We start from the raw sequence: 57,671 nt of genomic DNA, 5'->3' as shown, positions 1-57,671 counted from the left end.
GCCGCCATGTAGCTATAGGGGTGCTCAGGTGGCTTTTGACGATTCCCGGACTGGCAGCCCGACTCGCGATCAGCGCCGAGTCACTGAACTTTATTCAGACGCAGCGCTTCGACATGAGCGATAGCAAGCAACTGGAAAGCAAGTATCAGTTAACACATCCCAACCTGGCGCGAACGTTGGAAAAGACAGTGCGCTACGTCGAGAGTTACCTGCCCAATTGAACCAACCACGTCAGGCCATCTTCGGTGAAGTAGCAAATTCCCTATGCTGTACTGCACGCTCCGGCAAGGCGCTGTGGTGCCAGTACCTTCGCGGTGTTTGTATCGCAGGCAAGCCTGCTTGTATGAATCCCCCACCGGACTGCAGTCCATCTTGTGGGAGCGGGCTTGCCCGCGATGGTATCGGCGTGGTCTCAGTAAATTCGCGGTGCTTGTATCGCATCATACAGCGGCCGATTTCAGCAGCCCAACCCTCGTTCAGCAGGTGTTTTAATTCGTGCCTGTTGCTTCGTGTCATGGCGGTTGTGCGCGGGGCGCCTTCGGGTGCGCTGGGGTCCTTGAGTCCCGGTCTACCAATCCGCGTACAACTGCCACCCTTATCGGCTACCAAGGACATTCGCGTCAGCTCACGCACATCTGCGCTTGAATCCACACATCAACCCCGTTAACCTCCCCTGCGTTGCTGCCAATCCAGCGACCGGGTTTAGCAGCCCGCCCAATGATCAAGGTGCATACAGTGCCCATTACTCGTTCAGCAGACGATTTGATTCGTGACTGTTGTCTTGTGTTATGGCGGTTGTGCGCGGGGCGCCTTCGTGCGCGCCGGGTTCCTTGATCCCTGGTCTGCTAACCCGCGTACAGCTGCCACCCTTATCGTTTAGCAGCGATGGGTAGTAGCTCCACTGATCAAGGAGCGTCACCATGACCAAGATAGTCCCCGATCCCCCGCACACCAACATCCTGAAAACCACCGCCTGCGCCACGTTCGGTTCCTGCGAAGACAGCCACGATCCGCTGTTCAGTGTTCGCGCCGGGCTCAACGTCGAAGACGTGCTGATTCACCTCACCATCCTGCTACGTTCCGCCTACGCCACCAATGAACAAGCCTGTCAGGTGGTCGACAGCGAAACCCGGCATCTGCTCTGGTCCACCCGCACGGCCGTTGATATGGCTCAAGGGCTGGCGCAGGCGTTGCTCGGTGGCATGGAGGCCGAGCGCTCAAGGCCGGAAACGCGCTAACGGTATAACGGGCAGCGGCGCTCGCCCCGCCCGCTTTTCAGGCCACGGCAGGTTCTGCGTCCAGGCCTTTCTGCACATACCAGGACAACGGCAGCGTCAGCAACAGGGTGGTGGTCACGATGAACACAGCGAAGGGCACCCCCGTGATATCGCCCAGGCACATACGGCAATTGTCGAGTAGCGAGGCAGCCGATAGCAGCTTGAGACCGTAAACGTCGGCTCGACTGAATGCGGTAGAGATAGCCGTAGATGTCGATCTTTAGCAAGATCGCGGGTCAGGTACATTACGCCCCCAAAGCTCCAGTGGGTATATCTGAGCATATCGGAAGGTATCTCAAAATTTATGACTATGGGCTTTTGGGGAGGGGCTAAAGGCGTGCCTCTAAAAGACACGCCTGCCACCTCAGTCTTCGGACATCGACAGTAAACCCTCGTCCAGCCGGCCACCCTGGATGTTGATTGCCGACAGTTGCTCATCGATCTCCTGCAGGTCCGTTTCGGTCAACTCAAACTCGATCGATTTGATGTTGTCGTCCAGGTATTCAATTTTGTCCATGCCAGGGATGGGCACAATCCACGGCTTTTGGGCCAGTAGCCAGGCCAGTGCAATTTGCACCGGTGTCGCGTTCTTTTTCGCTGCCATGGCGCGGAGCATGTCTACCACTGGCATGTTCGCCCGAATCGCTGCCTGAGTGAAACGCGGAAAATTCGCTCGCAGGTCGGTGGCGCTGTCAAATTTCGTATTGGCATCGATGGTGCCGGTCAGAAATCCTGTCCCCAGCGGGCCCCAAGGCACAAAACCAATGCCAAGTTCTTCGCACACCGGGATCACCTCTGCTTCCGGCTCCCGTGTCCAGATCGAGTACTGGTTCTGCACCGCCGCAACCGGGTGCACAGCATGCGCCCTGCGAATGGTCGAGGCGCCGGCTTCGGACAAGCCGTAGTGCAAAACCTTGCCCTCGGTGATCAGGTCTTTCAACGTCCCCACCACGTCCTCAATCGGCACATCAGGGTCAACACGGTGCTGATAGAAAAGGTCGATGTAATCCGTCTTCAAGCTTTTCAGCGAAGCTTCGGCCACCGCTCGAATGGTTTCTGGCCGGCTGTCGGTGCCGACAATGCCACCGTTCTCCAGCTTGAAACCAAACTTGGTCGCGATAATGACCTGGTCACGAAACGGAACGAGGGCTTCACCCAGCAGCATTTCGTTGGTGTAGGGGCCGTAGGCCTGTGCCGTGTCGAAGAAGTTGATACCCCGCTCCACGGCAGCGCGAATAACCTCCACGCCTTGGCTTTGCTCGACGGCTTTGCCGGTGCCAAAGCTCAGGTTCATCACGCCCATGCCCAAGGCAGACACTTCAAGGCCGCTGCCGCCTAACTTGCGAGTCATCATTTTTTCACCTTTTGCGTTAGCAGTAAGTTTTGATGCCGCCAGTGTGTGCCCACGAGAAACGCTGCTCCACTGTGCTTTTGCCCGACCTGTTGTGATTTTGCTTATATATTCTGGATTGGTGGTACGCATGCCCTGCTCCCACTTCAAAGCCCAGGCAGGGCAAATCTGTCGTCGTATCGGAGAGCCCCATGATCAACACTTCAGTCCCGCAGATGACTTCAGCCGAACACCTTGATGCCTACCCCGCCGGCCAGAGAGTCAGCACCACCAATGGCCCCGCCTGGCAAGACGTGCGGTTGTCCGTGTTCTCGCTAGCGTCAACCTCGGAGGTCTTTAGCATGCCGGCGGTCGCTGAGCCTTTGATCGTCTGGGTGACCTCGGGTGAGGCTGAAACCCAGGAGCGCGAGGAAGACGGCCCGTGGATGATCAGCCGGATTAAACAAGGCTCGCTGTTTGTAACCGCCGCTGGTGCGCCTTATGACTTTCTCTGGAAACGCTTGAGCACCGAGCCGTTCGAAGTGGTCATGGTGCTTCTGAGCCTGGCGCTGTTCGAGGAGGCCTTGCACGACCTCTACGGCGCGAACGCTGCGCATGCCACACTTCGTGATATCTCGGGGTTCGAGGATCCACAACTGGTCACCTTGCTGCAATGCTTGCGCGAAGAGGCCAGCCGTACCGAGGCCAGCAAACTGTTTACTCACGGAATCGCCCAGGCCTTGAGCATCCATCTGGCACGCCACTATGTAGAACTCGACACACACTCGAGCAAGGAGGCACCATCCCTGCCGGCCTTCAAGCTGCGCCGGATCACCGCCTGGATGGCGGAGCATTTGGCCGAGGAGTTCAGCCTGGCGCTGTTGGCCGAACAGGCGGGCATGAGCGAGTCCCACTTCAATCGCCTATTCAAACGTGCCGTGGGCATTGCACCGTCGCAATATCAAATCAAATTGCGTATAGACACGGCACGACGTCTGTTGCGCGAAACAGAGATGACGGTCATCACGATCGCGAACGCAGTCGGATACTCCAACCCGAGTCACTTCTCTCGCATATTCCGCAAAGACACCGGTTTTTCACCGAGCGACTACCGGCGCCAGCGCTAACCCGCCTTCCCCGGCGGACAACAGATACTTACAACTTCACAACTTGAATCTGATGAGCGCTCTTGGTGCCTGTGAGGATTAGTTCTTGTAACGCAACGCGTCCACCAGCAACGCAAATGCGGGCGATGCCTGGCGCCGACTCGGGTAGTAGAGATGGAACCCGGCGAACAGCGGCGACCAGTCTTCCAGCACATGAATCAGACGGCCAGTCTTGAGGTGGGGCGCAACCAGGTCGTGGGGAATGTAGCTCAGTCCGAAACCGTCCAGCGCCGCTTGCAGCAGCTGATACACGCCGTTGTATGTCACTTGGCCCGTCACGCGGACCTTGAGGCTTTCTCCATCTTTGGAGAACTCCCAGGCATACAGGCCGCCGTTTGTGGGCAGTCGGAGGTTATTGCATAGATGATCAGTGAGCGCTCGGGGAGTCTTGGGCAATTCACGGTTTGCAAAGTAGGCAGGTGAGCCGACCACCGACATACGCATATCCGGCCCGATACGAGTAGCAATCATGCCTTCTGCCACGTCCTCGCCCAGCCTGATCCCGGCGTCAAAGCCTTGGGCTGCAATGTCGACAAAGCTGTAATCGCAGCACACTTCCACCGAGATGTCCGGGTATTTGGGCAAGAACTCTTTCAGCACGGGCCGGATGATGAGGTCCAGTACATGGTCCATGGCGTTGATGCGGATACTGCCAGCGGGGGTATCGCGCAGATCACTCAGACCTGCCAGCTCGATTTCAATTTCCTCAAAATGGGGCCCGACCTTACTTATCAAACGCTCGCCCGCCTCAGTGGGCGAAACGCTGCGCGTGGTACGGGTCAGCAGCCGCAGGCCGAGTCGCGCTTCCAAACCACGAATGGTATGGCTTAGCGCCGATTGAGAAACCCCCAGCTTGGCAGCGGCCTTGGTAAAGCTCCTTTCCCGGGCGACAGCGAGAAAGGCGAGCAGATCGTTGGCGTTTTCCCGCAGCATTAATGAGTCACTCGCATAAGTATATTCTGATTCTAGCGGCTAATCATTGTAATACGCAGCTGATAAATTTGTGATCTTGCTCTGGGTCAGCTGACGGCACGCCTGCCAAGTTCAAGAGGCGCTTTTGAATACTAGAGGTTCCGCTCCGTTATTCGTCAATCCGGGCCGTCACTGACGGCTATTGTCTAAGGGGGATCACCATGAAAAGCCTCGCAGCCACGGCGTTATCGCTGTCATTGCTCACTCTTGATGTACCCGCAGGGGAGAAATCCATGCTCGTCATCAACACCAACGGCTCGCAGCCATCGGCCAAGGGACCAGCCGATTATTTCACCGGCACTGTTCGCATCGACGCGCCGTTCAAGGGCACAGAAGACGCTCGGGTCAGCGGCGCCACCGTGACCTTCGAGCCCGGTGCGCGCACTGCCTGGCACACGCATCCTTTAGGCCAGACCCTGATCGTCACTGCTGGCTCCGGCTTGGTGCAGGAGCTGGGCCAGCCGGTTCGCTCCATCAAACCAGGCGACACTGTGTGGATTCCGCCAAACGTCAAACACTGGCATGGCGCGACAGCAACCACTGCTATGACTCACATCGCCATTGCCGAAGTTCTGGACGGCAAGGTGGTCGACTGGATGGAACAGGTCAGCGACAAACAATATGCCCAAGGGCTTTGATACCGCCCAATCGTGCATTCAGCGCGCTTGAGCGGCTCCGAGCAACTGCGCCGCAGGCTGGCACACAACGCTGGCATCGGACTTCAACTTCAAGCCGTACACCCAGAGTAAAAAGTCAGTCGCTAAGCCCGTTCCACCGCACTCGCCAGTCGTACATTCGAAACGGCTGGCGCTTGCCCTCTCGAGACCCCATACAGCATGTCGCAGCACAACCACTCAACTATCGATGCTCCGCCATCCGACCGCCAGAGCCTGTCGACGTTGGCAATCCTCAGTACGTTGATGGCGTTCGCCTCGATTTCCACCGATCTGTATCTGCCCGCCTTGCCCGCTATGGCCGATGCCCTGCACGCCAGCGCAGGCCAAGTGGAGCTGACCATTTCCGGATATCTGATCGGCTTCAGCCTCGGACAGTTGTTGTGGGGTCCAATTGGAGACCGTCATGGTCGCCGCTTGCCGATTGCTCTGGGTCTGGTGCTATTCATCATCGGCTCTGCGGGGTGTGCGCTTTCGGACAGCTCCAGCGTGATGATCGCCTGGCGTGCGGTGCAAGCGGTGGGAGCCTGCGCCAGCGTAGTGCTGGCACGCGCGATGGTTCGCGACCTGTACAGCGGGCATCGGGCCGCGCAGATGCTTTCGACCCTGATGACGGTCATGGCCATCGCGCCGCTGCTGGGGCCCAGCCTCGGTGGACTGATCCTGCACGTTGCGTCGTGGCGGGCGATCTTTTGGGCACTGGTACTGGTCGGGCTGGGGACACTCGCAATGCTCTATGTCCTGCCGGAAACCCTGCCTGCCCAGCGGCGCAATCGGGAACCTCTCAGTAATGCGCTGAATCGCTATGTGCGGTTGCTGGGCGACCGCAGCATCCTCGGTTACATCGGTGCCGGTGGGTTCTTCTACGGTGCGATGTACGCCTATATTGCAGGAACGCCCTTCGCTTATATCAGCTACCACCACGCCTCACCCCAGCAATACGGCGTGCTGTTCGCCGTAGGCATCGTCGGCATCATGCTGACCAATCAACTCAACTCGCGCTGGGTGGCAAGCCATGGAAGCGACCGTTTGATGCGAATGGGCACCCTGGCCGCCGCGCTGTCGGCGCTGCTGCTGGCCATCGACGCCTGGACTGACTGGGGTGGCCTTGCCGGTCTGGTGATCCCGCTTTTTCTGTTCGTATCTGCGACCGGCTTCATCGTTGCCAACTCCATTGCAGGAGCCATGAGCGCGTTTCCAGAGTTTGCAGGTTCGACTTCCGCACTGGTTGGCTCTCTGCAATACGGCACCGGCATCCTCGGCTCCGGTCTGGTTGGCACGCTCGCCGATGGCACGCCCCGGCCGATGGCTGCGGTGATCCTGTTGTTTGGCGTCGGCAGCCTGCTCTGCGCCAGGTGGCTGGTCCCCAGAGTGAAAACACCGACTGCCACGGCGACATCTCTTTAGAAAAACACTCAGCCAATAGAGTTGAATTTCACACGAGGTTTTCCATGAAAAACACTAGCAAAGTCACAGTCGTCATCGGGGCCGGATCGATCGGTCAAGCGATTGCCCGCCGCGTCAGCGCAGGTAAACACGTCGTGCTGGCCGACCTTCGCCAGGAGAACGCCAACGCAGCGGCCAAGGTGCTGCTCGATGCAGGGTTCGAGGTCACGACAGCCGTCGTCGATGTGTCCTCGCGTCAGTCGGTGGAAGCGCTGGTTCAGACGGCAGCCGCCATCGGTGATATCACTGGTGTGATCCACGCTGCGGGTGTTTCACCTTCGCAAGCGCCGGTGGCGACCATCCTGCGCGTGGACCTGTACGGCACCGCGCTGGTGCTGGAGGCATTTGGCAACGTGATCGCCGAAGGTGGCTCGGGGATTGTCATCGCCTCGCAATCCGGGCATCGCTTGCCTGCCCTGACACCTGAGCAGAACAAAGCGTTGGCAACCACGCCAGTCGAAGAGCTGTTGGCGCTGCCGATGCTGCAAGCCGACAAGGTGACCGACCCGCTGAATGCTTACCAGATATCCAAGCGCGGCAATTCACTGCGTGTGATGGCCGAGGCCGTGCGCTGGGGCAAGCGCGGAGCACGTGTCAACACCATCAGCCCCGGCATCATCTTCACCCCGCTGGCCAGAGACGAATTGAGCGGCCCGCGAGGCGAAGGCTATCGGCGCATGATCGACCTCAGCGCCGTCGGCCGTGGCGGCACACCTGATGAAGTGGGTGCCGTCGCGGCACTACTGATGGGGCCTGAAGGGACTTTCATCACCGGCAGCGACTTCCTCATGGACGGCGGTGTCACCGCAGCCTACTGGTACGGCGATCTGGCGCCTCAGTAGGACGCCTGCCGTTCACTAAGAGCAGGTCCACCCCTGCCCACTTCTACAATTTTCGAGGACTCCCAATGAAGACCGTAGGCTACGCAGCCCTTACCGCCGAATCACCCATGACACCGTTCGTGTTCAATCGTCGCGCCCTGCGCCCCAACGACGTCGCCATGGAAATTCTCTACTGTGGCGTCTGTCATTCGGACCTGCACACTGCACGCAATGATTGGGGCTGGACCGTTTACCCGGCGTTGCCAGGCCACGAAATCGTCGGTCGGGTCACCTCCGTGGGCGCCGACGTGAGCCGCTACAAAGTGGGCGACACCGTTGCCGTCGGCTGCATGGTGGACAGCTGTATGGAGTGTGATCAGTGCCGCAAGGGCGAAGAGCAATTGTGCCGCGAAGGCAACACCAACACCTATAACGGTCAAGACCGGGTGACCAGGGAAAATACCTACGGCGGTTACTCAAAGCACCTCGTGGTTCGAGAGGAGTTCGTCTTGCGCGTGCCCCAAAACCTGGATCTGGCAAAAGTCGCTCCCCTGCTGTGCGCGGGCATTACCACCTACTCGCCGCTGCGCAGCTGGAACGTCGTGCCCGGCAGTCGCGTTGCCGTGATCGGTCTGGGTGGGCTGGGTCACATGGCGGTCAAACTGGCCCACGGCATGGGTGCCAAGGTCACCGTACTGAGCCGCTCCGCCGACAAGAAAGACGACGCTCTGACGCTTGGCGCCGATCACTTCCTGCTGTCGACCGACAGCGATGCGATGACCAAGGCGCAGTCGAGCTTTGACCTGATCATCGACACCATTCCGGTGAAGCACAGCGTCGACCCTTATGTATCGCTGCTGGATATCGACAGCACGCTGGTCCTAGTCGGCCAGGTCGGTCCTATGGCCGAACACAATTCAGTGCCGATGCTGCTCGGTCGTCGTCGCATCGCCGGGTCGCCTATCGGTGGCATCAAGGAAACGCAGGAAATGCTCGACTTCTGCGCCGAGAAAAACATCCTGCCCGACTGCGAAATGATCCGCATGGACGAGATCAACCATGCCTTTGACCGCATGGAAAAAGCCGATGTGCGTTATCGCTTCGTCATCGATATGGCGTCCCTGAATCAGGGATAGAATCCATGAAGCTGATCACCACGCTCGCCAGCGTGTTGTTTTCCGCCCTGGTGGGCGCTGAAGAAGGCAAGCCCCCGGCGTGACCCCAAGCCTACCCGGATGTATTGGAAGTCACGCCTCAGTTGTACGCGTACACCACGGATCTGTTATTCGGCGAAGTCTGAAAACGCCCGAATTTGGTCACGCGAGAAAAGCCACATGCAGCACCCGCTGAATACCCGGATGGTTTGAATCGAACCATGGATAACGTTGTCCATGGCGACCTTAATGCGCCAGGATCGGAGCCGAGTGCTCATACAGCGCCCCACCCTCGTTCAACAGGTGCTTTAATTCTTGCCTGTTGCTTCGTGCTATGGCGGTTGTGCGCGGGGCGCCTTCGTGCGCGCTGGGTTCCTTGATTCCCGGTCTACCAACCTGCGTACAGCCGCCACCCATTCGTTTGGTAGCGATACATGGCGGCTCCAACAATCAAGGAGCGTCACCATGACCAAGATAGTCCCCGATCCCCCGCACACCAACATTCTGAAAACCACCGCCTGCGCCACGTTCGGCTCCTGCGAAGACAGCCACGATCCGCTGTTCAGTGTTCGCGCCGGGCTCAACGTCGAAGACGTGCTGATTCACCTCACCATCCTGCTACGTTCCGCCTACGCCACCAATGAACAAGCCTGTCAGGTGGTCGACAGCGAAACCCGGCATCTGCTCTGGTCCACCCGCACCGCCGTTGATATGGCTCAAGGGCTGGCGCAGGCGTTGCTCGGTGGTATGGAGGTCGACCGCTCAAGGCCGGAAACGCGCTAACGGTAAAACGGGCAGTGGCTCAGCTGCTGCCTGTTTGATGTGCGCAGCCAGCAGTTGATGGCGTACTTACAGGCGAGGTGTGCTGCCATGAACGCGGATAACCCATCAGGAAATCCACCGAGGCGCCATGATCACAGCGCGAGAGGAAAAAAGCGGCACCCAATGAGTGCCGCTTAAGCGGGCTTACTCGGCCTTGAAGCAGTAGACAGCAAGCTTGTTGCCATCGAGGTCACGGGCATATGCAGCATAGGCATTCGGTGCCCAGTCACGTGTCCCTGCTGCGCCTTCGTCTTTGCCGCCAGCACTCAGTGCAGCGTCGTGGAAGGCGTTGATTTGGGCACGATTCTGAGCTTCGAAGCTTACGGTCACGCCATTGCCCACACTGGCCGGCTGGCCGTTGGCTGGCTTGAGTACAAAGAACGCGGGCTTATCCACGCCCCAGATCGAGCCGTTGTCGCCCAGATCAGCAAGGCGCTTGAAACCCAGCTTACCCAACACTTCGTCGTAGAATTTGCGGGCTTTGACCAGATCGTTGGTGCCAACAGTTACATGAGTGAAAATCGACATGAAAGTCTCCATTGCAGGTGGGGGGTGTTGCAGGAAGAAACCGGTACCTCGTGTGAAGCACCGGAGAATCATTTAAAAGTGGACGACTGATCGAATGCTCTTGCCTTCGTGCATCAGGTCGAAGGCGTCGTTGATCTGCTCCAGCCCCATGGTGTGGGTGATGAACTTGTCGAGCGGGATCTCGCCCTTCTCGGCTTGCGCAACATAGCTCGGCAGTTCGGTACGGCCTTTAACGCCACCAAAGGCACTACCGCGCCAAACACGGCCTGTGACCAATTGGAAAGGACGCGTGCTGATTTCGGCGCCGGCCGGGGCGACGCCGATGATGGTCGACTCCCCCCAACCCTTATGGCAACTCTCGAGCGCTGCGCGCATGAGCTGGACATTGCCGATGCATTCAAAGGAGTAATCGACACCACCATCGGTGAGCTCGACGATAACCTCCTGAATCGGCCGATCATGCTGCTTGGGGTTGATGAAATCAGTGGCACCCAGCTCCTCGGCAATAGCGAACTTGGCCGGATTGATATCAACGGCAATAATCCGAGAAGCTTTTGCCATCTTGGCACCGATGATCGCCGCAAGACCGATACCGCCCAAGCCAAAGACGGCCACGGTAGCGCCCTCTTCCACCTTCGCGGTGTTGAGTACAGCACCGATACCGGTGGTCACACCGCAACCCAACAGGCACACCTTTTCCAGTGGCGCTTCCTTTGGAATTTTCGCAAGGGAAATTTCGGGCAGTACGGTGTATTCGGAGAAGGTCGAACACCCCATGTAGTGGTAAACAGGCTCGCCGTTGTAAGAGAAACGGGTGGTGCCATCAGGCATCAAACCCTTGCCTTGAGTGGCTCGTACGGCCTGGCAGAGGTTGGTCTTGCCGGACTTGCAGAACTTGCACTCTCCGCATTCAGCCGTGTAGAGCGGGATGACGTGATCGCCGACCGTCAGCGAGGTTACGCCCTCACCTACCGCTTCGACGATGCCACCGCCCTCATGGCCTAGAATGCAAGGGAACACGCCTTCCGAATCCTGGCCAGACAAGGTGTAGGCATCCGTATGGCAGACGCCAGTCGCAACGATCCGAACCAGCACCTCACCGGCTTTTGGGGGCTGAACATCAACTTCAACGATTTTAAGTGGCTCATTAGGTCCGAAAGCGACAGCTGCGCGCGACTTGATCATGGTAACGGGTACCTACCGTGTGTTATTTAGTTGTCTCTACAATAAAAAAAATCGATTCGTTACGCTGATGAAAATGGCGCTGAATTCGGCCAAGCTGGCATGAAATCAGGCCAAGCACTACACAAGAGATATAAGTATGCTCCGCTCTGATACGGCCACACGCCGAACGATCGATATCGTGATTTATCCTGAATTCAAGTCATTCGAGGCCATTGGCCCCATGACCGTCTTCACGTATGCAAATAAACACTTGGAAGCACAGGGAAAAGCGCCAGGCTACGAGGTTAGAATTGTCTCAACACAGTTGGGGCCCGTCCCGTCAGATACGCTAATGTCCTTAAGTGCAACTCATACACTGGACGAGGAATTGCTTCCGCACTCGATCTTGGTCGTTGGCGCACACGAAATTGAGCGAATTGTCGAAGAACAATCGGAAATTGTGGCGTGGACTAAACGGGTCGCAACAAGAGTTGAGCGCTTTGCTGCCCTGTGTTCAGGAGCGTTTTTCCTGGCTGCAGCCGGCCTGCTTGACGGCAAGCGAGCAACCACGCACTGGAGAATGGCTGAGGTCATGCAACAGAACTACCCCCGCATCCAGGTCGACATTGACTCCATTTTCATTCATGAAGGAAACCTCTGGACGTCAGCAGGCGTAAGCGCTTCAGTGGATTTGGCGCTTGCCTTTGTCGAAGCTGATTTCGGTCATGATCTTGCGCTGCAAGTGGCACAAGACCTGGTGATTTTCCTCAAGCGGCCCGGCGGTCAGTCACAGTTCAGCGCCAACCTGACGAGCCAGATGACCCAAGCCTCAGGAATGCGTGCAGTTCAAGAATGGGTATTGAACAATATTGACCAAAAGATCAACGTATCGCTTATGGCCAATCACGCTTCAATGAGCCTGAGGAACTTTACAAGAACCTTCCACAAGGAGGTGGGAGTCTGCCCCTCTGAGTTCCTGGAGAAAGCCCGAGTTGATAAAGCGAGGCGCTTATTGAGTGAAAGCGGACTGCCAATGAAAAGTGTGGCATTCAAGTGTGGGTTTGCAACCACTGACCAAATGCGCAACGTATTCAAGAAGTACTTATCGGTAACACCAAAGCAATATCAAGAACGATTTCTTGGCACCTGACCCTCACGTATTCAACCAACTAACTTAGTTATTTAAATACACATCTTCAGACATATGACCCATGCGCAAGTCCCGCCCCTGAGGGCGAAGCACTGCCTGCGCATGGGCCCTTACATCAGTGTTTCCCGGTAATCATCGGCAGGTTCAGGCCTTGTTCCTTGGCGCAATCGATAGCGATCTGATAACCGGCATCGGCATGGCGCATCACGCCAGTGGCCGGGTCGTTGGTCAGAACGCGAGCGATTCGCTCAGCGGCCTCGTCGGTACCGTCACAGACGATGACCATGCCGGAGTGCTGCGAGAAGCCCATGCCGACACCGCCGCCGTGGTGCAGCGAAACCCAGGTCGCGCCGCTGGCGGTGTTGAGCAGTGCGTTGAGCAATGGCCAGTCGGACACAGCGTCGGAGCCATCCATCATCGATTCGGTTTCGCGGTTCGGGCTCGACACCGAGCCGGAGTCCAGGTGGTCACGACCAATCACGATCGGTGCCGACAACTCGCCGCGACGAACCATCTCGTTGAAGGCCAGGCCCAGCTTGGCCCGCTGCCCCAGACCAACCCAGCAGATACGTGCTGGCAGGCCCTGGAAGCTGATGCGCTCACGGGCCATTTCCAGCCAGTTATGCAGATGCGCATCGTCCGGGATCAGTTCCTTGACCTTGGCGTCGGTCTTGTAGATGTCTTCGGCGTTACCCGACAGGGCCGCCCAGCGGAACGGGCCGATACCACGGCAGAACAACGGACGAATATAGGCCGGTACGAAGCCTGGGAAGTCGAATGCGTTTTCTACGCCTTCTTCCTTGGCCATCTGACGGATGTTGTTGCCGTAGTCGAAGGTCGGAATGCCCTGCTTCTGGAAATCGAGCATGGCCTGCACGTGTACGGCCATCGACTGTTTGGCCGCCTTGACCACGGCAGCCGGCTCGGTTTGTGCGCGGTCACGGTACTGTTCCCAGGTCCAGCCTGCTGGCAGGTAGCCGTTGAGCGGGTCATGGGCGCTGGTCTGGTCGGTGACCATGTCTGGACGCACGCCGCGCTTGACCAGTTCGGGCAGGATTTCAGCCGCGTTGCCGTGCAGGGCAATGGAAATGGCTTTGCCTTCAGCGGTGTACTTGGCAATGCGCGCCAAGGCGTCGTCCAGGTCATTGGCCTGTTCGTCGACATAGCGGGTGCTCAGGCGGAAGTCGATGCGGCTCTGCTGGCATTCGATGTTCAGCGAGCAGGCACCGGCCAGGGTTGCGGCCAGCGGCTGCGCGCCACCCATGCCACCCAGGCCGGCGGTCAGTACCCACTTGCCCTTGAGGCTGCCGTTGTAGTGCTGGCGGCCGGCCTCGACGAAGGTTTCATAGGTGCCTTGAACGATGCCCTGGCTACCGATGTAGATCCAGCTGCCAGCCGTCATCTGGCCGTACATGGCCAGGCCCTTGGCATCCAGTTCGTTGAAGTGCTCCCACGTGGCCCAGTGCGGCACCAGGTTGGAGTTGGCGATCAACACGCGCGGGGCGTTGGCGTGGGTCTTGAACACGCCGACCGGCTTGCCGGACTGCACCAGCAGGGTTTCGTCGTCGTTCAGGTTGGTCAGGCTCTCGACAATCTTGTCGTAGCACTCCCAGTTACGCGCCGCACGGCCAATGCCGCCGTACACCACCAGCTCTTTCGGGTTTTCCGCGACTTCAGGGTCGAGGTTGTTCATCAGCATGCGCAGCGGCGCTTCGGTCAGCCAGCTTTTGGCGGTCAGCGTAGTGCCGCGCGGGGCGCGAATTTCGGTGTCACGGTATTTGGTCATGCCAGGCTCCTTGGTAGGGGTATCAGTACGGAGTGACGTCTGTGCATTTCTCCACAGTAAACCGGGGGAAGGCATCGCACATCTACTCACACATATACTTGTATGTACAAGTACATTCAAGCAAGAAATTGCAGACGTTCACCGTCTGCAGAAACCACACGAAAACTAGATTGATTTGCGAAACAGGAGGCACGCCGGGAGTCCCCCCGCGGTGATCAGGTCCGATATCGACCGATCAACGTCTGGAGCTCACCCGATACGTTCGTGAGCTGTCGAGACTCTGAATGGGACTTCTGAGCAAAATCGACCACCTGCAACGCATCGTCGAGGACCCCCGCAATGTGGCGATTGATCTCTTCTGACACTTGATGTTGCTCCTCCGCTGCGGTGGCGATCTGTACGTTCCTGTCCCGAATGTCGTCCACCGCGCTCTGGATACTTTGAAAGCTGGCCTTGGCAGACTCGATACGTTCGACACTTCCCTGCGATAGCAAAAGGCTCTGCTGCATTTGGCCAGTAACGCGGCTTGTCCGCTCGACAAGTCCTCCCAGGACTTCGCCAATCTGCCCCGTCGAATCAGCTGTGCGCCTGGCCAAGGCACGCACCTCATCCGCAACGACGGAAAATCCACGCCCCTGCTCACCGGCGCGAGCGGCCTCAATAGCAGCATTGAGAGCCAACAGGTTAGTTTGATCGGCTATCGATCGAATCGTATCGAGGATTGCGTTAATGTTCTGGCTGTCCTGTTTCAGCAGCTCCAACGCGTCGGCAGCCTGCCCCAGGCTGATACTCAACTGCTCGACGCTCAACGCGGCATCGGCAATCTGGCGCTGACCATCCACAACGTGCCCCTGCCCGGCATCGGCAGAGTTGACCGCCGAGCCGCACGCTTTGGCAACATCGTTTGCCGTCGCCACCATCTCGTTAAACGCCGTCGATACCAACTCCAGCGACTCCCTCTGCCGCTGGGCGGCATCATTCATATCCGTCGCAAACATCATCATTTTTGAGGACGTTTTGTTTAGCACCTCAGACGCGCCGGTGATGCGCACCACAAGCTGGCGGATCGTTTCCAGGAACGTGTTGAACCAGCGAGCGAGTATGGCGGTTTCATCCTTTCCTGCGCACTGAAGCGAACGGGTCAGGTCGCCCTCACCGTTGGCAATGCCTTCTAGTCCCAAGACGACCCCTTGGATAGGCTCCACTATGCGGCGTGCGAGGGTCGCCCCCAGGAGTGCAAAGCCGATGACTAACAATGTCGCTACCAGGCTGAGGTGCCAGGCTAGCCGCTGAGCCCCGGCCAGCACTTCTTCTTTCTCAATCAGCCCGACGAAGCGCCACCCCAATCCAGGAGAACTGACTATGTTGGCCATGTAGCTCTTTCCACCGAGCTCAAGCTCAAGGTACCCGTCCGAGGCGACGTTCAGGGGCGCATACTCAGAGCCAAGCTCCGCCAACGACTTGAACGAATGTTCGGTAGTGCTCGCATCCGCCAGTACTGTTCCGTCGCGCTCAAGCAGCATGAGATACCCGGTGCTACCGATCTTGATCTTGTGCACCAGATCGGTCAGTTGTTTGAGTGACACATCGATGTCCAGTACACCGCTGACCTTTCCCTCAGGATTGACGACCGCCTGTACCGTACCCACTAACGCAATGTTTCCCTCTTTCCATTCGTACGCCTCAGTGCGCACAGGCTTTCCGGGATGGGCAAGTGCTACTTCATACCAAGGCCGCACTCTGGGGTCATAATCTTTGAGCGGGGAGTCGGGCCAAAAAGCAACACCACCATCGGAAGAGCCCAAGGTAATGAAGGCATAGGCAGGATGAGTGTTGGCAAACGCTGTGAACATGTTTAATAACGCCTGCCCGCGCTCACTGGGAGGCAAGCGTTCAGGCGCAGAACCTTGATATGATTTGAGCAGCCCATCTGCAGTCCGAACCAACTCCAGATTTGCCAAATAAGAGACATTCTGGGAAATGCCATCAAAAAACAGTTGCATGGCACCGTCAATCTGCCGAATTTCACGACTGCTGCTCTCAACAAACATGTCCTTTGCCTGCTGGCGTTGGTCGAATATCACCCAAGCAGCAATCAGCAGTACAGGCACGCAAGCCATGGCGATAAACACCGCCACTAAACGCTGTTTAATACTCAACCCGATTGAACTCCTGCAAGCAGAAAACGCCCGGCATGCACTAAACCGGCAACGGCCAAGCGTCATCTTGATAGTTTCGTTTAGCCTCAAGGGCAGCGAACAAAGAGAGCCTCGCATCGCGAGAAACGAGCACTCTCTTGATCGCAGTTACAACGATAGGCGTACATTCAAACCAAACAGGCCTGACAGCAGCCTGTACACAGATGTTGATTAGAAGATATTCAGCGGATACGAGGTGATGATACGAATTTCGTCCTCATCAGCGCCGGAGTTGTGGCTTATGTCTTCATTACCGCGGTAGGTCGCCTGTCGAATTTTGAACGACAAATCCTTGGCGACACCTTCCTGAACGACGTAATGAACTTCGACGTCCCGTTCCCACTCTTCACCGTTACGAATAGTGTTTTCAAAACTGTAGGCGCCATGTGCATCCGCACCCGTACCGTCTGCATCTTTACCGGTAACGTAGCGGACCATGAAGCTCAGCCCAGGAACGCCCAGCGCGCCTGCATCGAGGTCATATTGCACCTTGTAGGATTTTTCGCCTGGGGCATTGAAGTCGGCCCATTGCGAGGAGTTCGCCAACCAGATTGAACCGGCACCAACATAGCTGCCCGGGTGCTCTCCCCCTTGACCACTGATACCCAGGTAGTCAAATGGCGTGTTGCCATTGATACGCTGATGAGCAACGGTAAGGCTGTGGGCGCCAGCCGTCAGTTTCAGGGCGATACTGTACGCATCATTGTTTATCTTGCCGGCTCTGGCGTCGCCTGCGTCATCCGTCTTGTAATAGTTCAAGCTCGTAGCAAGCGACAGACCATCGCTGATATTAAAATGATGATAAAGGTCAGCGTAGTATTGATTCCACACGTCTTCGTAGTTCGCGGCGTGCAGACCACCTGACAAATTATCGCTGAAGGTATAATCGCCACCGACATACGTGGCGCTGTCCACCCGTGTCCAGCCATAGGCAGTGCCCAAATTACCATCATGATTGGTGCTATTGTCGGCGTTGCCGGAAGTAAAATGACCACCCTGCAGTGCAAGATTTTTTATTTCGTGACTGCTGAACAAACCGCCATTGGCATGTTGCGGCATCAGATAGCCGTCCCATGTACCAAACACAGGGCTTTGCGGCATCAGGGTGCCGACTTTAAGTTCAGTTTCAGATATGCGCATTTTGACAGCGCCACCGGCCATACCATAGCCGTCCTGCGCCTGGCAGGATCCGGTAATGTCATCACAATGACTTGCATTGGTCGGAAAAACCTGGCTGCCGCCGGTACCACCACCGCCATTGAGCCGTACAGCACCATTAGCAAAGGCATCTACGCCGAAACCGATAACACCCTGGGAATAACCCGACGTGAACGTCAGCAGCTCTGCCTGCCCCCACTCGTTGATGTAATTCTGCGTACCTGGATCAGTGTTTTTATAGTTCTTGTAAAATGCGACGTTACGGCTCTCCAGGTGCAACGTGCTATCTTCAACAAAGCCATTGCTCTTCGCTTGACTGGAGCCTTCCATGACCGGAGCAAGAGAGGTTACTTCTTCTGAAGCAAAGGCGTGTTGAACTGTTGCCGCAGCGATGGCCAAGGCCAACACGCGCCACTTATTAAGCTGCATGACAATTAATCCTTATTCTTGTTTTATGATCACTTACTTTTTTATCGACAACAGAATACCGCCACGCGATAGGCCACCCTTTTATTAACAGCGCAGACTAATGCACTGCAATATCAGCAATGACAAACCACCACGTTTGTAGTTGAAACTTAAAAATCAGTTACCCAGAACAGCGCCCAATGCGGAATGCTTTCGTACCAAACGCGCAGCACTTTCAATATCAGGTGCTAACCAGCGGTCCTCATCATAAGGCGGAACCTGCTCGCGCAGGAGGCGCCAGGCAGCCCCAGTGCCATCGCCGAATCGTTGTTCTTTGAGGAACTCGAAGGCCTGTGCTGCCAGAAGGTATTCGATGGCGAGTACCTGGGTCGTATTGTCGATAACCTTGAGCAGCTTGAGGGTCGCACCGGTACCGAGGCTAAGGTGGTCTTCCTGCAGGGCAGACGTCACAAAGTTATCGACCACTGCAGGCTGTGCGAGGTGTCTGTTTTCTCCGACCAAGGCAGCCGCGACATATTGCGCGATCATCATTCCCGAGTTCACCCCGGGCAAGCTGACCAGGAAAGGAGGCAGCCCACTAATGAGAGGATTGATCAAACGATCCAGACGGCGCTCTGCAACCCCGGCAAGCTCTGCAACTGCGATACACAGCAGGTCGGCAGCCATCGCCACGGATTCTCCGTGTGGGTTGGCCTGAGACAGAACGCGATAGTCGTCCGGTGTTCCGACAACAAGTGGATTGTCAGTCGCCGAAGCCAATTCGATATTGATCTGCTGTTCGGCGTGAGTCAGTTGGTCACGACAGGCCCCATGAATCTGGGGGATCGAGCGAATACTCAAAGCATCCTGGGTGCGAATGCCGCGGCTGCTGGCAATCACTTCACTGCCTGCCAGCAGCGCGCGCAGTCTGGTACCAACGTGCTGAGCACCAGGATGGGGTTTCAGTGCAAGGACGGCCTCATCAAACGCATCGATCTGCCCTTTGAGTGCCTCGAAACTCATCGCACCGATGACGTCCGCCCAGTCGGCCAGATTGAACGCATCGGCCAACCCCAAACATGCCAAACCCGTCATGCAGGGCGTGCCATTTACCAAACTGATCCCGTCTTTGGCGGTCAGTTCCAGTTTAGCCATGCCCGCCTGATACAGCGCTTGTTCCGCTGGCATCAACTGCCCTCGCCAGCTAACCTCGCCAAAGCCCAGCAACGCGACACCAACGTGCGCCATGTGAGTCAAATAGCCAACAGAGCCCTGAGAGGGCACGACTGGCGTAATGTGCTGGTTGAGTAATGCGATCAACGCCTCTATTACATTACGGCTGATACCTGAGTGGCCATGGGCATAGTTGTTGATTGCCGCGCAGATGATGGCCCGCGTTTGCTCAACCTTTAGCGGCGCCCCGACGCCACAGGCATGGCTCAACAGGGTATTGCGCGACAACTGCGCCAGTTGCGGGCCCTCCAGTCTCACGCTACTGAGTGCGCCAAGGCCGGTGCTGATTCCATAGGCCCGCTCACCCCGTGCCACGATGTGATCGACGATGGCGCGAGCGTTATCGATACGGGCCCAGGCTGAATCACTGAGGCTCAATTGTGCGCCATCGCGCGCAACCCTGACGATCTCTCGCCAGGTCAACGGGGTATCGCCAAGGATTACGCCCAGGCTGTCCTCAGCCGTGATGCCTGATGATGCCAGGCCATTGTTGACGCGATATGAGTGGGTGGCGGTGCTCATTCCGCACTCCTTAACTGGTGGCTGGCTACAAATTGGCGAAAGCGCTCGGTGGGCAACCCCTCGAACAATTCGGCTGGCGTGCCTTGGGCGTCGATATGACCGTTCTGCATGAAGACGACTCGATTGGACACATGACGGGCAAAGCCCATCTCGTGGGTAACGACCAGCATCGTGCGACCTTCTTCCGCCAGCCCGCGCATGACCTTGAGCACCTCGCCCACCAACTCCGGATCAAGTGCCGAAGTCGGTTCATCAAAAAGCATGACTTGAGGGTTCATGGCGAGGGCCCGAGCAATCGCCACGCGTTGTTGCTGACCACCGGACAGATGGGCCGGGTAGTAATCGCGTCGGTCATACAGCCCGACCTTCTGCAGTAACTGCTCGGCCTCTTCAACACATTCGGCACGTGAGCGCTTGAGCACTCGCATAGGCCCTTCTATGACGTTCTCAATGACGCTTCTGTGCGACCACAAGTTGAAGCTTTGAAACACCATGCCAAGACGGCTGCGGATCTGTTCAACCTGGCGCGTATTGCTGGGCACTTGACGACCATCACGCAGGCGCTTCATTTCAATGGTTTCACCATTGAGGCTAATACTGCCCTCATCGGGTGTTTCGAGCAGATTGATGCAACGCAAAAATGTACTTTTCCCCGAACCGCTTGCACCGAGAATCGACACAACGTCGCCCTTGTGCGCATTCAGGGATATGCCCTTGAGCACATGCGCTTGACCATAAGACTTCTGGATGTTGCTGACCGACAACGCGGCCATAGACTGAGTATTCATAGTGAGCTCCGCAGGGATTTCGGATTGCTGCCGGCGTCAAGTTTGGCTTTCGTTGGGATATGCACTGGCCGCTCACGCAGGTGCGGCGTCAGACGATGCTCAAGCCAGCGCATGGCGCGTACGATGAGGTAGTTGAGTACCAGATAGATAAACGCGGCACAGGCGAACACCTCCATGGTGCGGTAGGTCCGCTGAATGATCTGTTGAGCGATACCGGTGACATCCCAGACGGTAATCAAGCTGGCCAGTGCGGTGGCCTTGAGCATCAGGATCGCCTCCGTGGAGTAAGCTGGCAGAACCTGGCGCAACGTGACCGGAGCGATGATCCTGCGCAACAGCGCCAAGCGCGACATACCGATGGCTTGCCCCGCCTCAATCTGGCCATAGGGGATACTGAGCAGGCCGCCCCGGATGATTTCTGCGGTATACCCAGCGGTACACAGCGCCAGTGAGACGACTGCACAGCCATAAGGTGAGCGCAGGACAACCCAAGCGAAACTCTCGCGGACCACTGGAAACTGCCCAAGCCCGTAATAGATCAGATACATCTGAATGATCAGCGGCGTGCCGCGAAAGATCATGATGTAGCAACGTGCCGGATAGCTCAGCAATGGGCAGCGGCTGACACGCATGCCGACAATGCCGAATGACAGCAACAGGCCCAACGAAAGGGAGCTGAAAAACAACGTCAGCGTGGTGGGCAGTGCCGACAGCAACTTCAGTAGTGTGTCGAGCAAAAATGCAAAATCGATCATTTGAGGCTCACCTGTCTCAGTGCTGAAGAGGACTGCGGCGCTGCGTGCGCTGCACCCGAGCCTCGGCGATATTGAAAATGCGCCCTGACAACCCGGTCAGTAGCAGATAGCCGATGCCGCCAATGATGTAGAAGGCAAAGTACTGACGGGTAGAACCGGCTGCCATCAGGCTGGCACGCATCAACTCGACCAGGCCAATGACTGAAATCAGCGCTGAATCTTTCAGGGTCATCTGCCAGACATTTCCCAAACCTGGGAGCGCATAACGCATCACCTGGGGGATCAACACGCGCTTGAAACGCATGAATCGCCCCATGCCGATGGCCAGGGCCGCCTCCAGTTCACCTCGAGGGACTGCCATGAAGGCGCCACGATAGACTTCAGCCTGGTAAGAGCCGGAAAGCAGTCCGACCGCGAGTGCGCCCACCAGAAAGGGGGGCATGCCGATGTAACCCGTGGCGCCGAACCAGTGACCTACAGCAGAAACGACGGTGGCACCGCCAAAGTAGAACAGGTAAATCACCAGTAGCTCGGGAACGCCTCTGAACAGCACCAGGTACGCGTCACCCAGCCAGCGCAGCCCAGATCGGCGTGACAGTTTGGCTGCCGCGACCAGGCTACCGAACACTGCACCGACGAGCAGCGACACCACCGTCAGTAACAGCGTCATGCCGATGGCCTTCGACAAGGCCAGGCCCCAGCCGGTGTCACCGAAACTGAGCATCTGCAAGGTATCCATAACTGTATCCTTTATATCGAAACGCTTCTTTTTTGTTGAAAGCCCATAAACGGGCTCACAACGACGCGTTACGGAGTTACGGGGTCGGCATTGACTGGCTGTTTATCCGCAGGCGCGGGGACAGCTCTCTACTTCCGACCCGGTAGCAATCTTCTTATGGTGTGATATCAGCCTTAAACCACTTTTCGGTCAGTCTCTTCACCGTGCCATCCGCCAACGCAGCGCTTAATGCTTCGTCGAACTTTGCCTTTAACTCAGGGGTATCCTTACGGAAGCCAAGTGCCTCTCCCGGCCCCCAAATAGGGCCACCGATCTTGGAACCCACCATGGAAACCGACTTGTTCTCGGGCATGTCCAGCACCGAGCTGAAAAAGGTCACGTCATCGAAACTGAAATCAATACGCCCGGCCTGCAAATCCAGAACGTGCTCATCGGACTTCTTGTACTCACGGATGGAGGCAATGTCCTTGAAGTTGGTTTCGATGAACTGGGTATAGGCAGTGCCGGACGATATGCCGATGGTTTTACCCTTGAGCAATGTCCGCAGATTGTCGATAAAGGGTTTATCCAGCGTGGCATCGCCGGTGAGCTTGACGACCTCTGCGGCTACGCCTGCCTTGGCGATCAACTCCGGATCGCTGGCAGCAAGTACACCTTGGGTCGCGGCATAGGGCCGAGAGAAGGCGATCACTTTCTCGCGCTCGGGGGTGATGACGATGGCATCCATGATGAGGTCGAACTTGCCAGCCTGCAGGCTAGGGATCATCCCATCCCAATCCTGGGCTTGCAGGGTGCACTTGAGCTTCATGCGCGCACAGAGATCAGCCATCAACTCAGGCTCAAAACCACCGATGGCGCCTCCGGGAAGCGTCATGTTCCAAGGCGGATAAGCAGCTTCGGTAGCGATAGTGACAGAGGTCCACTCTTTAGCCTCGGACACTGATGCGCAGAGCCAGGCGACACCGATCAGAGCAAACTTGATCTGTTTTGTTAACGCCTTGATTTTTATTGTTGTCATATGCGTTCTCCGTTGCAATCAACGTTGAATGGTATAACTCATGGCTTCTCACATAAGCGCAAGAAGCCGACCTGGAGTCCATTCATCACTTTCCGGTAATACTGATCAGTACGCGCGACCGTAAAAACCGATGCTTTCTTCCTCGCTAAATTTCACATCCTGCCTCTCGTAATAAGAGAAAATGGCAATCAGTCGTTCCTGCGAACCTTCGATAGGCGTTACTCGGTGCAGGGCGTTGACACCGCGGAACACATTCAAGGTTCCGGCTTCCAGGGTCAGGGTTTTGACCTCTGGGTCGCGTCCGTCGAGAACGGCTGCAACGCCATCATAGTTGGGGTTCTCAGCCGAGCGCAGATTGCTCCGGTACTGGAATTTTCCGCCCTCGAATGGCTCCTGCAGCAGCAAGGTAGTGGTGAACTCACTGCGATCAAAATGCCAGTTCAACGCCTCACCTTCGCGGTAGCTCATGACATTGGCACGCGCCAAAGGGTCCTGCATCATGTGAAGTGATGGTTTTTTCATCACTGCCGCAATAAAACGCAGCAGTGGTGGGTATTCGTAAATAGCCAGCACGATACTTTTTTCAATCTGATCAGCACACAGCGTGTGATTGGTTGACTCGACTTCACGTAGCGCCGGGTGCTTTGGATCCAGCTCCTTGAAGTCGGGCAGAAAATAGATATTGTGCCGACGCGAGTGCGTGTGAGACTGACTATCCATTTTGGGCTTGATTTCCGCCACCGCCTTTTTGATAGCTTGCGGCTTCATCAGCTGCGTCAGATTGAACATCCCCGTTTCTTGCAACTCAACAGCGGCTCGATCGACCATCGCCTGCCATTCGGGGCTACCTTCCTGATCCAGCGGATAGCGCTCCAAATCTAGAATGTCTCGCATAGGTACCTCCTAGTAAGTGAGGCATGAACGTACCGCGAGAAAAACTTTCTCACAACGGCAGTAATTGTTAACTTACCATTAGAAAATCTTTTGCTAGGGGAGCAACATGGGCCGTCTACCACCGCTGAATGCCGTCAAAGCTTTTGAGGTTGCGGCACGAATGGGCAGCTTCGTATTGGCAGCTGAAGAACTGGGCGTATCCGCGGCTGCAGTTAGCCAGCAAGTCAAACACCTTGAAGACTTCCTGGAGCGCAAACTTTTTGTGCGAACCGGAAACCGCATCACGCTGACAGACGCCGGGCATGCCATCTATCCGCAGACCTCCCGTGCGTTGAACGACATCGCCGCCATGACAACACGTATCTTGGAGGGGGACTTGCACTCACGACGACTGGTTGTCAGTGTTCCCTTTTCATTGGCAGAGTCCTGGCTCGCACCAAAGCTTTCAACACTCCTGGAGCCTTATCCGCAATTAGCGGTTGATATACGGGTTGAAGACGATCCGATAGACCTGATTCGTCATGACATTGACATTCGGGTCAGTTATGGCGATTACCATTACCCTGGCGTGACGGCCATACACCTGGTACGCGATGAGGTGGTCCCGGTCTGTACACCTGAATTTTGGTCGACCCATGGTAATGACGAGTTTGACCTGTCGCAGATCCCCCAGAACCTGTTCATCCATACCCACTGGGGTGCCAGCTATGCGTCAGGCCCCACCTGGCACGATTGGTTTTCGCTGATATCCAGCAACCACTACCCCGACCCGAAGCAGGGCGTACGATGCGGCCTGTCCAGCTTGTCGGTTTCACTGGCGCGCCTGGGCCTTGGTATTGCTCTCGGGCATAGACTTATTGCTCGAGCTGACCTGGATGCGGGGCGTTTGATCAGCTTGTCGTCGGTGTCGCTCCCACTTGGCCACCCCTATTGTGCGTTTATACCGGCCTCAAAGGTGGGCCGCAAAGACATCACTCGAATGATGGAATTGCTGGCGGATCAATAACGAAACAACGATGGCTCAAGGGCTGGCGCAGGCATTGCTCGGTGGTATGGAGGCCGACCGCTCAAGGCCGGAAATGCGCTAACGGTAAAACGGGCAGTGGCGCTCGCCCTGCCCGCTTTTCAGGCCACGACAGGTTCTGCGTCCAGGCCTTTCTGCACGTACCAGGACAACGGCAGCGTCAGCAACAAGGTGGTGGCCACGATGATCACGGCGAAGGGCACCCCCGTGATATCGCCCAGATGACCAAACACCACTGGCGCCAGCGCACCGCCACCAATCGTGCCGGTGTAGAACACGGCGAAGGCCTGTTCGCGCTTGCCTGGGCCGGCCAGGTCCGGCACGGTGCCATAGAGCACCGACGACGTACCGTTCAGCACCAGCCCCAGCAGCGGCAGGGTCGCCATCAGGCCGTAAAACGGCAGGTACACCGCCAAGATGATCAGCGCAGCGGTAGAGAACTCGGTCAGCCATACGGTCTTCATCATGCCAATGCGTACGCCCAGGTAGCCGCACAGCAACTTGCCGAACGCCCCACCGACGAACAACATCATCAGCGCCAACCCTATGCCTGCCGTCCCGGCCCCTTTGGCTTGCAGCAGGAACGGCAAGAAGGTGAGGAACCCCATCCGCACCGCGCTGTCCAGCGTGCCGGTCAGGACCAGGGCACGCAACCCGCCGACAGAACCCCGCCCGGCGTTTGCCGCGAAGGCTTTACCCTGAGCCGACGCGGGCTGCGCCTGCGCCGGAATCAGCCACCACAGCAGGCCCGCAGCCATCAGGCCGAGCAGGCCCATCAGGGTGACGCTGGCGCGCCAACTGATCAGCATCAGCAGCAGGCCGACAACGCCCGGCAGCAGCGTTTTACCGATGTCCCCAGCGAAGTTGTACTGCGACAACGCTTGCTTGACGCCCCCGCCCGCCTCGTGAGTGTCCGTAATCAACGAAGACGCCAGTGGGTGTTGAGTGCTCGCACCCAATCCCCCCAGCAACAGCGCCATCAACAGCAGGCTCAACCCACCAGCCTGCCCTGCCAACACATAGGCCAGCCCCGCAAGTGCGGTACCGGCCACCAACAGGCGTGCTCTCCCCCAGCGCCTCGCGGCACGGCTTGCCAATAACTGGAAACCGGCCATCATCCCCGAGTAGGCACCACGCAACAGGCCGATCTGGGCATAGCTCAAGGAAAACTGCGCCTGCCAGATCGGCAACAGCACATAGATAACGTCGGTCAGGCCATCATGGACAGCGTGGGCGCCACAACCCGCAATCAACGAGCGGCGACGCACCGTAGCGTCGGTAGATTGCACCACAGGCAAAGACGGTCCTTCGTCGTTGAGCGCATTCATCGTGTAGAAATCCCCGCGGGTTGCACGCTGATCACCTCATACAGTCCTGGATGAAGGATACATCGCGACCAAGGGGTTTACAGCCCGTCGAGATCAACCTGCGTCACACACTCAATACGCCCCTCTCAGGGTCAGCGTAAAACTGCGCGGCTCACCATAGAAGTTGTAGATATTGGGGGTACCGACTGAGGCGTAGTAGGTGCGGTCCAACAGGTTATTGATATGCAGATCAAGGCTGTGTTGTTTGTCCAATTGGTAACCGATACGGCCGTTGACCACGGCATAACCACTGTTCACCAGTTCGTCGCGCCAGCCCCGTGAACTCTGTGTGGCACCATTTGCCAGTACCCCAAGGCCGACACTGAATCCCGCCAGGGCGCTCTGCTCGTCAAAGCGGTAGTTGCTCCACAGCTTGAGCTGGTCCTTGGGCGTCTGGATCGAGTAGGTTCGCCCCTGGTTCTCCCGAGCTTGCAGGTAGCGCGTCTCCAGGCGGGTATAGCCTGCCGACAGGTCGAGCCCAGCGGCGGGCTTGCCACTGACTTCCAGCTCCCAGCCCTCGCTCTCTACTTCGCCGGCGTTCAGGTAGTAGTTGTCGTTTGGATAAACCGGATCGGCGTAGGCACGGTTCTCGTCGCGCAAATTGAACCAGGCCAGCGTCAGCCCCAGGCGCCCTTCAAGCCATTCGGTTTTGCTGCCGACTTCATACTGGCGCCCTTCACGCGGCTTGAGCACGCTGCCATCCGCCTTCAGTTGGGTCTGCGGTACGAAAATGTCGGTATAGCTGGCGTACAAGGTGATGTTCGGGTTCAACTCATACAGCAGGCCGCCATAGGGACTGATCTGCTGATCGGCTTCAGCACCGTCTCGCCAGTCCGAGGCATTGGATGGCGCAACGTCGCGGGTACGGCTGCTGAAGGTCGTGGTGCGAGCCCCCAGCACCAGCGTCAACGGATCGGCAAGGCTAATGTTCAGCCGCGAATAGAGACCGTACTGTTCGGTTTCACTCTCTCTGCCCGAGGTGTATGCAATCGTCGGTTCGGGCAGGTCGTCGAGCCCGTCAAAGGTTGTGCTCCCGCCCACACCACGCCCGGAGCGGCCACGGCTGTTGTACACCTCAGCGTTGGCCCCCAGCAGCAGGTTGTGGGTACGCCCCAGCAACGCGAACGGCCCGCTCAAGAACACGTCCATGCCTTCGCGGGTGTAGTTGTAGGCGCCTTGCATGCTGCTGTAGCGGAGGGTATCGGTCAGCGGTGCCAGGCCCGATGAGGCATAGGCGTACTTGTAGTTCTGGTACTGTTCCCGCCGGTTGACCGCGCCCTTGAGTACCCATTCATTGTCGAAGCGATGTTCAAGGCTGGCCGACCACTCATGGGTGTCGTAACTCAGCCGTCCCCAGTCAGGGGCATGGAAGGTTGAGCGCGACACATCCAACAACCTGTAGTGCCCCTTGGCATCCACCAGGTCATACGCTGGTAACCCGGACCAGGGCGCCTGCACCTGCTGCTCTTGGGTGCTGTAGGAAACGTCCAGTGTGGTCTGCGGATTCAGGTCGTAAGCGAGGGCGGCCATCCCCAACCATTTGTCACTGCTGGTTCGATCGTAGAAGTACTGGCGATCCTCGCTCGACAGCACCAGGCGACCGCGCAGGCTGCCGCTGTCATTCAACGGCCCGCTGATATCGCCCTCACGGCGGTAGGTATCCCAGGAACCGGCAGAGAGGGCCCAGTTGGCGGCGAAATGATCCAGGGGCCGTTTCTTGACCAGATTGACCACGCCGCCGGGCTCACCCGCGCCCTGCAGCAGGCCGGACGGCCCCCGGAGCACTTCGATGCGCTCGTACAGCGGCAAGTCGAACTGGTTGGACGGGGTCATGCCGTTGTAGGAAGGCACACCGTCGTACATCACGCCCAACGCATAACCACGGGACAAATACTGGTAGCTCAAGGTGTCATTGGCGATGAGGGTGACGCCGGTCACTTGCTGCATGGCGTCGGCAACACTGACCATGCCCTGGTCGTCCATCTGCTGACGCGTCACCACACTGACCGACTGAGGAACCTCTCGTGGGCTGAGCGGGGTTTTATTGAATCCACTGACGGTTTCGGCTTTATAGCCGGGCTCACGTTGGCCGACGACGGTGGTTTCCGGCAAGGCCAGTGGTTGCTCGGCAGCGTTGCTGAACACGCTGACCAATACCAGGGACCAGCCCAGTGGCGCAGGGCCAGGACGTTGTTTTAAAACCATGAAGGTGCTCGCTCGATAATCTGGCGGCAGCCGTCCGGCATGCTCCACAAAGCCCTGATAAAGCGCTCTGGATGGCGCCAGCGACTACCCTGTCAACGGACGGCGCGACTCTAGTGCCTCAGGGCCTGCTGCTAAAACTGCGACAGCCCGCCGCACGGCTTGGCCGTGTTGGCCAGCACGCGCGGACGTCTTGCTGCCCTCACGTTTATTGACCGCTCACGGCAGCCGTGCGTAAACGAGCTGCGTCGTACTGTCGCGGGCCGGACGTCCTGCTGAGTGCCACCTGCGCAGGCAATGACGGCTCAGTGCTTGTGCTTCCAAGGGTCGGAAAAGCGCGGGTCTTTGAGCAGCGATTCGTCCGTCAGGGACTGCAGAAACGCCAGTAGATCCCCCTTTTCCTCATCGCTGAGGTCGAGCCTGGCTATCAGGCCGCTCTTGTACGGATTGAGCCGTCCATCTCCCTGGTTGGGGCCAAAACGAATCACCCGACCGCCCGCAGAATAAAAGTCGATCACCTCCTCCAGGCTAGCGATGCTGCCATCGTGCATGTAAGGCCCGGTGACGGCTACGTTGCGCAAGCCAGGCGCACGAAAGGCGCCCATGTCCTCGGGCTTGCCGGTGCTTTCGTACAGGCCGCGGTTGGGAAAAGGGAAACCACCGGCGGTGTCGATGTTGTAGAGCCCGGTGTTGTGAAACGGCGTTTCCACCACACGGCTCCTGGCATGTACCACCTGATCGTTGAAATTGAAGCTGCCATGACAGTGATGGCATTCCGCTCGCTCACCGAAAAACAGCGTCATACCACGTTGCTCTGCGGCGCTCAGGGCCTGCTTACCCTGCAGATAACGGTCATAGCGGCTGTCCGCCGAGACAATGCTGCGCTGGAACGCTGAAATCGCCTTGATGATCGAGGCCATGCTCAGCGGTGCTGCCTGCTCTGGAAAGGCCTGCCGGAACAGGGGCAGGTACAGCGGATCGTCACGCAGGCGCTGAAGGATCTGTGCACGATTGTTGTCATTGACACCCATCTCGATCGGATCATCGCCAAACAGCGGTATTTCCATCTGTCGCTCCAGCGACACGATCGCAGGCGCAGCCCAGTTGTAGGTGGCATTCCAGGCACTGTTGGCCAGGCTGGGCGCATTTCGGTGGGTCAACTGCCCGGCCATGCCCTCCGAGCGCGCACGGCCATCGGTAAAGGCCCGATCGGGATGGTGGCAAGAGGCGCATGAACGGCTGCCGTCGGCAGACAACCGGGTGTCGAAGAACAACCACCGCCCCAACTCGACTTTGGCCGTCGACATCGGATTATCTGCAGGTACCCGAGGCTCCGGCACATGGGAAGGCAGGTTCCATGACCACGTTTGCGCCATCACCGGCAGCGCTGCGCCGATGCCGACAAGCACGCCCAGACACATCGCCAACCGGCGCGCACTCATGGCTTGGGCTGTGCCCTGAAGGCAGATAGTGCTCCTGACTCCCGCGGCACGCCCAGGTGTTCGAGTACCGCCACGCATTCAGGATCGTCGGGGCCACTCATGCAACCCACGGCCCCACCCTCATCCCTGGACAGCTGGCTGCCTTGAAACAGGGTGGCCAGGTCCAGTGTGACCACCTGTTTACTCGGCTCAAAGCCCTTCATGCGTAATAAAACACGGTTGCCACGCGGGCAAGACACGGTCTCCCCGGTAACCGGGTTGCCCGTGCAACCGGTCGAGCCCAGGTGTAGATACAAGGTGGCGGCCTTCGAGCCATCGGCCCTGGTCACCCCTCCTTCGGGATCGACCTCGATCTTGGCGAACTTGCGCCCGACCTGCCAACTCCAGCCCATGGCGGCCAGATCCAGCGGCGGGCCTTGCAGTTCAGTGCTGGTGTGATTGAGGGCCTCTGGCACGCCCACTGTAAAGACCAGCCCGGTGTAGTGCCCGGCAGGTACCGTGCCCACAACCGTGGTGTTGGTGCCGGGCGTACCGCCACTGCAATGGCCGGTACCGTCCTCAAAGTCGAGCAAGGCAACCTGAGCGTTTTGCCACTCATTGAGGCTTAATCGCAGCGGTACTTGCCGCCCGGTTTCATCGATCAATGCAACGTCTTGGACATAGAAGCGTGCATCATGTAACCACACGCGTTTTTGATCGCGCCCCAAAGGCCCGAACATCGCCCCGCAGTGCACTGGCCGCCCAGCAGCCATCAGTGAAAAACCAATGGTCACGGGTTGTACATCTGCAGTTTCCGGCTTGTTGCCCGCGCAGCCTGCCAGCCACGCCAGCACGACGAAAACAACACTCAACGTTAATGAACGCATCAGGTGTGGCTCCTGGAACATAAAAAATGCCAGGGTCATTACAGCCCCCTGACATTCAGTGCCGCGGCGTACCCTGCCAAGAGCAATCAACGCGTCGTCCAGGACTCTAGCATGAGGCTGCCTTGGCGCTGACCTGCGACATCCCGCCACGGCCAAGCCATGCCAGGGCCTCCCCGGCGGGCCGCTTTATGGGCGGCTGCCAGGGATGCGGCAGCCTGTCGCACAAAGCCGACAGGCTGGCTTGCCACCGACGCGCCCGGCAAGCGCTACTCAGGGTACCGGCAACCACCTGCGAAACCCCGTACCGCCCTTACCCGTCAGTGGGCACCAGGCAAAGTCCCACGGCACTGGAGGGAGTTCTTCCTGCTCCACATCGGGCGCGAGCATTGGACGAGGCGCCACCTTCCAGTCGAACAGCATTTGCGGTGAGCCTTGCCAGGCCAAGACCAGCCCGCGTGCCAGGCTGTCATCGGTATTGATCCAACGCGCCGCCGCAGCACTCATGAACGACTCGATGTGTGCGTCGTTGATCCGTGCCCGGTAGCTGGAGCCAAGCAGCCAGCGACACACGCTCAGGTAATACGTCCAGTTCAGTGGCGGATGATTGCGGTACGCCCAGGTCATGAAACCACGAAAGATATTCAAACCATCCGGAGGGTCGAGCTTAAGCAGCGCCGGGCACACATCGAACAACGTGTGCCAGTAAGGCAGCAGACGGGCATCCAGGTGCACGAAGCTGCGTGCGTTGCTGGGGTAGTCGGGAAACGGCAGCAGAAAATCCCCTTTTTTCCCCAGTCGGGAAGCCTTGCTGACCAATCGCGAGGCGCCTGACGGAACCGCTAGCGCTCGCATGTCAGCCTCCCCATTGGGCGATTCAAACCTTCAATACCACGCGCCATGTTGCGCTCCTTACCCTGTCACCATTAACCATGGGCACACCCGATTCGGGTGTGCAGAAAATGCCGGTCATGCGTGACGAGCAGGAGATGCTCGAGGGTTGATCGACGGCCAGCGGGCACGGGGCGATAACCAGAACAATGACTGCGTGAACGGCCGCATTGATGCCGCGATGACACCGATCAGCGCCACCGACGCTGGCGGAATGAATACGGCTTCAAGCGTCTGAGAACAGCAACAATGGACGTGGTCAGCCTTGCCCGCAGAGGATGGCTGCTGTTTGTCGAGTGCAAGCGTGACCTGCTGCACGCTGCCCACCGAGCAAAAGCTGCCCGTCAGCAACTGCTCAATGCTCAACGCGCCAAAAGCACCGGCCATCGGCAGCGCCATGACCTTCAGCACAATCGCCAGAAACGCCGCGACCCAGACGTTCTGCTGACTGGCGTTACTCATTCCACCCTGCATGCAACACCCTAAGGATGATGACAATCAAACCGCCCCACGCTGTGGCGCATGGGCGACAGCAAGGCGAATAGCGGACGAAGCGGTCACCGGCCAATAAGGCCGTCCGCCTGTGAGCGTTAAATCAGAGGGGATGCGCGAGGATTGGCCGAGGGCCAGGAATAACGCGGGGGCGCCTTGCAGCGTTGCTCACGGCCGGGACGTTGTGTTCGCCCCAGCCGTAGCAACCAGCCGAGGCAGAACAGCATGGCGATGCCAAGGCTTAGTGCAGAGCAAATCGGACAAGAAAAACTGGCGCCCCAGCCGCTGGCCGAAGGGCTGCCGAGGTCGGTGCTCGGGCTGGGGGCCTTGCCGCCGAGGGAGGCGCAGAACTGTCCACCCAAGCCATTGAGTTCCAGCCCCATCACCTGCCCGTGCCCCAAACCGCAGGCAAACACATTGAACAGAACGCTGAAGTACAGCATCCAGGCAATGAGTGAGCGGTCTGAGCGGGCGAGTTTCATGGCGGCGACTTTACCATCGAACCGCAAGAAGGCTGAAGCGCGACTTGGGTCGAACAGACTGGCCAGAAAACCATTGCCGACTATTTTCTATCACGAGCGACATCCCTGTAGGTCTTCGGCAGCTCCCCTGTCCATTGCCGGAACGCCCGAGTGAATGCGGAAGGCTCAGAAAAACCCAGCGCCTGGGAAACAAGACTGATCGACATCGACGTCTGGCTCAAGTAATGGATCGCCATGTCCCGACGCACACCATCCTTGAGCCGTTGAAACTGGCTTCCCTCAGCCGCGAGCTTTCGCCTCAGTGTTCTGTCGGTGAGGTGTAACGCGAGTGCCGCATGCTGAATGGTGGCTTCAGCCAGATTTTCCGAGCGCTCCAGGTAATCCAGCACCCGCCGTGTATAGACGGGGTAATAGGCAGGCCGAGTGAACCAGTCGAATGGCGCTCGCTTCAAATGAACCCTGAGGGCCTCGGGTGTTTGCACCAGCGGTGCCTTGAGTGCCGCCGCATCGAACACCAGGCAGGTCACCGGCTGGTCGAACTTCGCCGGACAGGGAAACATCAAACGGTACTCTGTCAGGTGTTTGGGGGCCGGATGGTCAAACGCGACATGCTTCAGCGAAATCCGCTGGCCAATCAACCAGCTTGGAAAACGATGCCACAACAGCAGTAGAAAACCTCTGAGCAGGTAGTCCGGGTCTTGAGCCGGATCCTTGAGCCGCATCGAAAAAACCGCTTCATCACCGACGACATCAAGCGCCAGGTGCAAGGAGTCATTCACCACATTGTAGAAGTGGCTCAGCTTGTAATACACCGAGTGCAGGTTACGTGAATGAACGACCTGCTTGGCCATGATGGCGAACACGCCCTGCCGACAACGCTGCGCGCCCATGCCCAAAAACTCGTCATCGGCCAAACGCCAGACCGCTCGCATCAAGCGACTGAATTGATCAGGCGTAATCCGCAGATGGGCATTGTCCAGCATGCGTCGATTAAGGCCCGCCTCATTGAGCAGCACCGCCTCGTCAAGCTGAAGGCGGCGCCCGGCGTTCATGAGCATTCGGGCGAAATGAATGGAAATGGAATAGCGCTCTATACCCATCGAAGACATATCCCTGCATCACATCCGCGAAGTCTACCGCCATACCGCTGTCCGTTTATGTCTATTTTTCGACTGGTTTCGTTATTGTCGCCAGGGGCCCTTCCAATGGAAGGTAGCGACCGCCAGCAGAGGCCTGACTGATGCGGGTAAAACGCTGCCATTTCCGACAATTCCCAAGGAACCCGTCCGTGCACGTGCAAGCAGTAAACGCGGTTACAACGCCAGGGACAGCTACTCGTCCGCGCAAGAACCGCAGGCTAAACGTATTGATGTACCCGCGCCAGGCGACATCCTTTGCGCCCAGCGTGCACGCCAACGGCCTGAAGCGCGGCCGATATGCGCCCTCTGCCCTACAGAATTACCGGCTCACACTGCCCCCACTAGCGCACCTTCATGCAATGGGCGACGGCTGTGGCCAATGCCAGCGGGCCCATGACAGTCGAGGCGAGCGCCCCATCGCATCTGGCCAATTTGGTCGATTATCGGGCGCAGCTCAACGCAAGGCCTGACGCATCCAATACCCAATATCCATGACACGACCCTGGCGTTTGGCCCCAGCAGCGTGAACAGCACGGTCGGCCTGACGCATCGTTTTAAAGAGGATGTCTTAATGAGTGATTACACCCACCCCTATCGCGACAGCGAGTTCGTCCTGCAGCAGCTGGTCGAATTGGAAGCCTTGTGTGCATCGGCACATCGGGATGACATCAACGATGAACTGGTGTCCGCGATTCTGGCCGAAGCCGGTCGTCTGGGCTCTGGCGTATTGGCACCGCTCAACAGGGTTGGCGACACCCAGGGCGCACGTCTGGGCGAGCACGGCGTCCAGGAAACTCCCGGCTTTGCCGATGCCTATCAGCAGTTCCAGGCCGGCGGCTGGCCTTCGTTGACCGCAGCGGAAATCTGGGGCGGCCAAAACCTGCCGAATGTGATCGGCACTGCCGTCAATGAAATCTGGCACTCGGCCAACATGGCCTTCGCCCTCTGCCCGATGCTGACGCAAGGTGCAATCGAGGCCATCGCCCACCACGGCTCGCCCGCCTTGCGTGATGCCTACCTTGCCCCGTTGGTCAGTGGCGAATGGACCGGCACCATGAACCTCACAGAGCCGGATGCCGGTTCAGACCTGGCCGCGATCAAGAGCCGTGCTATCCCTCAGGGCGACCATTACCTGATCAGCGGGCAGAAAATCTTCATCACCTGGGGCGACCACCAGATGACGGAGAACATCGTCCATCTGGTACTGGCCCGGCTGCCGGACGCACCGGCCGGCGTAAAAGGCATTTCGCTGTTCGTCGTGCCTAAATTCCTGCTTGATGCCCAAGGCAAGCCAGGCGCACTCAACGATGCCCGCTGCATCGCGCTGGAGCACAAGCTGGGCATCCACGGCAGCCCGACCTGTGTCATGAGCTTTGGCGATAACGGTGGCGCCATCGGTTACCTGGTGGGAGAACCACACCAAGGGCTGGCGTGCATGTTCACCATGATGAACCACGCTCGACAAAGCGTTGGCCTGCAAGGCCTGGCCATCTCTGAACGCGCCTACCAACACGCCTTGCAGTACGCCAAGGACCGCCTGCAAGGCACGCGCAAGGATGGTAGCCGCTTCTCGATCATCCACTTCCCGGATGTGCGGCGCATGCTGCTTCAGATGAAGGCATCCATCGAGGCAATGCGAGCCCTGGCCCTGGTGGCCGCCGCCGAAGTGGACCGTACCGCCTACGCACCTGACGCAGACGCGGCAAAGCTGCATCAAGGTCGCGTCGACCTGCTCACCCCCATCGTCAAGGGGTGGCTGACCGAGATGGCGCAAGAAGTGACCTCCCTCGGCGTGCAGATTCATGGTGGCATGGGCTTCATCGAAGAAACCGGCGCCGCCCAGCATTATCGTGACGCCCGTATCCTGACCATCTATGAAGGCACCACCGGCATCCAGGCACTTGACCTGGTCGGGCGCAAGACACTGCTCAACGAAGGCCAGTTGATCAGCCGCTTGCTGGACGATATCGGCGAAACCGTCACTGTGCTGCAACGCTCGACGCACCTCGCCAATCAGGCTGCAGCACTGGAAGGCGCCTTGGGTGCTGGCCGGCAGGCCCTGCGCATTCTCCTCGACAATGCGAAAACCGACGCGCACCTGGCAGGCAGTATCAGCGTGAACTTCATGATGCTGTTCGGCTACCTCTGCGGCGGTTGGCTGATGGCTCGCTCGGCCTTGAGCGCCCAAGCCCTGCTCGACGCCGGCAGCGGCGATCCTCAGTTCCTGAAAGCCAAGCTGGTCACTGCCGACTTCTATGCCGAACAGCTACTGCCGCGCGTACATGCCCTGCTGACCGCCATTGGCAGCGGCAGCAGAAGCATCATGGCACTGGACGACGAACAATTTTGACTGCGCGTTCATTGACTAGCCCCCAGTAACGACTGGCACTGCGAACCACTGCGGTGGCCTTTAACGGTCACCGCACGTTTGCAACACATGTTTGCCCCACAACGTAGCGATACCCGCCTTGATCGTCTCGGCCTCCCCTTCTGCCCACCCCCAAGAACAATCAGGCGAGCAGCGCTTCGCAACGGCCCAGCTGAGTAAGGACGCGCGTACCCATTGGGCGTTTGATGCCCGGTAGCCCGTCCATTTCTCCCCCTATTTGAGGTTTCCCCCATGCACGCTTCGCGTATTCGACTGGCTTCCCTGCACGACAAGATCATGAGCGCGACGCAGGCAGCACGGCTCATCAAAGACGGCATGACCATCGGCATGAGTGGTTTTGGCGGTGCGGGAGACGCCAAAGCGGTTCCCTTGGCACTGATCGAGCAGGTTAAGAGCACGCCACTGAAAATCAACCTGATTACCGGCGCCAGCCTTGGCGGAGGGCTGGATGGGAAAATGGCCGAAGCCGGCCTGCTGGCACGGCGGATGCCCTTTCAGGGCGATGCGGTACTGCGCAAAGCCATCAACGAAGCGCGCGTCATGTTCATCGACCAACACCTCTCGGAAGTGGTCGAGCAGGTGCGCGATGGTTTCCTGCCCACCCCGGATATTGCGGTCGTCGAAGCGGTGGCCATAACCGAGCAAGGGCATATCGTACCTACGTCCTCGGTGGGCAACTCGGCAAGCCTGGCCCTGGCGGCCAAGCAGGTAATCGTCGAACTCAACCTGGCGAGCAATCCACATTTCGAGGGGTTGCATGACATCTACCTGCCTCAAGATCGCCCTCACCGTGGCCCGATCCCCATTCGTCACTCAAACGAGCGCATCGGTAGCCAGGCGATCGACATCGATCCGTCACGCATCGCCGCCATCGTCATCTGCAACTCGCCCGAGGCGACCGTGACCATGTTGCCGCCTGACAATGACACGCAGGCCATTGCCGACCACCTGGTGCGGTTCTTCGAGCAAGAGGTGGAAATGGGCCGCCTGCCTAGAAACCTGGCGCCGCTGCAAGTGGGCGTGGGTTCCATTGCCAATGCGGTGATGTGTGGCCTGATCAACGCGCCCTTCAACGACTTGGTGCAATACTCCGAAGTCCTGCAGGACTCCACGTTCGACCTGCTTGACGCCGGCAAGCTGAAATTTGCCTCGGGATGCTCCATCACCCTGTCCGGCCCCTGTGGCGAGCGAGTCTTCGGCAACCTGGAAAAGTACGCTGACCGCCTGGTACTGCGCCCCCAGGAAATCTCCAACCACCCGGAAGTCATTCGACGCCTGGGGCTCATCGCAATCAACACCGCGCTGGAGTTTGATCTCTACGGCAACGTGAACTCCACTCACGTCTGCGGCACCCAAATGATGAACGGCATCGGCGGCTCCGGGGACTTTGCCCGCAACGCTCGCCTGTCGATATTCGTGACCAAGTCGATTGCCAAGGACGGGAACATTTCACGCGTAGTGCCCATGGTCAGCCACGTCGACCACACAGAGCACGACGTGGATATTCTGGTCACTGAGCACGGCTTGGCTGACTTGAGGGGCCTCGCACCTCGAGAGCGGGCCCGGGTGATTATTGATCAATGCGTACACCCAGACTACCGCGCAGCCCTTGATGACTACTTCAGCGCCGCCTGCCTGCTGGGCGGACATACCCCCCACGACCTCAGTCAGGCGTTGAGCTGGCATGTACGTTTGAACAAGACAGGCAGCATGCAGCAACCCAACTGACGCCCTGGCACACCGCGGCACTGCAACTGAACGGCCACCCCCAGGCCGTTCGGTTCTGCGCTAAACCCCATCACCAGCGCATCACCGCCTACGTGCTGTTCGGTCCCGAACAGCCATTCAGCACTTTGTTCGGTGCAGTGCTTCCAACCTTACCGCTCAATACATCCAAGCCATTGTTTTAAAAGCACTTTTAAACATGGCATGGTTCTCGCCTTGTTCCTCTCACCCTAGAAATGTGTCGCCCGCTACTGACCGTTAAGTAGCCGGTCGAGCCGTACATGCCTTGAAGAGGAATACGATGAAACTTCTGCACATGCTGTTCTGCACCGCGTTGTTGTTTGGCGCCAACACCTACGCCAGTGACGACGTGCCGTCATTGGCAGGCAAGCGCATCGCCATCAGCATGACCGGCACCAGCCATTACTTCGACGTGAAGGCGTTCCAGGCTCAGGTCGACGAGGTAAAACGCCTGGGCGGTACTCCCATTACGCTGGATGCCGGCCGAAACGACAAAAACCTGGTCACGCAACTGCAAACCGTGGTCACCCAAAAACCTGATGCCGTTATCCAGACGTTGGGTACGCTCAGCGTGATCGACCCCTGGCTCAAACGCATCAAGGCGGCCGGCATTCCACTGTTCACCATCGATGCGCCCTCGCAGTACAGCATCAACAACACCACCTCGGACAACTACGCAGCGGGCCGTTTGTTGGCGGAGCAACTGGTCAAGGATACCGGTGGCAAGGGCAACATCCTGGTGTTCAACGGTTTCTATGGCGTGCCCGTGTGCCGCATTCGTTATGACGAACTGATCAAGGCGCTGGCCGACCATCCTGATCTGAAGGTCATTCAGCCCGAGCTGCGTGACGTCATCCCCAACACCGTGCAAGACGCCCGCTCGCAGGTCGCAGCGTTGCTCAACAAGTACCCCAAAGGTGAAATCGCGGCGATCTGGTCGGCCTGGGACATCCCGCAACTGGGCGCCAGCCAGGCGCTGATTGACGCCGGGCGCACCGAGATCAAGACCTACGGTGTCGATGGCACACCGGAAGTGCTCGACCTGATACAGCGAGACGATTCGCCCATTGGCGCCGTTGTGGCCCAGCAACCCGTCTTGATCGGAAAAACCGCAGTACAGAATGTCGCGCGTTACCTGGCCGGGCAAAAAGACCTGCCCAAGGAAACCCACGTTTCCACCCTGCTGACCACTGCAAACAACCTGGATGAAATGCAACAACTGCGAGGTGACCAATGAGCCAGAAAAGTGATTTCGATATCGGCCGACGCGCCCTGCTGGGTGCTGGCGTTACCCTGGCTGCCGGCCTTGGTCTTTCTTCCCTGGCCCGAGCAGCCAGCCCGAGTGGCGACGCCAGCGGCGATACACCGGTACCTTCACTGGCGGGCAAACGCATCGCCATCAGCACCGTGGGCACCAGCATCTACTTCGATAGCCGTGCGTTCGCCGCGCAGGTCGAAGAAGTAAAAAGGCTGGGCGGAACGCCCATCACCCTGGACGCGGGGCGCAACGACAAGGCCATGGTCACCCAGCTTCAGAACCTGGTCACCCAGAAGCCTGATGCGGTGATCCACACGCTGGGCACCTTGAGCATCATCGACCCCTGGTTCAAGCGTATTGCGGCGGCCGGCATTCCGCTGTTCACCATCGAGGTGCCGTCGCAGTACGCCATCAATACCATCTCGGCGGACAACTGGAGCACCGGCCTGATCCTGGCCAAGAAGCTGGTGGCGGACCTGCGCGGCAAGGGACGCGTGCTGGTATTCAATGGTTTCTATGGGGTGCCAAGCTGCGGTATTCGTTACGACCAGTTGAAGCTCGTGACCAAGTTCTACCCACAAATCGAGTTCCTCGAGCCGGAGCTGCGTGATGTCATCCCCAACACCGTGCAGGACGCCCGCAGTCAAGTCGCCGCGCTGCTGAACAAATACCCCAAGGGCGAGATCGATGCGATCTGGACGGCCTGGGATTTGCCGCAGTTGGGTGCCAGCCAGGCGCTGATCGACGCAGGGCGCACCGAGATCAAGACCTACGGCGTCGACGGCACACCGGAAGTACTGGACCTGCTTAAACAACCCAATACGCCAGTCGCCGCCGTGGTTTCGCAACAACCGGCACTGATCGGACGCCTGGCGGTACACAACGTCGCCCGTTACCTGGCAGGTGAGCACGACCTGCCCAAGGAAACCTTCGTCGAGACACTATTGACCACAGCGGACAACGTCGATGACGTTCGCCGCCTCAGGGGTGATGCTTGAACAACATCCCTGCCCTGGAGCTTCGCAACCTGACCAAGCAGTTCGGCGTCACGCGGGCGCTGGACGATGCCAGCCTGCGCGTCCAGCGTGGCAGCGTGCATGGCCTGGTCGGTGAGAACGGTGCTGGAAAGTCGACACTGATCAAGGTGCTTGCCGGCATTCATCGCCCGGATGCCGGCAGCCTGTGGGTGGACGGTCAGCAATACACTCACTTCACGCCGCGTCAGGTGGCACGTCTCGGCATTCAGTTCATTCACCAGGAGCGACTGCTGCCCGCCAGTTTCACGGTGAGCGAGGCGCTGTTCTTCGGCCAGGAAATACACCGCGGCCCTTTCGTCGATCGCCGTGCGCAACAACGGGAAGCCGAACGCCTGCTTGACGCGTATTTCGACCTGAAATTGCCGCCGGATGCATTGATCGGTGAGCTGAGCAGTGCCGAGCAACAGGTGGTGCAGATTACCCGCGCGCTGATCGCCAAACCCAAGGTGCTGGTATTCGATGAGCCCAGCGTCGCGCTGGTGCAACGCGAGGTTGAGCAATTGCTGCGCATCGTCAAGCGATTGCGTGATCAGGGCTTGGCGATCATCTACATCTCTCACTACCTGCAAGAGATCGAACACCTGTGTGACCGGGTGACCGTGTTGCGCAATGGGCGTGATGTCGCCGAGGTCGATCCGCGCAACACGTCGCTGGCAGAAATTACGCGCCTGATGGTCAACCGCGAAGTGGCCGAAATGTACCCCAAGCAGCCGGTCGCATTGGGCGAGCCGCTACTGCAGGTGAGCGGCCTGCAGAAGCGGCATGCCTATCGCGATATCGACCTGCTGGTGCGCCGTGGCGAGATCGTCGGCCTCACCGGGCTGGTGGGCTCCGGCGCCAAGGAGCTGCTGAAAAGCCTGTTCGGCCTGGACCCGGCGCAACAGGGCGAGATTCGCCTGAACGGGCAACTTGTCGAGTTGAACAGTACACATCAGGCCGTGCGCGAAGGCATTGCCCTGCTGCCGGAAGAGCGCCGCCGGCAAGGGGTGGCGCTGGACCTGTCCGTTCAGGAGAACAGCACCCTGGCCAGCCTCTCACGCTTCACCCGGTTTGGGCTGCTCTCGGAACGCCGCGAGCAGCAGGAAACCCAAGCCCTGATCGAGCATCTGCTGATCAAGACGTCCGGGCCGCAGGCCAGGGTGCGCCAGCTCAGCGGTGGTAATCAGCAGAAGGTGGCGCTGGCCAAATGGCTGAGCCGGCAGTCGACCCTCTACCTGCTGGACGAACCCAGCGTCGGTATCGACATCGGCGCCAAAGTGGAGATCTACCGTTTGATCGGAAAGCTGGTGGAGCAAGGCGCCGGTGTCTTGCTGCTTTCGTCCGATCTGCCCGAGCTGCTGGGCCTGTGCGACCGCGTCTATGTCATGCACCGAGGGGCCATCATTGCGCAACGCAAGGCCGCCGAGCTCGACAGCGACACGCTACTGGCGCTTGCGTCCGGCACACATCATCAACAGGAACCCGACTATGTCCACTGATCTCTCCCTGGCCAGCGTGTCGGTCCCACGACGCTCGAACCGCTGGCAATTGAAACTGCTGCGCCATGGCGCCTCGCTGGCGTTCCTGGCGATCTTGCTGGTATTTGCCAGTACAGCGCAAAACTTCCTTTCACCCACCAACCTCTCGAATGTCTTCGCGCAGTCTGCAATCCTCGGCCTCCTCGCTTTCGGGCTGACCATCGTGATCATCGGTGGCGGCTCCAACGTGGTATCTGGCGGCCTTGACCTGTCGCTGGCGGCCAATCTCGGGCTGTCGGCCGCCGTCTATGCCACGCTGAACAACGCGGGCGCCAGTGCGGCCAGCAGCATCGCCCTGACCTTGGCATGCGGCCTGGCCATCGGTGCGCTTAACGGCCTGGTGGTGGTCGGCCTGCGCCTGCCGCCACTGCTGGCGACGCTGGCCAGCATGAACCTGATTGCCGGCCTGGAGCTGGTGTTGACTGAAAATACCGTGCTGCCAACCGAGTCAGCGCTACTGGAGCTGCTCAGTTTTGGTCATTGGCTGGGGCAGCCGGCATTGGCCTGGGTGTTCCTTATGGCCGCGCTGCTGTTGACGCTGCTGATCCAGTTCAGTCGTTACGGCCTGCGCCTGTATGCCGTTGGCGAGTACCCGGAAGCAGCGACCGCAGCAGGCCTGCCTGTGGCGGCCTATCAGTTCTCCAGCTACCTGCTCAGTGGTCTGTGCGGGAGCCTGGCGTCGTTTTGTTCGGCCGCCTGGTTCAGTGGAAGCACTACCGGCTCTGGGGAGATGCTGCTGTCGGTTGTAGCCATCGCCTTTCTAGGCAGCGTGTTCTCCCGCCGCCTGCGCCCGAGCATCAGCGGTACATTGCTGGCCACGTTGCTGGTGGGTTTTCTGGTCAATGGTTTCCAACTGCTGAACATCTCCAGCTTCTGGGTCAACGGTGTACAGGGTGTATTGATTCTACTGGTCGTCGCCAGTTCAAGCCTGCTGCGTGGGAGATCGTGACATGAACCAATCAACCACAGTGCTACCCAGCACCGCCTCGGTATCAATCAGTCGTCAATGGCTGCGCCTGGTCTTGCCCGTCTTGTTCCTGGTGCTGCTGGTATTTTTCGCGGTCAATGCACCCGGTTTTCTCAGTGTGGGCAACCTCAGCAGTGTATTGCTCAACAATTTCGCCCTCCTGGCCATCGTCGCCATCGGCATGACGCTGGCAATCAGCGCTGGCGGTATCGACCTTTCGGTGAGCGTAGCGTTGGATCTGGCTGCACTGACGTTCGTCGTATCGCTCAATGCTGGCTTTGGGCTGTTTCCGGCAATCGTGTCCGCGATACTGGTGGGCGGCCTGACCGGCATGTTCAACGCAGTGTTGATCAGCGGGCTGCGTATTTCGCCATTTCTGGCGACACTCGGTACGCTCTTTATCGGCACCAGCGTGCAGCAGTTGCTCTCCGACGGCGGCCAGCCGATCTACCTGGCTGCACAGGCACGCCCTGCCCTGGCCAGCATCGTCGTGCTCGGCATTCCGCTGCCGCTACTGATCGTTGCGATTTTGGCGGCGGGTTACGGTGTAGCGCTCGCCAAAGGCCGCTTCGGCCGTCAGGTGCTGGCCATCGGCGAACAACCGGAGGTCGCGCGCTACAGCGGTGTGCCGGTGCAGCGCATCACCGCCCGGGTGTTCATCGCGTGCGCCCTGGCCTGCTCAGTCGCGGGTATTTTGCTGAGCAGCACAGTGAATGCCTACGTACCGATGTCGGGTAACGCCTTTCTGATCAATGCCATCGGCGCCGTATTTATCGGCACCACCCTCAACCGCCATGGGCGGGCCAACGTACCGGGTACGCTGCTGGGCGTCCTCTTCCTGAACATCACCGCCAATGGCCTGCTGCTGATCGGCTGGAACTTCTACTGGCAACAGGTGGCCACGGGCGCACTGATTCTGCTGGTGCTGTCGTTCAGCTACCTTGGTCGCCGCGTATTCAAGGACCCGTCCTGACCACCCTTGTAGGAGTTGGCTTGCCAACGATGCAGACGCCACGGTCTCGCTGGCACTTCGCCGACGCCATCGCAGGCAAGCCAGCTCCTACAGGAAATGCAGTGTTCTGTGTGGATCGTTGTGGGCGTTGGCTTGTCAACGATGCAGACGCCTCGGACTTGCTGACACTGCGCTGAAGCAATCGCACAGTCCATCCCTGTAGGAGCCGGGCTTGCCCGCGATGCAGGCGCCGCGAAGGCACTGACACCCCGCGGATACCATCGCAGGCAAGCCTGCTCAGGTGAAACCAGCCGGTGGTGCCGCTGCAGGGAATGGATATGTTCACAAGGCGAATGACACACCTGCCATGCCGATCCCTCGGGATGGCAGGTGTGTTTTGCTCAGGTCAGTGCCACACCGTTAAGGTAGTGGTCGCCCAAGCGACGGCGCAGTTGCGACAACGGTACGGCATCGCCCCCAATCGACGGGCGCGGCGTTTGCCTTCCGGTCAGTTCGACCTGCAGTTCACTCGCCCGTTGTGCCGCTTCTGCGGCAGCCAAGCGTGCGGTGGCGGCCTCGACCGACGAGCGCCCGGCCTGCGCCAGCAACGCATCAGCGGCAGCAATACGCACCTCCAGGTCACCAATACTTGCGATGGTCAGGGTATCGTCCTTCAACGGGCTGCCTTGCAAGTGTTCGACCAGCGCACGTTGAACATTTTGCGCGAACCCCAGGTCGGCCAGTGTATGAGCGTGAGACATAAGCAGGTCCTCAGTTCCAGGAATGACGTTGTGGATTGACGCCGTTCAGGCGCTGGTTGCCGATCAGGTGGTATTTCCAGCGCACCGGATCGTGCAGCGTATGCGTGCGCGCGTTACGCCAGAAACGGTCCAGCCCCTGGCTGGCAGACACACTGCGCGTGCCACCCAGCTCCAGCAGCCGGGTCGACGCCAACAAAGCGATCTCGGTAGACAGGACTTTGGCCTGGCCGACAACCACCGAGGCGTGGGCGACGCTTGCTTCGGTAGGCTCCGCAAGCGCAAGGTCCACGGCCTGGGCGGACGCCTGGAGGATCGCTTCGGCAGCGTGCAGGCGCCAGGCCAGATCGCCAATCGCAGCCTGGCTCAGCGGGTCTTGCCATCCGTGCTGCAAACCACTGTCGACCCACGGGCGCGCCTCTCGCGCCACACGCAGGGTTTCGGCAAACGCGCCTCGGGCAATGCCGGTGTCCACTGCGGCCTGAATGATCTGCGATACCGGCCCATCGGCGGTGGGTCGGTCATAGGCTTTCCAGGCCGGAATCACGGCGCTGAGCGGCACGCGTACGCGGTCGATCAATGCCTTGCCACTGGCGGTGGTGCGCTGCCCAAAGCCATCCCAGTTATCGACAATGCTCAGCCCTTGCGCGTCCCGTGGCACAAACGCAATGAACGGCCGGTTCTGCTCATCCACCGCCGCCGTCGGGACAATGTGAGCGAACAGCGCGCCGGTGCAGTAGAACTTCTCGCCCTCCAGCACCGCGGTGTCGCCCTCAAAATGAATGCGTGTTTCGAACGCAGTGACGGTTTTGCTCTTGGCTTCGGAGAACGCATTGCCGAACCGATAGCCGGCAAGCACCTTGGCAAAATAGTGATGTTGCTGTGCCTCGCTCCCGGTCAACAGCAGGTTGTTGATCACACCGTAGTGATTCTGCGGCAACTGCCCCAGCGAGGAGTCCGCCGCTGAAACGGTTGCCACGACCTCGGTCAGCGTGGCGTAGGACACGCCAGCACCACCCTGGGCCTTGGGAACAGTAATGGCCCACAGGCCACTCTCGGAAAAGCGGTCCAGTTCCGCCCACGGCAGACGTCGCTCGCGATCACGCGCTACGGCTTCTTGGGCAAAATCCTGGGCCAGACGCTGGGCCACCTCAATGGCTTCGGCATCACTACGAATAATATGGGCCGGACGCCGAGGCGCTGAAACGGCCTGCTCGGGCAGGCGGGTATGCAGTCTATCGGTCATGCGTGACTACTCCATGCGGTACAGGTAAGAAAGGGCTACAGCACAGGCTTACAAGCGGAAATCCAGCGGGTACTCGACGATGAAACGCACTTCGTCAATGTTGGACTCGGCCACGTGATCGCCGCCGACACGGTGCGTGGCCTGCATCAGGTTGAATGAGAGGTCCTTGGCCGGCCCGCTCTGCACCACATACTTGATCCAGACGTTGCGCTCCCAGTGGCTGCCATCCTTGATGCCGCTGTAGTAGCTGTAGGCACCCCCGGCGCGGCTGCCATCGATGTCGGTACCGCGCACGTAACGCGTGGTCAGGGTGAGGCCCGGCACACCGAGGCCAACGAAGTTGTAGTCATAACGCGCCTCCCAGGCACGCTCGTTGGGGTTGTTGAAGTCCGATATCTGGGATGCGGCATCCAGCTCAAGGTCGTAGGTGTTCCAGACATAGTCGAACGGCGTGTCACCGTCGATTCGCGTGTAGCTCAACTTGAAAGCATGGGCGCCATAACCCAGCCCGGCATGGGCGCTCCAGGAGTCGTTGTCGATCTTGCCGGCCAACGCCTTGCCGCTGTCGCGGGTGCGGTAGTAGTTCAGGCCGGTGTTGATGCTCAAGGCCTCGTTGATCGGCTGCACAAAATCGAAGCGGGCGAAGGACTGATTCCAGATGTCGTCAAGCCGGCTGGTGTGCAACTTGAAGCTCAGTTGGTCGTTGAACACATAGTCACCGCCCAGGTAGATCACATCGTTGGCGCCCTTGAAGCGCCCCGCGTACACCGTGCCGAGGTCACCACGGTGGTTGCTGGCGTTGCGATCGCTGCTCGACTCAAGCTTGCCGCCCTGCAGGGTCAGGCCCTCCACGGAGGTGTTTCGAAACACCAGGCCGCGCAAGGTCTGGGGCAACAGGCGGATATCGCTGGCATAGAGTACCGGGCTGGTTGGGCGCACATCGCCGTAGCGCACTTCGGTGTCGAAGGCCCGCACCTTCAGCGCCGCGCCGACCTTGCTGTACTCATCCTTGGGTTCGCCATCGAAGTTGGCACCAGAGCGCGAAACGATGCCCGGCACCCCCACACCGTTGCCGACCACACCATTACCGCCATCGAGCTTGAGGCCCAATACGCCCTGCACATCCAGGCCAAAGCCGACCGTGCCCTGAGTGAAACCGGATTGCACATCGGCGATCACACCATGCCCCCATTCGCGATGCTGGCTCTGCCGTTCACCGGTATTGGGGTTGCGGGCGAAATCGCCGTTGCGGTAGTCCTGGCTGAAGAAGTAGTTGCGATTGAGCACATGTACCTGCGTGCCCTCAAGGAAGCCTTCGCTTTCTTCGCTGGCGGCAAAGGCCGGGCTGGCCAGGGCAAGGGTCAATGAAAGGGCTGTTCGATGGTTGTTTCCAAAACGCATGGCAAGGTCCTAGTAGTTGCGTATGTAACGCCCGTGCAGGCGCTGTTTACTCAACTATTTCAACAACCATGCCAATTAATTAATCGTTATATATCAACAACTTAAAATACAAACCTGAGAAACGTGAATTTTACCAACGGGCAAACTGACCGATCAGTGTTGCGTGCCACACAGCACATTCGAAGGTCGACACCCGAATACCGTCAGGCACAGCCGAACGCCATCCACCGCAGGCGGATTCGCACGCGGAAAGTCATGTTGTATGTGGGCTGGAAAAGGAGAGATCAGTTGCGGGGTACGGTAGAAAACCGCACCGATGGGCGCACAGGCACCCATCGGGAGAGGAGGAAAACGAGTGCCTGAGGTGCCTCAGTCGGCCTTGCCACCGAGGTAGAAATGCTGGATGTCTTCGCGGGCGGCCAACTCACTGGCGGCGCCCTCACCCACCACCCGGCCGTTCTCCAGAATGTAGGCATAACTGGCGTGACGCAGCGCAACATTGATGTTCTGTTCGGCCACCAGAAAGCTCACGCCTTCCTGAGCATTGAGCTGGGCAACGATATCGAAAATTTCCTCGACGATGATCGGTGCCAGGCCCATGGACGGTTCATCAAGCAACACCAGGGAGGGCCGGGTCATCAGCGCACGCCCAATGGCCAGCATCTGCTGTTCGCCGCCCGAGGTCAGCCCCGCCTGGGTCTTGCGCTTGGTCTTCAACCGCGGAAACCAGGTGTAGATCCGCTCCAGGTCCTGCTCCAGCTCACGCCTGGAGGGGTTGCGCAAAAAGCCACCACTGCGCAGGTTTTCCTCGATGGTGAGATGGGCAAACACATGACGCCCCTCCAGCACATGGACAATGCCCTGGCGTGCCAGCACATTGGCCGCGACGCCTGCGGTGTCCTGCCCGCGAAAGTGGATCTGGCCGCGGGTAACCCGCGCGCGATCGGCCTGGACCAGGCCGGAGATAGCCTTGAGCGTGGTGCTTTTACCTGCACCGTTGGCCCCCAGCAGGGCGACAATACCGCCCTCCTCGATCCGCAGAGAAACGCCGACAACCGCGAGGATGGCGCCGTCATAGACCACTTCGATGTCCTCGACGGCGAGCAGCTCGGCACGCTCGACAGCAGGACGGGTTACTGTATTCATCTATACGCACCTTCTACTAAGCTCAGGGCGCACCGTTCAGGATCGCGGCACGCAGGCAGGCATCACTTACTGCTCAGCCGCGCAATCGCGTGCTTGAACACCTTTTTCTTTGGCGTACTCTGCAGACTTGGCATCGATCAGTGGGCGCAAGGTCGTACGGTCGGCCTGAACCCAGTCGGTGATCAGGTTCCACTGCTTGCCGTCCCACTGCTGTACCTTGGCTGCACCGCCGCCCTCATGGTCATCACACGACAGTTTGAGCGGCTGCATGAGGCCCAGAAACCCGATCTCCTTGAGGCGTGCATCGTCGAGGTTCAGGTGCTCCAGGCCCCAGCGTCCCTCTTCACCGTTGAGTGGACGGTTGCCGAATTTTTTCTGCCCGGCGCGTATCGCCTCTACCGCGATGGCCGCGTTCACCAGCCCGGAGTTGTAGTACACGCTGCCAAAACTCTTGGGGTCCTTGAGGTCACTTTTGCCCTTGTCGAGAATGTGCTGCTTGATGCGCTGGTGAATATCGAAGGTGGCACCGCCTGGGTATGGTGTCAGCGCCAGGTAGCCTTTGCCCGCCTCGCCCGCGGGCAGTACGTCCTCATTCGAGCTGGCCCAAATGTCGCCGACAATGTGGTCTACCGGATAACCGAAGCGCGCCGCCGTCTTGATCGCCACCGGCGTGGACACGCCCCAGGTACGCAGGAATACCCAGTCCGGCTGGAGTTGGCGCACCTTACGCCACTGCGAAGCCTGCTCGTTCCCAGGATCGGCCACCGGGATCTGGATGTTCTCGAAACCATATTTTTCCGCCAGCAGCTGCAGCGGCCCCTGGGTTTCACGGCCGTAGGCGGAGTCGTGATAGACGGTGGCAATCTTCTTGCCCTTGAGCTTGTCCAGGCCACCCTCGCGCGCTGCTACGTAGTTGATGAATGCCGACGCCTCGCTGTAGAAGGTCAACATGGCCGGGAAGTTGTACGGGAACACACTGCCGTCGGTGGCCTCGGTGCGGCCATAGCCGAGTGTGATCAGCGCAATCCTGTCAGCGGCAGCCTTGTCGGCCAGGGCGTACGCAGCGGGTGCTCCGTTGGGCTGATAGAGGGCCACGGGGGCTCCATTGAGGCCGTTCTTGAAGCGCTCATAGCACTCGATGCCCTTCTCCGCCGTCCATTCGGTCTCGCATTCCTGCCACACCAACTTGACGCCGTTGATGCCGCCTTCCACTTCATTGATGTAACGCAGGTAGTCGATCATCCCGGCCCACACCGGAATACCACTGGAGGCATAAGCGCCGACGCGGTAGGTGGCCAGGGGAAAGAATTGTTCTGTGGCGGCGGCCTGTGCTGGCTGTGGCAATGCCGAGTAGAGGCCTAGCGCCAGGGCGAGCGCGGTGGCGCTGTATTTGAGGGTTGCATTCAGGGTCATGGGTTCTCTCTCGTCCTTTCGCCGCGCGGCAACCCAAGGGGTGCCGCGGGCAGGTGCTTTCATGAGGCAGGCAGGCTTACTGTTCGGCCGCGCAATCACGTGGGGTGATGCCCTTTTCCTTGGCGTAGGCGGCGGATTTGGCCTCGATCAGCGGCCGCAGCGTATCGCGGTCGGCTTGCAGCCAGCCCGTCACCAACTGCCACTTCTCCCCGTCCCATTGCTGCACGCGGGCGGCACCACCGCCCTCGTGATCAGCACACGACAGTTTCAAGGGCGGGAGCAAGCCCTCGAAGCCGCTGGCCTTGAGGCGCGCCGCATCGATGTTCAAGTGTTCAAAGCCCCAGCGTGCCTCCTCGCCATTCAACGGGCGATGGCCGAACTTGGTTTGCGCAGTGCGCAGTGCCTCGACCGCGATGGCCGCGTTGATCAAGCCGACGTTGTAGTACACCTTGCCGAAGTAGGCTGGGTCCTTGAGATCGCTCTTGCCGGTGTCGAGGATGTACTGCTTGAGGCGTTTGTGAATCTCGAACTCTGCGCCACCGGGGAACGGTGCCAGCGCCTGGTAGCCCTTGGCCGCGGTGCCGGCCGGAATCACGTCAGCCTCGGAACCGGCCCAGACGTCACCGATGATGCGATCGACCGCAATGCCAAAGCGTGCTGCAGTCTTGATACCGACCGGCGTGGACACGCCCCAGGTGCGCAGAAACACCCAATCCGGCTTGATCTGGCGCACCTGGCGCCACTGCGCGGACTGTTCGTTACCCGGATCGGCCACCGGGATCTGGATGTTTTCAAAGCCGTACTTCTGCGCCAGCAACGCCATCGGCGCCTGGGTTTCGCGGCCATAGGCAGAGTCGTGGTACACGGTCACGATCTTCTTGCCTTTGAGTTTGTCGAACCCGCCTTCGCGCTGGGCGATGTAGTTGATACCCACCGACGCCTGGCCGTAGTAATTGAGCAACAACGGGAATGCGTAGGGGAACACGCTGCCGTCGGTGGACTCGGTACGCCCGCCCGCACCATCGATCAGCGGGATCCGGTCAGCCGCGCCCTTCTCCATCAACGCATACGAGCCCGGCGTACTGTGGGTGAAGAAGAACGCGGTCGGTGCGCCGTTCAAGCCACCCTTGTAGCGCTCGTAACACTCGACGATGCGATCAACGCTCCACTCGGTCTCGCACTCCTGCCAGACCAGCTTGACGCCATTGATGCCGCCCTCGACTTCGTTGATGTAGCGAAAATAGTCAATCTCGCCAGCCCACCAAGGGATGCCACTGGAGGCATAGGCGCCGACCCGGTAGGTGGCCATGGGCACAAACTGTTCATTGCTGGCAGCCTGCGCCACCGCGGGCAGCAGGGACTGGAAGCCAAGCGCAAACAAGGCACTGATGAGGGTACGCTGGAGGGGGTTACGCATGTCGTTCACTTCTTTGAGATGGAGTGTGGTTCGTCCCCTCCCGTGGTCGGGTCAAGGTGCATGGAAATCTTGATCGCGCTAGAAACGCAGTGGCCAGGTCCTGAGCCGGTCGCGCAGGTTGCCGAACAGGCGTACCAGCCCTTCCGGTTCCTTGATCAGGAACACGATGATCAGCGTGCCAAAGATGATTTTCTGCAGGTTCTGCAACTGACCGGCATCGACATTGCCGCCGAACAACCACTGCCCGGCGTGGTTGAGAAAGATCGGCATCAGGCTGATGAACGCGGCACCGACGAAGTTGCCGGCAATGCTGCCCATGCCGCCAATAATGATGATGAACAGGATCTGGAACGAGCGGTTGATATCAAAGCTGCCGGCGCTGGCCGTCCCCAGGTAGGCGAACGCCCAGAGCGCACCGGCAATGCCCAGGTAGAACGAACTGACCGCAAACGCCAGACGCTTGTAGCGATCCACCGGAATGCCGATCACTGCCGCGGCCGTGTCCATGTCCCGGATCGCCATCCAGTTGCGGCCGATCTGGCTGCGCACCAGGTTCACCGCAACCCAGGTCAGCAGCACCACACAGCTCAAGGTCAGCAGGTAGCGGCCGACCGGTGAGGCCAGGCTGTAGCCGAACAGTTCCAGGCGCGGCGCACTGATGGTGCCGGACGACGCATAGTTGTAGAACCAGGGAAACTTGGCAAACACCCACTCAATGAAAAACTGTGCGGCAAGTGTGGTGACCATCAGGTAGAAGCCTTTGATTCTTGCGCTGGGGATACCGAACAGCATGCCGAGGAACGCGGCAATCAACCCGCCGCCCACCAACGCCAACGGCAGCGGGATACCCGGCACTCGCAGCAACAGGCCATAGGTGGCAAAGGCGCCGACCGCCATGAAACCCGCAGCGCCAACCGACGTCTGGCCGGTGTAGCCGGTCAACAGGTTCAAGCCCAGGCCGGCCAGCGACAGCACCAGAAACGGGATCAGGATTGCATTGAGCCAGTAGTCATCGCCCAGCAGCGGCAAGGCCACGAAGGCCACCAGCAGCAGGAGCGCCAGGCCCAGGGGCCAGCGCCGACGTACCAGGATCAGGGGCGCATCGTCAAAGCTGGTGGTGAGGCGCGCAGTAGTCGTGGTCATACGATCACACTCGTTCGATGGCACGGTCGCCAAACAGGCCGGCCGGGCGGATATAGAGGAATACCAAGGCGAGGAAGTAGGCGAACCAAGGGGTGATGCCACCGCCAATCAGCGGGCCGATATAGGCCTCGGCGAGGTTCTCGGCAGCACCGACAATCAGCCCGCCGACGATGGCTCCGCCAATCGAGGTGAAACCGCCGATGATCAGTACCGGCAGGGCCTTGAGGACCACCAGTGACAGCGAGAACTGCACCCCCTGACGCGCGCCCCACAACAAGCCGGCCACCAGCCCGACCATCCCGGCCACGGCCCAGACAATCTGCCAGATGCGGTTGAGGTTGATGCCAATGGACAAGGCCGCACGGGTATCGTCCGCCACCGCACGCAGGGCTATACCGATTCGCGTGCGGTTGAACAGCAATGCCAGCAGCGCGACCAGTACTGCGGCAACCGCGGCAGCAACCAGGTCGAACTGGCTGATCATGACCTCGCCCACGAACAACGGGATATCCTCGATGCCCAGGTCCAGCGCCCGTACCTGGGCGCCCATCAGCCCTTGCGCCAGCCCTTCGACGATGAAGGACAGGCCGAGGGTGGCCATGAACAGGGTGATCTGCGAGCGGTTGACCAAGGGCCGCAATACCAGGCGTTCGATCAGCAGGGCGCCGATGATCATCACTACCAGGGTCAGGGCCAGCGCCAGCACGAAGGGCACGCCCTGCTCGTGCAGGCTGACAAAGGTCAACGCAGCAAACAGCAGCATCGCACCCTGGGCGAAGTTGAACACGCCACTGGCCTTGTAGATCAGCACAAAACCGATCGCTACCAACGAGTACATGGTGCCGGCGAGCAAGCCACCGATCAGGGTTTCCAAGAAGAAATTCATCAGTGCACGGTCCCCAGGTAGGCAGCGATTACGTCAGGATTGGCCTGCACCTCAGCGGGCGTGCCATCACCGACTTTGCGCCCGTAGTCGAGCACCACGACGTGGGCGCAGAGGTCCATGACCACCTTGATGTCATGCTCAATCAGAATCACCGTGGTGCCCAGGTCGCGGTTGATGTCGGCAATAAAGCGGCTCATTTCCTGTTTTTCCTCGGCATTCATGCCGGCCATGGGTTCGTCGAGCAGTAATAGCGTTGGCTGGGCAATCAGGGCGCGGCCCAGCTCAACGCGCTTTTGCAGGCCATATGCCAGGCTGCCCACCGCGACGTCGCGCCAGGGCTGCAACTCCAGGAACTCCAACACCTGCTCGGCACGTTCGGCGAACACCCGCGCCTCGCGCCGGGCCCGTGGCAAGCCCAGCGCCTGCTCGAGAAAAAAGCTGCGCTGGAAACGCGACAGGCCAGTGAGCAGGTTGTCCAGCACGCTCATGTTCTTGAACAGCGCGTTGTTCTGGAACGTGCGGCCGATGCCCAAGCGCGCTGCCGTCAGGGGATGCGGGCGCTGCAGCCGCTCGGCATCGAACACCAGCTCGCCTGCATCGGCACGGTAGACACCGTTGAGGATGTTCAACAGCGAGCTCTTGCCCGCGCCGTTGGGGCCGATCAACGCGCAGATTTCGCCACGACGCACGGCGAACGACAGGTCGTTGATGGCCTTCACGCCTTTGAACGACAGGGAGATGTTGCGGACTTCAAGAAGCGTACTCATGCGACACGCTCCAGGTCCTCGTGCAGCCACAACAGCCGGCCAGGCGCACGCTCGGCATTGGCCGGGTGTTCAATGTGGGCCACCCGCTGGAAACCGAGCAAATGGCGCACCCGCGACTTGATCCAGCGGCGCAAGCCACGCCGAGGATTCGCCAGGGTCCAGTCGCACAAGCGGCGGCGCCAACTGCCTTGAGGTGCCAGCCGTGCCTCGATTTCCTCAGCCAGTGTCTGTGCACGCTGAGCAGATAACAGCAGTGCAGTCGGGGCGATTTCACGGCGGTCGCGGCGCGCCGTTTCACGGGTTTCCGGAAAGGCAAAACCTTCGCCACGTTCCAGCCAGCGGCTTAGCACATGAGCCGGGCCCTGGGCCCACTCCGTGCCTTCATCAACCCAGACCACCGCATCACGAGCGGCCTGAGCCCACCCCTGACGAGCGTGATACAACGGTTCACCGCTAAACAGTGTCGCCAAGGGCAATACCTGGAACGCGCCGTGCGGTGCGGTGCTGGCCTGGGCGCAGAACAGTCGCAGTGGCGCCAGCGAGTCAAGCCCAGCCAGACGCCAGTGAGCAACGGTCTCGCGGCGCTGCACGAAGGCAAAATCCGCTCGCAGCAGACGCAACTGCCGCTGCAACACCTCGCCACGGCTCTGCGGGCTGATGACTGCGCTGTATCCACCCAGGCTGTGGGCCGCGATTGCCAGGATCAGCAGGGACGGCTCAATCGCACCGCACAACACCAGCCGCGCTTCAGGCACAAAACCCTGCTGACGCAGGCCGGCAGCGCACCGTTCAACTTCACGCAACACATCGATCCAGCGCCAGGCTTTCCAAGTGCCTTGGCGACGGTGACGCAGGGCGATCTGCAACGGTTTTTCCCTGGCCCAGCGACGCAGCGCCGACAGGGCAAAGTCCGGCACCACGTCAAGCGGCCGGGTGTTCAGCTCATGGACCTTCATAGGCAACTCCTGGAAGGCCCAGACCGCTCATCTCAACGATGCTCAACTGCATTTCACGTGGCACTGGGCTGCTCCTGTCTACTCAGCTTCGCACCACTGTCCGGTGCGTTTGAAAGCTATGTAACAGGATCCGTGCCAACAGATAATTTATGTTTATTTTCAAATACTTAGATTAAAAATAATGCCACCGACTCGTGCCTGCGTGGCGACAGCCTGTTGATCAACTGTTCGTGCATGGACAGTTGATCAACGCCCTACCCTGCCAGAAGAACGCACCCGACCACCTGAGCGGGCAATCAGCGCCGCGCGACCTTGAGCACGGGTGCCATCCCTGTGCGTTATCCCGTTTCCCCTTCCCCAAGTAGTCCGAAACTCCCAGCGCGCCTAGGAGTATCGGCCAATGCGCAATCACCGGCGCTTTTACATAGTTGTGGCATGTAGCAGAAAGGGGCTGCGGTCAGGTCTCGAAGACTGAAAACTGTCTGGAGAAAGTCATGACTATTTACAAAAAAAGCTCATCCCTGAAGAACGACCTAGCCAGTTATACCGGTGCAGATCTTTCGCCCTTCACTCAAGGTTTCAAAGCGAGCGACAGCACGACGTTTACATTCCTGAGCAATCCCGCCGCCCTGACTGCTCCGACGGTCACCACCGACCTGAAAGACTACGCTCCTGGCAGCACAGCCATCATCACAGCCAGCGGATTCGCCGCCGGCAGTACCGTGAAGCTCGAGGTGGATCATGTCACCGACGCTGGCGCAGACAGCGTGTGGGGCACGCCTGACGATGTACTCAACACCAATACTGGCGAGGGGCACGACCCCTGGTATGTGACCGACGGTGGTACCGGCGATCTCGACGGCCAGGTCAACGGCAGCGTCACCACCTCGTGGTACGTAAACCCCGACGACTCGGCAGATGCCAGGTTTCTGCTCACCGCCAGCGCTGCGGGCCGCGATGGTGTGTTCGGTACCGGCGACGACGCCGTAGCGACAACCTCGTTTACGGACAGCGGCCCAAGCATCGTGGCGACCGGTGCGAATGTGACGCTGGACGAAACAGCCGGGTTGCAGAACAGCACAGCCACTCCAAGCCCTGCAGGAGATGCTAACGACAATGACATTCTGGTGGCCTCCCTGCCGTCGATCTTCTCGGCACGCTTGACAACACTTGGGGCAGGTACCGCGACGGGGGCTGCCTTGAGTGGCTATACCGGGGCTGCTGGCAACACCGGCAGTGATGCGTTCACCATCACCCCGACGCCCGGAGCAAACATTACCGATGTGAGCTTCACCGACAGTCTTGGCGCGGCGCTCAATGGCTTGGACAGCGGACTGGATACCCTCAATGGCACCAACATCCTTCTCTATACGGATGAGACCAACAACAACATCGTTCTGGGCCGCGCCGGCGGCCCAGCCGGTGAGATCGTGTTCGCTGCCTATATTGAAGAAACCGGATCGCCGGTCACCGGCGGCAAAATCTGGACCGTGCAGTACGAACCGTTCAAGAACCCAGACGCCAGCAACCCTGACGACCCGATCGATCTCACGAATATTGTTTTCGTCGGCGCCAGTCAGGATCTGACATTCAGCCTGGCCAATGCGCCCTCCGGCCAGAACCTCTTCCTCATGTTCACCACGGCGAACCCGACAGTGGTCAACGACGGCGGTGTCTTGCGGATCACAGACCCCACCATCATCGCGACCGGAAAGGACCCCGCGGACCAGTCAAGCGGCGCCAACATAACCACCGGTGACACGATCAATACCAGCCAGGCGGGTGGTCCGACCACCTTTGGCACCAACAATCAGATGATTGTGGAACAAGAAGGCATCCGTTTTACGTTCGTCACGGGTGCCAGGCAGAATGTGACCATTCCCAACCTTGACCAGAACGAAGCAGATGTCGAATCCAACATCGACTTCACCGGCATGTTCAATGCAAAGGGGGCCAGCTTCGACATCGTTCAGCTACAGAGCGGCAAGAGTGCCATCGTAAAAATCAGCGCGTTCAACACGGCGGCTGAACCGGGTGTGAACTTCGTCAACGGGTACGCAGGTGATGCATCGGTTGCAATCACTAATGTTCGCATCATCAACAAGAGTACCGGGGCGGTAATCGAGAACTCAAACGGATCGGTGAATGATCCGAGCATTACCATCAGTTTTACAGGTGGCGTTGCCACCATCACGGGCATCAAGGCCGGCTACAAGATTGAATACACCACAACGCAGAATCACAACCGTGTACTCATCGAGAACGGTGCAGCCGTCGATGCCAAGGGCAATGACCATGCCGATTTCGATATCGGTAGTTTCACACTGAGCCAAGCGGTGACTTCGACCGCTGAAATCGGCTCCAAGATCATCTTCGAGGACGATGGGCCAACGGCAACCGGCACCGCAGCGACTGGCACCGTCGATGAAGATGGCCTGACCAACGGCATCCCCGGCGGCACCGGCGACGTTGCCGGCGAGGCGACCACCGCCAGTGGCAGCGTGACCGGCATCTTCCAGTCCGGTGCCGATACGCCGCTGAGCTACAGCTTGTCGAGTGACACCAGCGGCTTGCCTGCACTGAGTTCGGGCGGCGTCGCCCTGGTGTACAGCGTCGTAGGCAATACCCTCACCGCCAAGGCCGGTGTGGTCGACGTATTCACCTTCAGCCTCACCAGCGCCGGTGCGTACACCTTCACCCTGCTCAAGCCGCTGGACCATGCAGCCGGCAATGACGAAAACGATATCACCATCAACCTGGGCAGCTT

General features: G+C 59.2%; 48 protein-coding genes and 3 pseudogenes (1 of these 51 running past the window's edge). 18 read left to right on the top strand and 33 right to left on the bottom strand.

What is annotated here, in order from left to right; translation table 11 throughout:
• Window positions 1-221 carry the 3' end of an SDR family oxidoreductase gene (locus CYD26_RS05715; RefSeq protein ID WP_102052055.1) on the top strand. Its footprint begins 844 nt before the window's first position, so 221 of the gene's 1,065 nt are visible here — the last part of the coding sequence; its start codon lies beyond the left edge, outside the window; its stop codon occupies window positions 219-221.
• Window positions 222-920: 699 nt separating this feature from the next.
• A complete protein-coding gene (locus CYD26_RS05710; protein ID WP_102052054.1) occupies window positions 921-1,238 on the top strand; it encodes a DUF3077 domain-containing protein in 318 nt (105 codons plus the stop codon).
• A gap of 197 nt (window positions 1,239-1,435) precedes the next feature.
• Here the strand turns inward: CYD26_RS05710 and CYD26_RS25850 are convergent.
• Together CYD26_RS25850 and CYD26_RS05705 are read right to left on the bottom strand one after the other, a co-directional pair.
• Window positions 1,436-1,513, bottom strand: a pseudogene (locus CYD26_RS25850) (hypothetical protein); the annotation flags it as partial.
• A 128-nt stretch (window positions 1,514-1,641) separates the two neighbouring features.
• Window positions 1,642-2,631 (bottom strand): aldo/keto reductase, encoded by a 990-nt coding sequence (locus CYD26_RS05705; protein ID WP_102052053.1) that lies wholly within the window; start codon window positions 2,629-2,631, stop codon window positions 1,642-1,644.
• Between the two features lie 188 nt (window positions 2,632-2,819).
• Here CYD26_RS05705 and CYD26_RS05700 point away from each other — a divergent pair, with 188 nt between their 5' ends.
• Complete coding sequence (locus CYD26_RS05700; RefSeq protein WP_102052052.1) at window positions 2,820-3,734, top strand: AraC family transcriptional regulator; 915 nt, start codon at window positions 2,820-2,822, stop codon at window positions 3,732-3,734.
• A gap of 78 nt (window positions 3,735-3,812) precedes the next feature.
• Here the strand turns inward: CYD26_RS05700 and CYD26_RS05695 are convergent, their stop codons facing one another.
• Window positions 3,813-4,706 carry a LysR family transcriptional regulator gene (locus tag CYD26_RS05695; RefSeq protein WP_102052051.1) on the bottom strand — a complete coding sequence of 298 codons (894 nt, stop codon included), beginning with the start codon at window positions 4,704-4,706 and terminating at the stop codon, window positions 3,813-3,815.
• A 200-nt stretch (window positions 4,707-4,906) separates the two neighbouring features.
• Here CYD26_RS05695 and CYD26_RS05690 point away from each other — a divergent pair, with 200 nt between their 5' ends.
• From CYD26_RS05690 to CYD26_RS05670, 5 genes are all read left to right on the top strand, one after another.
• The gene (locus tag CYD26_RS05690) at window positions 4,907-5,383 is read left to right on the top strand and encodes a cupin domain-containing protein (RefSeq protein WP_102052050.1); all 477 of its coding nucleotides are present in this window, start codon (window positions 4,907-4,909) and stop codon (window positions 5,381-5,383) included.
• 198 nt (window positions 5,384-5,581) lie between these two features.
• On the top strand, window positions 5,582-6,826 hold the full coding sequence (locus CYD26_RS05685) for a multidrug effflux MFS transporter (protein WP_102052049.1): 1,245 nt from the start codon (window positions 5,582-5,584) through the stop codon (window positions 6,824-6,826).
• 44 nt (window positions 6,827-6,870) lie between these two features.
• On the top strand, window positions 6,871-7,707 hold the full coding sequence (locus CYD26_RS05680; protein ID WP_102052048.1) for an SDR family oxidoreductase: 837 nt from the start codon (window positions 6,871-6,873) through the stop codon (window positions 7,705-7,707).
• A gap of 65 nt (window positions 7,708-7,772) precedes the next feature.
• On the top strand, window positions 7,773-8,822 hold the full coding sequence (locus CYD26_RS05675) for an NAD(P)-dependent alcohol dehydrogenase (protein WP_102052047.1): 1,050 nt from the start codon (window positions 7,773-7,775) through the stop codon (window positions 8,820-8,822).
• 483 nt (window positions 8,823-9,305) lie between these two features.
• Window positions 9,306-9,623 carry a DUF3077 domain-containing protein gene (locus CYD26_RS05670; RefSeq protein ID WP_102052046.1) on the top strand — a complete coding sequence of 106 codons (318 nt, stop codon included), beginning with the start codon at window positions 9,306-9,308 and terminating at the stop codon, window positions 9,621-9,623.
• 183 nt (window positions 9,624-9,806) lie between these two features.
• Here the strand turns inward: CYD26_RS05670 and CYD26_RS05665 are convergent, their stop codons facing one another.
• Together CYD26_RS05665 and CYD26_RS05660 are read right to left on the bottom strand one after the other, a co-directional pair.
• Entirely contained in the window at window positions 9,807-10,190 is a 384-nt protein-coding gene (locus CYD26_RS05665) for a VOC family protein (RefSeq protein ID WP_102052045.1), read from the bottom strand.
• A gap of 72 nt (window positions 10,191-10,262) precedes the next feature.
• Window positions 10,263-11,375 (bottom strand): S-(hydroxymethyl)glutathione dehydrogenase/class III alcohol dehydrogenase, encoded by a 1,113-nt coding sequence (locus CYD26_RS05660; protein ID WP_102052044.1) that lies wholly within the window; start codon window positions 11,373-11,375, stop codon window positions 10,263-10,265.
• A gap of 136 nt (window positions 11,376-11,511) precedes the next feature.
• Between CYD26_RS05660 and CYD26_RS05655 the strand changes: the two genes are divergently transcribed.
• Entirely contained in the window at window positions 11,512-12,504 is a 993-nt protein-coding gene (locus tag CYD26_RS05655) for a GlxA family transcriptional regulator (RefSeq protein ID WP_102052043.1), read from the top strand.
• A gap of 115 nt (window positions 12,505-12,619) precedes the next feature.
• On the opposite strand, the gene hutU is transcribed toward CYD26_RS05655, so the two are convergent.
• The 10 genes and pseudogenes from hutU to CYD26_RS05610 form a co-directional block, all read right to left on the bottom strand.
• A complete protein-coding gene (gene hutU, locus CYD26_RS05650) occupies window positions 12,620-14,290 on the bottom strand; it encodes a urocanate hydratase (protein ID WP_102052042.1) in 1,671 nt (556 codons plus the stop codon).
• Between the two features lie 215 nt (window positions 14,291-14,505).
• Window positions 14,506-15,273 carry a methyl-accepting chemotaxis protein gene (locus tag CYD26_RS25845; protein WP_371917195.1) on the bottom strand — a complete coding sequence of 256 codons (768 nt, stop codon included), beginning with the start codon at window positions 15,271-15,273 and terminating at the stop codon, window positions 14,506-14,508.
• An 87-nt stretch (window positions 15,274-15,360) separates the two neighbouring features.
• Window positions 15,361-16,293, bottom strand: a pseudogene (locus tag CYD26_RS25840) (cache domain-containing protein); the annotation flags it as partial.
• A 366-nt stretch (window positions 16,294-16,659) separates the two neighbouring features.
• Window positions 16,660-18,075 (bottom strand): OprD family porin, encoded by a 1,416-nt coding sequence (locus CYD26_RS05640; protein WP_102052040.1) that lies wholly within the window; start codon window positions 18,073-18,075, stop codon window positions 16,660-16,662.
• A gap of 156 nt (window positions 18,076-18,231) precedes the next feature.
• Window positions 18,232-19,809, bottom strand: a complete 1,578-nt coding sequence (hutH, locus tag CYD26_RS05635; RefSeq protein ID WP_102052039.1) for a histidine ammonia-lyase — start codon at window positions 19,807-19,809, stop codon at window positions 18,232-18,234.
• Complete coding sequence (locus tag CYD26_RS05630) at window positions 19,806-20,597, bottom strand: ABC transporter ATP-binding protein (protein ID WP_102052038.1); 792 nt, start codon at window positions 20,595-20,597, stop codon at window positions 19,806-19,808. The genes hutH and CYD26_RS05630 overlap by 4 nt, the downstream gene beginning before the upstream one ends.
• Window positions 20,594-21,352, bottom strand: coding sequence for an ABC transporter permease (locus CYD26_RS05625; protein ID WP_102052037.1), 759 nt, complete (start codon window positions 21,350-21,352; stop codon window positions 20,594-20,596). The genes CYD26_RS05630 and CYD26_RS05625 overlap by 4 nt, the downstream gene beginning before the upstream one ends.
• Window positions 21,353-21,368: 16 nt before the next feature.
• Window positions 21,369-22,091 carry an ABC transporter permease gene (locus tag CYD26_RS05620; RefSeq protein ID WP_102052036.1) on the bottom strand — a complete coding sequence of 241 codons (723 nt, stop codon included), beginning with the start codon at window positions 22,089-22,091 and terminating at the stop codon, window positions 21,369-21,371.
• Between the two features lie 154 nt (window positions 22,092-22,245).
• Complete coding sequence (locus tag CYD26_RS05615) at window positions 22,246-23,109, bottom strand: transporter substrate-binding domain-containing protein (protein ID WP_102052035.1); 864 nt, start codon at window positions 23,107-23,109, stop codon at window positions 22,246-22,248.
• Between the two features lie 105 nt (window positions 23,110-23,214).
• A complete protein-coding gene (locus CYD26_RS05610) occupies window positions 23,215-24,003 on the bottom strand; it encodes a 2OG-Fe(II) oxygenase (protein ID WP_102052034.1) in 789 nt (262 codons plus the stop codon).
• A gap of 106 nt (window positions 24,004-24,109) precedes the next feature.
• On the opposite strand from CYD26_RS05610, the gene CYD26_RS05605 reads away from it, so the two are divergent.
• Complete coding sequence (locus CYD26_RS05605) at window positions 24,110-25,009, top strand: LysR substrate-binding domain-containing protein (protein WP_102052033.1); 900 nt, start codon at window positions 24,110-24,112, stop codon at window positions 25,007-25,009.
• 119 nt (window positions 25,010-25,128) lie between these two features.
• On the opposite strand, the gene CYD26_RS05600 is transcribed toward CYD26_RS05605, so the two are convergent.
• The 8 genes from CYD26_RS05600 to CYD26_RS05565 form a co-directional block, all read right to left on the bottom strand.
• Window positions 25,129-26,355 (bottom strand): MFS transporter, encoded by a 1,227-nt coding sequence (locus CYD26_RS05600; RefSeq protein WP_102052032.1) that lies wholly within the window; start codon window positions 26,353-26,355, stop codon window positions 25,129-25,131.
• 111 nt (window positions 26,356-26,466) lie between these two features.
• Window positions 26,467-28,599, bottom strand: a complete 2,133-nt coding sequence (locus tag CYD26_RS05595) for a TonB-dependent siderophore receptor (RefSeq protein ID WP_102052031.1) — start codon at window positions 28,597-28,599, stop codon at window positions 26,467-26,469.
• Between the two features lie 302 nt (window positions 28,600-28,901).
• The gene (locus tag CYD26_RS05590; RefSeq protein WP_256587957.1) at window positions 28,902-30,038 is read right to left on the bottom strand and encodes a methanobactin export MATE transporter MbnM; all 1,137 of its coding nucleotides are present in this window, start codon (window positions 30,036-30,038) and stop codon (window positions 28,902-28,904) included.
• On the bottom strand, window positions 30,035-30,904 hold the full coding sequence (locus CYD26_RS05585; protein ID WP_102052143.1) for an MbnP family copper-binding protein: 870 nt from the start codon (window positions 30,902-30,904) through the stop codon (window positions 30,035-30,037). Before CYD26_RS05585 ends, CYD26_RS05590 begins: the two co-directional genes overlap by 4 nt.
• Window positions 30,905-31,174: 270 nt before the next feature.
• The gene (locus CYD26_RS05580) at window positions 31,175-31,756 is read right to left on the bottom strand and encodes a putative natural product biosynthesis protein (protein ID WP_102052030.1); all 582 of its coding nucleotides are present in this window, start codon (window positions 31,754-31,756) and stop codon (window positions 31,175-31,177) included.
• Window positions 31,757-31,870: 114 nt separating this feature from the next.
• Window positions 31,871-32,254 carry a DUF2946 family protein gene (locus CYD26_RS05575; RefSeq protein ID WP_256587956.1) on the bottom strand — a complete coding sequence of 128 codons (384 nt, stop codon included), beginning with the start codon at window positions 32,252-32,254 and terminating at the stop codon, window positions 31,871-31,873.
• Window positions 32,255-32,382: 128 nt separating this feature from the next.
• Entirely contained in the window at window positions 32,383-32,766 is a 384-nt protein-coding gene (locus CYD26_RS05570) for a DUF2946 domain-containing protein (protein WP_102052028.1), read from the bottom strand.
• Window positions 32,767-32,846: 80 nt separating this feature from the next.
• On the bottom strand, window positions 32,847-33,749 hold the full coding sequence (locus CYD26_RS05565; protein WP_256587968.1) for an AraC family transcriptional regulator: 903 nt from the start codon (window positions 33,747-33,749) through the stop codon (window positions 32,847-32,849).
• Window positions 33,750-34,476: 727 nt separating this feature from the next.
• On the opposite strand from CYD26_RS05565, the gene CYD26_RS05560 reads away from it, so the two are divergent.
• The 7 genes from CYD26_RS05560 (at window position 34,477) to CYD26_RS05530 (ending at window position 43,792) form a co-directional block, all read left to right on the top strand.
• Window positions 34,477-36,255 (top strand): acyl-CoA dehydrogenase, encoded by a 1,779-nt coding sequence (locus tag CYD26_RS05560; protein WP_102052026.1) that lies wholly within the window; start codon window positions 34,477-34,479, stop codon window positions 36,253-36,255.
• A gap of 270 nt (window positions 36,256-36,525) precedes the next feature.
• The gene (locus tag CYD26_RS05555) at window positions 36,526-38,022 is read left to right on the top strand and encodes an acetyl-CoA hydrolase/transferase family protein (protein ID WP_102052025.1); all 1,497 of its coding nucleotides are present in this window, start codon (window positions 36,526-36,528) and stop codon (window positions 38,020-38,022) included.
• Between the two features lie 298 nt (window positions 38,023-38,320).
• Window positions 38,321-39,277, top strand: coding sequence for a sugar ABC transporter substrate-binding protein (locus tag CYD26_RS05550; protein ID WP_102052024.1), 957 nt, complete (start codon window positions 38,321-38,323; stop codon window positions 39,275-39,277).
• Entirely contained in the window at window positions 39,274-40,296 is a 1,023-nt protein-coding gene (locus CYD26_RS05545; protein ID WP_102052023.1) for a sugar ABC transporter substrate-binding protein, read from the top strand. The genes CYD26_RS05550 and CYD26_RS05545 overlap by 4 nt, the downstream gene beginning before the upstream one ends.
• A 5-nt stretch (window positions 40,297-40,301) precedes the next feature.
• Complete coding sequence (locus CYD26_RS05540; RefSeq protein ID WP_102052142.1) at window positions 40,302-41,813, top strand: sugar ABC transporter ATP-binding protein; 1,512 nt, start codon at window positions 40,302-40,304, stop codon at window positions 41,811-41,813.
• Window positions 41,803-42,801 (top strand): ABC transporter permease, encoded by a 999-nt coding sequence (locus tag CYD26_RS05535; RefSeq protein WP_102052022.1) that lies wholly within the window; start codon window positions 41,803-41,805, stop codon window positions 42,799-42,801. The genes CYD26_RS05540 and CYD26_RS05535 overlap by 11 nt, the downstream gene beginning before the upstream one ends.
• 1 nt (window position 42,802) lies before the next feature.
• A complete protein-coding gene (locus CYD26_RS05530) occupies window positions 42,803-43,792 on the top strand; it encodes an ABC transporter permease (protein WP_102052021.1) in 990 nt (329 codons plus the stop codon).
• Window positions 43,793-44,172: 380 nt separating this feature from the next.
• Here CYD26_RS05530 and CYD26_RS05525 read toward each other — a convergent pair whose 3' ends face one another.
• The 10 genes from CYD26_RS05525 to CYD26_RS05480 all read right to left on the bottom strand — a co-directional run bounded on the left by CYD26_RS05525 (window position 44,173) and on the right by CYD26_RS05480 (window position 54,904).
• On the bottom strand, window positions 44,173-44,532 hold the full coding sequence (locus CYD26_RS05525) for a hypothetical protein (protein WP_102052020.1): 360 nt from the start codon (window positions 44,530-44,532) through the stop codon (window positions 44,173-44,175).
• A gap of 10 nt (window positions 44,533-44,542) precedes the next feature.
• A complete protein-coding gene (locus CYD26_RS05520; protein ID WP_102052019.1) occupies window positions 44,543-45,775 on the bottom strand; it encodes an SfnB family sulfur acquisition oxidoreductase in 1,233 nt (410 codons plus the stop codon).
• Window positions 45,776-45,823: 48 nt separating this feature from the next.
• Window positions 45,824-47,176: an OprD family porin gene (locus CYD26_RS05515; RefSeq protein ID WP_102052018.1), complete on the bottom strand. Its 1,353-nt coding sequence runs from the start codon at window positions 47,174-47,176 to the stop codon at window positions 45,824-45,826.
• A gap of 369 nt (window positions 47,177-47,545) precedes the next feature.
• Entirely contained in the window at window positions 47,546-48,322 is a 777-nt protein-coding gene (locus CYD26_RS05510) for an ABC transporter ATP-binding protein (protein WP_102052017.1), read from the bottom strand.
• 66 nt (window positions 48,323-48,388) lie between these two features.
• Complete coding sequence (locus tag CYD26_RS05505) at window positions 48,389-49,729, bottom strand: ABC transporter substrate-binding protein (RefSeq protein WP_102052141.1); 1,341 nt, start codon at window positions 49,727-49,729, stop codon at window positions 48,389-48,391.
• 82 nt (window positions 49,730-49,811) lie between these two features.
• Entirely contained in the window at window positions 49,812-51,152 is a 1,341-nt protein-coding gene (locus tag CYD26_RS05500; RefSeq protein ID WP_099774284.1) for an ABC transporter substrate-binding protein, read from the bottom strand.
• A 78-nt stretch (window positions 51,153-51,230) separates the two neighbouring features.
• On the bottom strand, window positions 51,231-52,295 hold the full coding sequence (locus tag CYD26_RS05495) for a branched-chain amino acid ABC transporter permease (protein ID WP_102052016.1): 1,065 nt from the start codon (window positions 52,293-52,295) through the stop codon (window positions 51,231-51,233).
• A gap of 4 nt (window positions 52,296-52,299) precedes the next feature.
• Window positions 52,300-53,181, bottom strand: coding sequence for a branched-chain amino acid ABC transporter permease (locus CYD26_RS05490; protein WP_099774282.1), 882 nt, complete (start codon window positions 53,179-53,181; stop codon window positions 52,300-52,302).
• On the bottom strand, window positions 53,181-53,948 hold the full coding sequence (locus CYD26_RS05485; RefSeq protein WP_099774281.1) for an ABC transporter ATP-binding protein: 768 nt from the start codon (window positions 53,946-53,948) through the stop codon (window positions 53,181-53,183). The genes CYD26_RS05490 and CYD26_RS05485 overlap by 1 nt, the downstream gene beginning before the upstream one ends.
• Window positions 53,945-54,904 (bottom strand): AMP-binding protein, encoded by a 960-nt coding sequence (locus CYD26_RS05480; protein WP_102052015.1) that lies wholly within the window; start codon window positions 54,902-54,904, stop codon window positions 53,945-53,947. Before CYD26_RS05480 ends, CYD26_RS05485 begins: the two co-directional genes overlap by 4 nt.
• 494 nt (window positions 54,905-55,398) lie before the next feature.
• Here CYD26_RS05480 and CYD26_RS05475 point away from each other — a divergent pair.
• Window positions 55,399-57,671 (top strand): annotated as a pseudogene (locus tag CYD26_RS05475) (hypothetical protein); the annotation flags it as partial.

Origin of the sequence: Pseudomonas sp. FFUP_PS_473, from assembly GCF_002858665.1 — a bacterium.
GTDB lineage: Bacteria > Pseudomonadota > Gammaproteobacteria > Pseudomonadales > Pseudomonadaceae > Aquipseudomonas > Aquipseudomonas defluvii.
Note: the sequence above shows the minus strand (reverse complement) of the source record. Positions and strands in the feature narration are given on the sequence as shown.

Bases quoted from the DNA above. Each gene is read 5' to 3' on its own strand.
- CYD26_RS05710 (WP_102052054.1), top strand. From the start codon at position 921: ATGACCAAGATAGTCCCCGATCCCCCGCACACCAACATCCTGAAAACC.
- CYD26_RS05705 (WP_102052053.1), bottom strand. From the start codon at position 2,631: ATGATGACTCGCAAGTTAGGCGGCAGCGGCCTTGAAGTGTCTGCCTTG.
- CYD26_RS05700 (WP_102052052.1), top strand. From the start codon at position 2,820: ATGATCAACACTTCAGTCCCGCAGATGACTTCAGCCGAACACCTTGAT.
- CYD26_RS05695 (WP_102052051.1), bottom strand. From the start codon at position 4,706: ATGCTGCGGGAAAACGCCAACGATCTGCTCGCCTTTCTCGCTGTCGCC.
- CYD26_RS05690 (WP_102052050.1), top strand. From the start codon at position 4,907: ATGAAAAGCCTCGCAGCCACGGCGTTATCGCTGTCATTGCTCACTCTT.
- CYD26_RS05685 (WP_102052049.1), top strand. From the start codon at position 5,582: ATGTCGCAGCACAACCACTCAACTATCGATGCTCCGCCATCCGACCGC.
- CYD26_RS05680 (WP_102052048.1), top strand. From the start codon at position 6,871: ATGAAAAACACTAGCAAAGTCACAGTCGTCATCGGGGCCGGATCGATC.
- CYD26_RS05675 (WP_102052047.1), top strand. From the start codon at position 7,773: ATGAAGACCGTAGGCTACGCAGCCCTTACCGCCGAATCACCCATGACA.
- CYD26_RS05670 (WP_102052046.1), top strand. From the start codon at position 9,306: ATGACCAAGATAGTCCCCGATCCCCCGCACACCAACATTCTGAAAACC.
- CYD26_RS05665 (WP_102052045.1), bottom strand. From the start codon at position 10,190: ATGTCGATTTTCACTCATGTAACTGTTGGCACCAACGATCTGGTCAAA.
- CYD26_RS05660 (WP_102052044.1), bottom strand. From the start codon at position 11,375: ATGATCAAGTCGCGCGCAGCTGTCGCTTTCGGACCTAATGAGCCACTT.
- CYD26_RS05655 (WP_102052043.1), top strand. From the start codon at position 11,512: ATGCTCCGCTCTGATACGGCCACACGCCGAACGATCGATATCGTGATT.
- hutU (WP_102052042.1), bottom strand. From the start codon at position 14,290: ATGACCAAATACCGTGACACCGAAATTCGCGCCCCGCGCGGCACTACG.
- CYD26_RS25845 (WP_371917195.1), bottom strand. From the start codon at position 15,273: ATGAATGATGCCGCCCAGCGGCAGAGGGAGTCGCTGGAGTTGGTATCG.
- CYD26_RS05640 (WP_102052040.1), bottom strand. From the start codon at position 18,075: ATGCAGCTTAATAAGTGGCGCGTGTTGGCCTTGGCCATCGCTGCGGCA.
- hutH (WP_102052039.1), bottom strand. From the start codon at position 19,809: ATGAGCACCGCCACCCACTCATATCGCGTCAACAATGGCCTGGCATCA.
- CYD26_RS05630 (WP_102052038.1), bottom strand. From the start codon at position 20,597: ATGAATACTCAGTCTATGGCCGCGTTGTCGGTCAGCAACATCCAGAAG.
- CYD26_RS05625 (WP_102052037.1), bottom strand. From the start codon at position 21,352: ATGATCGATTTTGCATTTTTGCTCGACACACTACTGAAGTTGCTGTCG.
- CYD26_RS05620 (WP_102052036.1), bottom strand. From the start codon at position 22,091: ATGGATACCTTGCAGATGCTCAGTTTCGGTGACACCGGCTGGGGCCTG.
- CYD26_RS05615 (WP_102052035.1), bottom strand. From the start codon at position 23,109: ATGACAACAATAAAAATCAAGGCGTTAACAAAACAGATCAAGTTTGCT.
- CYD26_RS05610 (WP_102052034.1), bottom strand. From the start codon at position 24,003: ATGCGAGACATTCTAGATTTGGAGCGCTATCCGCTGGATCAGGAAGGT.
- CYD26_RS05605 (WP_102052033.1), top strand. From the start codon at position 24,110: ATGGGCCGTCTACCACCGCTGAATGCCGTCAAAGCTTTTGAGGTTGCG.
- CYD26_RS05600 (WP_102052032.1), bottom strand. From the start codon at position 26,355: ATGAATGCGCTCAACGACGAAGGACCGTCTTTGCCTGTGGTGCAATCT.
- CYD26_RS05595 (WP_102052031.1), bottom strand. From the start codon at position 28,599: ATGGTTTTAAAACAACGTCCTGGCCCTGCGCCACTGGGCTGGTCCCTG.
- CYD26_RS05590 (WP_256587957.1), bottom strand. From the start codon at position 30,038: ATGAGTGCGCGCCGGTTGGCGATGTGTCTGGGCGTGCTTGTCGGCATC.
- CYD26_RS05585 (WP_102052143.1), bottom strand. From the start codon at position 30,904: ATGCGTTCATTAACGTTGAGTGTTGTTTTCGTCGTGCTGGCGTGGCTG.
- CYD26_RS05580 (WP_102052030.1), bottom strand. From the start codon at position 31,756: ATGCGAGCGCTAGCGGTTCCGTCAGGCGCCTCGCGATTGGTCAGCAAG.
- CYD26_RS05575 (WP_256587956.1), bottom strand. From the start codon at position 32,254: ATGAGTAACGCCAGTCAGCAGAACGTCTGGGTCGCGGCGTTTCTGGCG.
- CYD26_RS05570 (WP_102052028.1), bottom strand. From the start codon at position 32,766: ATGAAACTCGCCCGCTCAGACCGCTCACTCATTGCCTGGATGCTGTAC.
- CYD26_RS05565 (WP_256587968.1), bottom strand. From the start codon at position 33,749: ATGCTGGACAATGCCCATCTGCGGATTACGCCTGATCAATTCAGTCGC.
- CYD26_RS05560 (WP_102052026.1), top strand. From the start codon at position 34,477: ATGAGTGATTACACCCACCCCTATCGCGACAGCGAGTTCGTCCTGCAG.
- CYD26_RS05555 (WP_102052025.1), top strand. From the start codon at position 36,526: ATGCACGCTTCGCGTATTCGACTGGCTTCCCTGCACGACAAGATCATG.
- CYD26_RS05550 (WP_102052024.1), top strand. From the start codon at position 38,321: ATGAAACTTCTGCACATGCTGTTCTGCACCGCGTTGTTGTTTGGCGCC.
- CYD26_RS05545 (WP_102052023.1), top strand. From the start codon at position 39,274: ATGAGCCAGAAAAGTGATTTCGATATCGGCCGACGCGCCCTGCTGGGT.
- CYD26_RS05535 (WP_102052022.1), top strand. From the start codon at position 41,803: ATGTCCACTGATCTCTCCCTGGCCAGCGTGTCGGTCCCACGACGCTCG.
- CYD26_RS05530 (WP_102052021.1), top strand. From the start codon at position 42,803: ATGAACCAATCAACCACAGTGCTACCCAGCACCGCCTCGGTATCAATC.
- CYD26_RS05525 (WP_102052020.1), bottom strand. From the start codon at position 44,532: ATGTCTCACGCTCATACACTGGCCGACCTGGGGTTCGCGCAAAATGTT.
- CYD26_RS05520 (WP_102052019.1), bottom strand. From the start codon at position 45,775: ATGACCGATAGACTGCATACCCGCCTGCCCGAGCAGGCCGTTTCAGCG.
- CYD26_RS05515 (WP_102052018.1), bottom strand. From the start codon at position 47,176: ATGCGTTTTGGAAACAACCATCGAACAGCCCTTTCATTGACCCTTGCC.
- CYD26_RS05510 (WP_102052017.1), bottom strand. From the start codon at position 48,322: ATGAATACAGTAACCCGTCCTGCTGTCGAGCGTGCCGAGCTGCTCGCC.
- CYD26_RS05500 (WP_099774284.1), bottom strand. From the start codon at position 51,152: ATGCGTAACCCCCTCCAGCGTACCCTCATCAGTGCCTTGTTTGCGCTT.
- CYD26_RS05495 (WP_102052016.1), bottom strand. From the start codon at position 52,295: ATGACCACGACTACTGCGCGCCTCACCACCAGCTTTGACGATGCGCCC.
- CYD26_RS05490 (WP_099774282.1), bottom strand. From the start codon at position 53,181: ATGAATTTCTTCTTGGAAACCCTGATCGGTGGCTTGCTCGCCGGCACC.
- CYD26_RS05485 (WP_099774281.1), bottom strand. From the start codon at position 53,948: ATGAGTACGCTTCTTGAAGTCCGCAACATCTCCCTGTCGTTCAAAGGC.
- CYD26_RS05480 (WP_102052015.1), bottom strand. From the start codon at position 54,904: ATGAAGGTCCATGAGCTGAACACCCGGCCGCTTGACGTGGTGCCGGAC.